Consider the following 46,981-nt stretch of genomic DNA (forward strand, 5'->3'; position numbering starts at 1 on the left):
TAGTGTACCTGCGCCCGAAAGCGCTGCAGGCGGCACGCGCATTCGCTATATAATCGCGCCCTTTGCCGCCAAGCAACCGAAAAGACACCGCATGAAAATCCTGCTCGTCCGCCTGTCCAGCATGGGCGATCTGATCCACACCCTGCCTGCCCTTACCGATTTGGCGCGCCATCTGCCGCAGGCCGAACTGCATTGGCTGTGCGAAGCCTCGTTTGCCGACATCGCCCGCCTGCACCCTTTTGTGCGCCGCATCCATACCCTGCGGCTGCGGCAGTGGCGCAAACGCTGGTGGGACGCCGATGTGTGGCGGCAGATCGGCAGCCTGAAAAGCAGCCTGCGCGCCGAAGGCTACGACTGCGTGCTCGATGCCCAAGGCCTGCTTAAAAGCGCGTGGGCGGCGCGGCTCTCCGGCGTGCCGGTTACCGGCTTGGACGCCGCCAGCGCCCGCGAGCCGCTTGCCGCGCGCTTCTACCGGTGCCGCTATCCGGTGGAAAAAGGGCGCGATGCCGTGTGGCGCAACCGCACCCTGTTTGCCCAGGCCTTCGGCTACACCTTCGACGGCGCGGCCGACTTCGGCGTCGAAGTTCCCGCCGCCGGCAGCCTGAACGGTCTGCCGCCGCGCTATTTCGCCGCCCTGCACGCCACCAGCCGCGACAGCAAACTGTGGCCGCAGCCAAACTGGGCGGCGCTGCTCACCGAGCTGCACCGCCGCTACCGTCTGCCGGTGCTGCTGCCCTGGGGCAGCCCTGCGGAAAAGGCGCGCGCCGAAGCGATGGCCGCCGATCTGCCCTTTGCCGTTGTCTGCCCGCCTTTGAACCTGCTTCAGGCTGCCTTTATGCTGCAGGGCGCGCAAGCGGTCATCGGCGTCGATACCGGCCTTCTGCATCTGGCCGACGCTCTCGAGCGGCCGCTGGTCGGCATCTATACCGACAGCGACCCGCACAAAACCGGCGTCCAGCCCTCGCCCCGCGCCCTCAGCCTCGGCGGCATCGGCCAATGCCCGGATGCCGATGAAGCGCTGCTGGCGGTGGAGCGGGTGATGCAGGCAGCCTGAAAGGCAAACATTAAAAAAGCAGCCTGAAAACCGGATGAACGGTTTTCAGGCTGCTTTTTTGCTGGCGGCGGGCGCTCACATAAAGCATTGCAGCAAATCGTTGAGAAAGCGGCGGCCGCGTTCGGTGGGGCGAAAAGCGAGCGGGTCGGCGTCGAGCAGCCCCAAATCCTGCGCTTTTTTCACCGCGGAGGCGACGGCAGACGTGAGCACGCCGGTGCGCTCGGGCAGCAGCGCGGCGGGGACGCCGTCGGTCAGGCGCAGGGCGTTCATCATAAATTCAAAGGCCAGATCGCTATCGGCAATCGGCCGGCGCTCGACGGTGTCCGCCGGATTTTGGCGCATGGCGGCCAGATAGTCGTTGGGATGGCGGCGGCGCACGGTGCGCTCGATGTGGCTGTGGTAGGAAATCTTGCCGTGGGCGCCGGCGCCGATGCCGACGTAGTCGCCAAACTGCCAGTAATTCAGATTGTGCGCGGCGCGCTGGGCGGGCTGCTTGGCAAAGGCGCTGGTTTCGTAGCGCGCAAAGCCGGCAGCGGCCAGCTCGGCGTGGACGGCGTCTTCGATATCGAGCGCGGCATCGTCGTCAGGCAGATCGCGCGGCGGCGTGCGGCCGAACACGGTGTTCGGCTCCATGGTCAGATGATAGGCGCTCAGATGGCTGACGCCGGCGGCAATGGCGGTTTGCACGTCCCGCCGCGCTTCATCAACGCTCTGGCCGGGCAGCGCGTACATCAGATCGACATTGACGCGCTCAAACAGCAGCAGCGCTTCGTCGATGGCGCGACGGGCTTCGCCGCCCTGATGGATGCGGCCGAGCGCCTTGAGTTTGGCGTCGTCGAAACTCTGCACGCCGATTGACAGCCGATTGACGCCGGCATCGCGGAAACCGCGGAATTTCTCGCGCTCGAAGGTGCCGGGATTGGCCTCCAGCGTGATTTCCGCCTGCGGGTTCAGCCGCACCAGCGAGCGCACGCCGCTGAGCAGGCGGTCGATGGAAGCAGCCTGAAACACGCTGGGCGTGCCGCCGCCGATAAACACAGTTTCCACCGGCCGTCCCCAAATATTGGGCAATTCGAGCTGCAGATCGGCCAGCAGCGCGTCGATATAGGCACCCTCGTCGAGCGTGGTTTTGATGCGGTGGGAATTGAAGTCGCAATAGGGGCATTTTTGGATGCACCACGGAATATGGATATACAGCGACAGCGGCGGCAGCGCGCTTAAGGCGGCAGGCCGGTTGAAACGGATGTGCATGGCAGTCGGACGGCAAAAAAAGGCCGCCATTATATAGCGGCGGCGGCCGAAAACGGCAAAGGCAGCCTGAAAAGCATTGCGGCTTTCAGGCTGCCTGCGGGGAGCGGCTATTCTTCGCCGATCAGCGACAATACGGGGCTGGATTTGCGCAGCTCTTCCACTTCGTCGAGCAGGCGCATAATCAGGGCGAGCGCGGGCATGCCGGCGTCGAAATCGCGGCAGATGCGGTGGGCGCGGCGGATGCGGGCGAACTGGTAGCCGCTGTAGCGCGCTTCTTCGGGCGCGCCGCCGACGCTGACGATTTCTTCTTCCACCAATTCCAGCAGCCATTCGCGGCTGCGGCCGGTGGCGCTGAGTATCTGTTCGAAACTTAAGGTGATGTCGGTATCCGGGTTCATGGGGTGTCCTTTCGTTCAATCAGGCCTGATCGGCAAAGTGTTCGGCCAGCTGCTGCCAGGCGGCGCGGTCGGCCTCATTGCGGATGTCGGGCACGGTGATGCGCAGTTTGAGATACAAATCGCCGGCTTCGCGGGCGGGAATGCCTTTGCCTTTTAAGCGGATGGTTTTGCCGCTTTGGCAGTTTTCCGGCAGCGAAACCTGCAGCCGCCCGCCGGCGGTGGCAACGGTGATTTTGCCGCCCAGCACCGCCTGCCAGGGCATGACGTCGATGGTTTGGTAAACGTCTTTTTTGTCTTTCACATACAGATCGGGGCGCTCGTGAAAGCGGATTTTCAGGTAAAGGTCGCCCGCCGGCGCGCCGTTGCGGCCGGGCAGCCCCTGGCCGCTCAAACGGATCTGCTGGCCTTCGCCGATGCCTTTGGGGATTTTGACGTTGAGCGTTTTTTCCTGATAGACGGGGCGGCCGTAGTCGTCGAAAGACGGTACGTTGAGTTTCAGGCTGCGTTCGGCGCCGGTGTAGGCGGCGTAGATGTCCACCGCCAGTTCGGCGTGCTGGTCTTCGCCGCGCTGTGGCTCGCGCGCCTGCGCCTGCTGCTGTTGGCGGAAGGCGGTAAACAAATCTTCAAAATGGAAGTCGCCGGCATCAAAGGGCTCGCCGCCGAAACCGCCGTAGCGGTAGGCAAAGCCGTTTTCAGGCTGCCCGCCGGCGAAGGGATTGCCGTGGGACGCGCCCTGCGGGCGGGCGAGTTCTTCGTCGTAGGCGGCGCGGCGCTCGGGATCGGACAGGGTTTCGTAAGCGAGATTGACGGCCACGGTTTTCTCGGCGGCATCGGGCTCTTTGCTGACGTCGGGGTGGTAGCGGCGCACCAGTTTGCGGTAGGCCTTTTTGATTTCAGCGGCATCGGCATCGGGGGCGACGCCGAGCACTTGGTAATGGGTGGCTTCGGGCATAGTCTGCTCCTTTGGAGTGTGCTTTTGTTTTTTCAGGCAGCCTGAAAAAAAACAAAAGCGGTGGCAAAAACGGTTTTCAGGCTGCTTTGGGCAGCCGCACTTCTACGCGCAGGCCGCTTTGGCCGTCGCGACGGTCGCACAGGCGGATGCTGCCGTGGTAGCGGCGGGTCAGGGTTTGGGCGATGGCCAGCCCCAGGCCGCTGCCTTGTTCGCCACTGCCGAGCACGCGGTAGAAGGGGTCGAACACACGATTGCGCTCGGCGGCCGGGATGCCGGCGCCGCTGTCTTCAACGGCAATCAGGATTTCGTGCGCTTCTTCGCCGGCGGCAAGGTCGATGCGCCCGCCCTCGGGGGTGTAGCGCACGGCGTTGTCGGCCAGGGTTTTGACCAGTAAATAGAGATCGGTTTCGTCGGCTTGGATGCGGCCGGCGGCGGCGGTGATGCCGATGTCCTGCCCTTTGGCTTCGGCCAGCGGCAGCACGTCGGCCAGCACGCGGGCGAAAACGGTCTGCATATCGCTGATGCCGCAATCGCCGCTTTGCAGCGACTGGGCACGCGCCAGCGACAGTAATTGTTCGAGCAGGTGGCGGTGGCGGCGGATGGCCTGCTGGACGTTTTCAAGCTGAGCGCGGGCGGCATCGTCCAATTCGTGGGCGGCCAGGCGCTCGGCCTGCAGCGACAGGGCGGTGAGCGGGCTGCGCATTTCGTGGGCGGCATCGGCGATAAAGCGCTGCTGCTGGCGCATGGCGGCGTCGATTTTTTCCAGCATGCGGTTTACCGCCAGCACGAAGCCCTGCACTTCGGCGGGCAGATCGCGGGTGTCGAGCGCGGCGGTGTCGTCGTCGCGGCGTTTTTGCAGGCTATCGCCCAATTCGCGCAGCGGGCGTAGGGTGCGGCGGACGATGAAAACCACCAGCACGCCGGTCAGCAGCGCCAGCAGCAGCAGCGGCACGGCGCTGCTTTGGGCGGCGGCAAAGGCCTGCTCTTCGCGGTATTCGGTTTCCTGAAACACTACCACGCGCCCGCCGATGCCGTGCTTCACATACACGCGGTAGCTGTCGCCGTCGTGGCGGACATCGTGAAAGCCTTCGCCGCTGTCAGCCGGCAGCGGCAGATAGTGCTTGAGATCGGGCGGGGTGCGCTCGGTTTGAACGAAAATGCGCATATCGTCATCGCCGCCGCCGGCATGGTGCGGCACCACGGCGGTGGGCGAGATGTAGGCGGCAATCTGGCGCAGGGTTTCGTCCTGCACTTCGTAGCTGGCGCGGTAGCTGCGGTAAAAGGCGGCGATGCCGGCAAGGGCGGCGGTTACCAGTGCCAGCACAATCAGCGCGCCCGACAGGCGCAACTGCAACGAATGCAGAAAGGCGGACGGCAGCAAGCGGCGGACAATCGTCATCACGCGCCCTCTTTGGGCACCAGCCAGCCGGCGCCGCGCACGTTTTTGATGTGCTCTTTGCCGATTTTCTTGCGCAGGCCGTGAATCAGGAAATCAACGGCGTTGCTTTCGACTTCTTCGCCCCAGCCGTAGAGTTTGTCTTCCAAATCGGCGCGGGAAAAAATCATGCCCGGCCGCAGCATCAGCGCCTGCAGCAGGGCAAATTCCTTATTGCTCAGGATGATGGTTTCAGGCTGCCCGGCCACGCTCACGCTGCGGGTGGCGGGGTCAAGGGTGATGGCGCCGTTGCTCAGCAGGGCGCTGGCGTGGCCGCCGCGACGGCGCAGCAGGGCGCGGATGCGTGCCAGCAGTTCGGCGGTGTCGAAGGGTTTGACCAGATAGTCGTCGGCGCCGCCGTCAAGTCCGGCCAGCCGGCTGCCGATATCGTCGCGGGCGGTGAGTATCAGCACCGGCAGGCTGTTGCCGCTGCCGCGGATTTTCGCCAGCACGTCCAGCCCGTCGCGGCGCGGCAGCCCCAAATCCAGCAGCAGCAGATCGTATTGCTGCGCGCGCAGGGCGCTGTCGGCGGCGATGCCGTCGGCAACGCGATCGGCGGCATAGCCGGCATCTTTCAGGCTGCCTGTCAGCGCTTCGGCAATCATGTCGTCGTCTTCGGCGAGCAAAATACGCATTGTTTTGTCCTTCATGTGGTTTTCAGGCTGCCTGACAGCCTTAAGCTTGCAGGCAGCCTGAAACGGGGTTCAGCCCAGCGGCATCATTTCGATCTGGTCCATGCTGCGGCCGAGAAAGCGCTCGCCGATGGTACGGAAACGCAGCGGGATGTCGGAAACGTAAAAACGGTAGTCGGGCGCGGGATTGGCGCTGTTGAGCAGGCCGGCATCAGCCAGTGCGCGGGCGGCGGCTTCGGCGGTGGTGAGCGCGGAATCGACCAGCTCGACTTCCTGCGCTTCCTGCCTCAGCAGCGGCTTGAGCAGCGGATAGTGGGTGCAGCCCAAAACCAGCGTGTCGATGCGCTCGGCCAACAGCGGTTTGAGATACTCGCGCACCGTCAGCCGCGTTACTTCGTGGCCGAGCCAGCCTTCTTCCACCAGCGGCACCAGCAGCGGGCAGGACTGCGACTGCACGCGGGCGTCGGGGTGGCGGCTGTGGATGGCGCGGGCGTAGGCGTTGCTGTTTACCGTGGTGGCGGTGGCGATCACGCCGATGTGGCCGTTGCGCGTGGTGGCGAGCGCGGCTTCGGCGCCGGCGGCAATCACGTCGAGCACCGGCATATTGCCCGCCGCCTGCCGCACTTTGTGGCCGGCCACCGCGGCAATGGTGTTGCAGGCAATCACCAGCGCTTTAACGTCTTGGCTGAGCAAAAAATCGACGATTTGCGCGGTAAAGGTTTCGATGGTGCTGCGCGACTTCATGCCGTAGGGCACGCGGGCGGTGTCGCCGAAATAAACGATGTTTTCCATCGGCAGCCGCTCCATCAGCGCACGCACCACGGTCAAACCGCCGACGCCGGAATCAAACACGCCGATCGGGCGCGACTGGTTGCTGTTGCTATCCATTTTGTATCTTCAAGCAGCCTGAAAAAAGAAAGGCGCCATTCTAGCGCAAAGGCGGCGGGCTGTTCCATGCAGGCAGCCTGAAAGCGGCGGCGCGGGCGTTTTCAGGCTGCTTGCGGGCAGCGGCGCGGCGGCTAAATGCCGTGCCAAAACAGCGCCGATAGCGTATCATGCGCCCCTTGCGTGATTGCTCTAAACCCGCATCCGGCAGCCTGAAAACCCGGCGGCGGCGTTTTTTAGCCCTCCGCATGAAAAAAGCAGTAAAATCGCGCCGCATTTTCACCCGCACCGGCGGCCGCCGCGCCGCCCGATGGAGCCATAATGAAACCCGTTTTTCTCGACTTTGAACAACCGATTGCCGAACTGACAAAAAAAATCGAAGAACTGCGCCTGGTGCAGGACGATTCGGCGGTCGATATTTCCGACGAAATCGCCCGTTTGCAGAAAAAAAGCCGCGATTTGGCCAAATCCATTTTCAGCAAACTCACGCCCGCGCAGGTCTCGCAGGTTTCGCGCCACCCGCAGCGCCCCTATACCTTCGACTACATCGCCGCGCTGTGCACCGACTTCCAAGAGCTGCACGGCGATCGTCATTTTGCCGACGACCACGCTATTGTTGGCGGCTTGGCGCGGTTTGACGGCCAGAGCGTTGTTGTGATCGGCCACCAGAAAGGCCGCGACACCAAAGAAAAAATCCGCCGCAACTTCGGCATGCCGCGCCCCGAGGGCTACCGCAAAGCCCTGCGTCTGATGCAGACTGCCGAAAAATTCGGCCTGCCGGTGCTCACTTTCGTCGATACCCCCGGCGCCTACCCCGGCATCGGCGCCGAAGAGCGCAACCAGTCCGAAGCCATCGGCCGCAACCTGTACGAGCTGACCAAGCTCAAAGTGCCGGTGATCTGCACCATTATCGGCGAGGGCGGCTCCGGCGGCGCACTGGCGATTGCCGTCGGCGATTATGTCAACATGCTGCAATACTCCACCTATTCGGTGATTTCGCCCGAAGGCTGCGCGTCGATTCTGTGGAAAACCGCCGAAAAGGCCGCCGATGCCGCCGCCGCGCTGGGCATCACCGCCGATCGGCTGTTCAAGCTCAATCTGATCGACCGCGTCATCGAAGAGCCGCTGGGCGGCGCCCACCGCGACCACGCCGAAACCGCCCGCCGCGTCAAAGAAGTGGTGGCCGAGCAGCTCTCGCAGGCGCAGGCGATGCCGCTCTCCGATTTGCTCGAGCGCCGATTCGGCCGCATCATGGCCTACGGCGAATTTCTGAATAAATAAACCCGAAGGCAGCCTGAAAACGTTTTTCAGGCTGCCTTTGCCGTTTTTCTTTTTGTTTGGCGTTTACCCTATGGCAGGCAATTCCTTCGGACAACTGTTCCGCATCACCACTTTCGGCGAAAGCCACGGCGAAGCCATCGGCTGCATCATCGACGGCTGCCCGCCCGGCTTGGCGCTTAGCGCAGACGACATCCAGCCCGATCTCGACCGCCGCAAACCCGGCACCAGCCGCCACGTTACCCAGCGCCGCGAGGCCGACCGCGTGGAAATCCTTTCCGGCGTCTTCGAGGGCAAAACCACCGGCACCCCCATCGCCCTGCTGATCCGCAACACCGACCAGCGCAGCAAAGACTACGGCGCCATCGCCGAGCAGTTCCGCCCCGGCCATGCCGACTACAGCTACTGGCACAAATACGGCATCCGCGACTACCGCGGCGGCGGCAGAAGTTCCGCCCGCGAAACCGCCGCCCGCGTGGCCGCCGGCGCCGTTGCCAAAAAATGGCTGCGCGAGCGCTTCGGCACCGAAATCGTCTGCTGGGTTACGCAGGTGGGCGAAAAAGCCATCACTTTCGAGGGCGAAGAATTTATCGGCCAGAACCCCTTTTTCGCCGCCAACCGCAGCCAGATCGCCGAATTGGAAGACTATATGGACAGCGTGCGCAAATCGCTCGATTCGGTCGGCGCCCGCCTGCACATCGAAGCGCGGCAGGTGCCAGTGGGCTGGGGCGAGCCGGTGTTCGACCGCCTGGACGCCGACATCGCCCACGCGCTGATGAGCATCAACGCCGTGAAAGCCGTTGCCATCGGCGACGGTTTCGACGCCGTTGCCCAGCGCGGCAGCGTGCACGGCGACGAACTCACGCCGCAGGGCTTTGCCAGCAACCACGCCGGCGGCATACTCGGCGGCATTTCCACCGGCCAGACCATCCGCGCCGATTTTGCCGTCAAGCCCACCAGCTCCATCGCCACCCCGCGCCGCAGCATCGACATCCAGGGCGAGCCGGTAAGCATCGCCACCCACGGCCGCCACGACCCCTGCGTCGGCCTGCGCGCTGCGCCGATTGCCGAAGCGATGCTGGCGCTGGTGCTGATCGACCACGCCCTGCGCCAGCGCGCGCAAAACGCCGATGTCGAAGTGTTCACCCCTGATATCGAACGCGCGCCCAGTCCCTAAACCATAGGCAGCCTGAAAAGCCCGAATCCGGCTTTCAGGCTGCCTTTTGCCGTTTTGGCTTTTCAGGCTGCTTTTAAACTTTAAATCCCATGAAAAACATCGTTATCCTGATTTCCGGCCGCGGCAGCAATATGCAGGCGGTGGTTGAAGCCCGCATTCCCGATGCCCGCGTTGCGCTGGTGCTGTCCAACAAAAGCGACGCCGCCGGCCTGGCGTGGGCGGCGCAACAGGGCATCGCCACCGCCGCGCTGAACCACCGCGACTATGCCGACCGCGCCGCGTTCGATCGCGCGATGATCGCCGAAATCGACCGCCACCGGCCCGATCTGGTATTGCTGGCGGGCTTTATGCGCATCCTGACTCCCGAATTTTGCGCGCATTACGCCGGCCACCTGATCAATATCCATCCCTCGCTGCTGCCGTCCTTCCCCGGCCTGCACACCCACCGCCGCGCCATCGAAGAAGGCTGCCGGCTGGCCGGCTGCACTGTCCACTTCGCCACCGCCGAGCTCGACAGCGGCCCGATTATCGCCCAGGCGGCGGTGCCGGTTTTGGATGGCGACAACGAAGACACCCTTGCCGCGCGCGTGCTGGCAGCCGAACACCGCATTTTGCCGCAGGCGGTGGCCGATTTTCTGGCAGGCAGCCTGAAAACCGACGGCCGCCGCGTGCTCGGCCGCGCCCAAGCCGAAGCCGGCAGCCGGCTGGAAAACTGAATCCCGCTGAAAAAGCCCGCCACGCCGTATGATTCGGCGGCGGTATCCGCTATAATCCCGCCGTTTTTTTGCCTATCCCGTTCAGGAGCTACCGATGAGTGCCATTACCGACATTTTCGCCCGCGAAATTCTCGATTCGCGCGGCAACCCCACCGTAGAATGCGACGTGCTGCTGGAAAGCGGCGTGATGGGTCGCGCCGCCGTACCCAGCGGCGCTTCCACCGGCTCGCGCGAAGCGCTGGAGCTGCGCGACGGTGATGCTGCCCGCTATCTGGGCAAAGGCGTGCTCAAAGCCGTTGAAAACATCAATAACGAAATCGCCCAGGCGCTGATCGGCATCGACGCTTCCGAGCAGGGCTATATCGACCGCATCCTGCTCGATCTGGACGGCACCGACAACAAAGGCCGTCTCGGCGCCAACGCCACGCTGGCGGTATCGCTGGCCGTTGCCCGCGCCGCCGCCGAAGACGCCGGCCTGCCGCTCTACCGCTACTTGGGTGGCGCCGGCCCGATGGCGATGCCGGTACCGATGATGAACGTCATCAACGGCGGCGAACACGCCAACAACAGCCTGGACATCCAGGAATTTATGATTATGCCCGTTGGCGCCCAGTCCTTCCGCGAAGCGCTGCGCTGCGGCGCCGAAGTCTTCCACGCGCTGAAAAAACTGTGCGACGGTAAAGGCTTCCCCACCACCGTCGGCGACGAAGGCGGCTTCGCCCCCAATCTCGGCAGCCACCAGGAAGCGCTGGAGCTGATTCAGGAAGCGGTAGCCGCAGCCGGCTACACCGTCGGCGAAGACGTGGTATTCGCGCTCGACTGCGCCTCCAGCGAGTTCTACCGCGACGGCAAATATCACCTGTCCGCCGAAGGTCTGGCGCTCTCCAGCGCAGAATTTGCCGACTACCTGGCCGACTTGGTGGAAAAATTCCCCATCGTTTCCATCGAAGACGGCATGGACGAGAACGACCGCGACGGCTGGAAGCTGCTCACCGCCAAACTCGGCGGCAAAGTGCAGCTGGTGGGCGACGATTTATTCGTTACCAACCCCGCCATCCTGGCCGAAGGCATCAAAGACGGCATCGCCAATGCCCTCTTGGTAAAAGTGAACCAAATCGGCACCCTGAGCGAAACCCTGCAGGCCGTCGATCTGGCCAAGCGCCACCGCTACGCCAGCGTAATGAGCCACCGCTCGGGCGAAACCGAAGATTCCACCATCGCCGATCTGGCCGTGGCCACCAACTGCATGCAGATCAAAACCGGCTCGCTCTCGCGCTCCGACCGCATGGCCAAATACAACCAGCTTCTGCGCATCGAAGAAGAGCTGGGCGATGTCGCCTACTACCCCGGCCGCGAAGCCTTCTACCAACTCAAAGCGTAACTGTTTTTTCAGGCTGCCTGAACCTGCGGTTTTTTCAGGCAGCCTGAAAACGAAAGGCACACCGTGAAATACATTACCTTCATCCTGCTGGCCATTCTCGGCGGCCTGCATTTTCAAATCTGGAAACCCGGCGGCCTGCGCGCCCAATACGCCGAAGCCAGCGCCCAAGCCGCCGATTTTGCCAGCCGCAACGAAGGCGCGCGCATCAACAACAACATCCTGCGCGCCGAAGTCGAAGACCTGAAAAACGGCTACGAAGCCGTAACCGAGCTGGCCCGCTTCCAGCTGGGCTACATCCGCGACGGCGAAATCTACTACGACTTAAGCCACGGCGAAGAGCCATAAACACCCGCCCGCAGCAGCCGCGTGCCAACGGCAAACAACCCAAAGCAGCCTGAAAAGCCCTTGCGCTTTTCAGGCTGCTTTTTCGTTGCAGTTTCAACAGCAGAATCTGCGTTAATGTCGGCATTATGCAACGCTTTGATTGCGGTTTTTGTTGCCCAAAACGCCTAAAACGAAAGCAAAATGCGTTTTATTTGCAAGATGTTTGCGCGGCATCAAACAAAACGGCTCCCACCTGCGGTTTAGCGGTGGCGCAACATAACGGCCGTCCGCATAATCGCCGTTTTCCAACCCCGCAACCGCAAAGGAGCTTTAATGAAACTGCGTCTGTCCCTGCTGGCCGCACTGTGCGCCGCTTCCCTTTCCACCGCTGCTGCCGCCCATTCGGGCTGGTCCTACACCGGCGACGACGGCCCCGAACACTGGGGCAATCTGAGCCCAGCCTACGCCACCTGCCAGAGCGGAAAAAACCAGTCGCCGGTGGATTTGGCCGCCGGTTCGGCCACCGCGGTCAACCGCACCGCCTTTCGTTACGGTCCGATGAACTACAGCGTGGAAAACAACGGCCACACCATCCAGGCCACACCCGCCGAAGCCAACCAGTCGCTGAAGCTCGGCGGCAAGACCTTCACCTTTAAGCAGTTTCACTTCCACACCCCCAGCGAGCACACTTTCGACGGCAAATACTTCCCGATGGAAGCGCATTTCGTCCACCAGTCCGACAGCGGCGAATTGGCGGTGCTGGGCGTGATGTTTGTCGAGGGCAAAGAAAACCCCGCGCTCAAACCGCTGCTGGCGCAGCCGCTCAAAGCCGGCGAAAAAGCCGAGCTGGCCGACAAACTCGACATCATGCCGATGTTCCCGCGCGGGCAGAAGCACTACCGGCTCAACGGTTCGCTGACCACCCCACCCTGCAGCGAGGGCGTGAACTGGATTGTTTTCAAACATCCGGTTAGCGCCAGCAAAGCGCAGCTTGAAGCCATGCGCGCTATGATCGGCCACGACAACAACCGCCCCGTGCAGCCGCTGAACGCGCGGATTGTGGTCGAGGAATAAAGCGCCGCTTAACGCGGCATCCGGCCGCCGGAGCCCCTGGCTTCCGGCGGTTTTTTGTCTGCCGCTTTTTCAGGCTGCCTGTCAGTCAAAAGCAGCCTGAAAAGCAAAAAACAAAACATTCCAAACAAAACTTAGCAAAATCCGCCACAAAAAGTATAATCGCAATCGCTTCTTATATTATCAACCGAATTATCGGATGATTGTCCCGCTTCCCAAACCCAACACAAGGAATCTCCATGAAAATCCTCCGCCCCCGCAGCCGTCCTACTCTGATTGCCCTGGCGCTGGTGCCGCTGTTTGCTTTCGGCCAGGACGCGACCGAACTCGAAACCGTCAAGGTAACCGGCTCGCGCCCCGAATCGCTCAACCAAGGCTATTCCACCGACGGCACATATGCGCCGCTGGGCATCGGCATGACCCTGCGCGAAACGCCGCAAAGCGTGAGCGTAACCACCTCCAAACAGATGGAAGACTGGAAACTCGACAGCCTGCGCAAAGTGATGGAGCAGACCAACGGCGTCACCGTGAAAAGCGGCAGCGGCGGCAGCGACCGCTATGCCGGGCTGCACTCGCGCGGCATGGAAGTGAAAAACTTCCAGATGGACGGCGTGCCCTACCGCAGCTCCGGTTTCAGCAAAGACTCGTGGACAGGCTGGGGCGGCGTGGATACCCGCGCGCTCGACCGCGTGGAAGTGCTGCGCGGCGCGTCCGCCCTCTTGGGCGGCACGGGCGATCCCTCCGCACAAGTGAGCCTCGTGCGCAAACGTCCCACCAAAGACTTCAAAGCCGAAATCAGCACCGAAATCGGCAACCACAGCCGTTGGGGCGTGAACGGCGACGTTTCAGGCAGCCTGAACGCCGAGGGCAGCCTGCGCGCTCGCATCGTGGCGGGGCACGAGCGTAGCGGCTACATGATTGAAGACGCAAAAATGCGCAACAGCAGCCTCTATGCCGTGGCCGAATGGGATGCCGCCCCCGCCACCACCCTCTCCGTCGGCACCCAGCTGCAAAACCGCCGCGAAACCGACACCCCCATCTTCCTGCCCACCGCCTACGACAGCGAAGGCTACCCGCTGAAAAACGAAATCAGCCGCCACGCCAACAATTCGCCCAAAGGCACATCCTACAAATACAGCAGCCGCAACGTGTTCGCCGAAGTACGCCACCGCTTTTCGCCCGACTGGAAAACCAAGCTCGAATACAACTGGACGCGCAACACCATACACGACCGCCAAGGCTACGCGGCGATGAAAACCGACCACGACACCCGCCAAATCGACCTGCTCGAAACCGATTCGAGCGAAAAAAGCACCACCCACAGCTTCGCCGCCTCGGTGGACGGCAAATACAACCTTCTCGGCCGCAAACACGACATCCTGTTCGGCATCAGCGGCTTCAACACCAAAAACCGCGCCCCCAGCCGCTTTGCCCGTTACGACAACGCCTTCGGCCTGCACGACTTTCTAAATAACCGCAGCCTGCGCCCGGCCAACCCCGTACCCGACGCGGAATACACCGCCGACGACGACATCCGTGCCCGCCAGTTCGGCGGCTACTTCGCCACCCGCTTCCGCCCCACCGAGCGCCTCGCCCTGATCGGCGGCGCGCGCTACAGCCGCATCACCATGCAAAAAGCCGAACACGTCGCAGGCACAAACGAAAAAGTAAGCCGCAGCAAAGCCACCCCCTACATCGGCGCGGTGTACGACCTCACCGACCAACTCTCCGCCTACACCAGCTACGGCACCTCCTTCGAGCCCGTGTTCGACAAAGGCCAAGACGGACGCTTCCTCAAACCCACCACCGGCCGCAACATCGAAATCGGCCTCAAAGGCGAATTTTTCGACCAACGCCTCAACGTCTCCGCCGCCCTCTTTGACACCCGCAAAAACGGCATGCCCAAATACGTGGAAAGCGGCGACTACTACGTTTCCGAAGACAACATCCGCACACGCGGCTTTGAAACCGAAGCCGCCGGCCGCATTAACGACAACTGGTTCGTCAGCGCAGGCTACACCGTGCAAAACCGCAAAGGCGGCGAAGACTCCTACGAAGCCGACCTGCCGCGCCACCAAATCAAACTCGCCACCACCTATGATTTGAACGAGCGTCTCACCCTCGGCGGCAGCCTGCGCTGGCAGAGCAAAACCAGCAACATCAACAAAAGCGCGCTGGCCGACGAAAACGACGCTCCCTCGCTCGAACGCGCCCGCAAGTCTGCCACCCAGAAAGCCTACACCCTGGTTGACCTGATGGCCGCCTACCGCATCAACAAAAACGCCGAAGTTACGCTCAATATCAACAATCTCTTCAACACCCGTTACCGCACCCTTTCCACCTTCCTTGCCTACGGCGAAGGGCGCAATGCGGTGCTGGGATTCAAATACCGCTTCTAAACGGCAAAAAAGCAGCCTGAAAACTTTTAGCTTCGCAACTCCGCTACGCTACACAGGCTGCTTTTTTGCATCCGCACCACCGCATCTGTTTGAATCTATCTGCGGGAACTGCATCCCAAGCCGTGCGGCACAAAGCAAAGGCAGCCTGAAAGTTTTCAGGCTGCCTTTGCGTGCCGATGCCGGCGCAGTATTTGGCTTAGTGGTTTACCGAAGTTTCCACGCCGCCTTTGATTTCGCCGTACACCTCGTTTTGTGCCTGCGAACCCTGCGCGGCACAGGCGGCAAGGGTAGCGGCGGCCAATGCCAGTACGGCCAGTTTTTTCAGTGTGTTCATATTGTTTCCTTTCTGTTTGAAGGACGGTTGCAAAGCGCGGATTATATTTCAGGCTGCCGGCCAGGGCAAAAAGCAGCCTGAAAGCCGCCACCACCGCTTTCAGGCTGCTTTTTGCCGCGGACTCAGCCGCGCCAGAAACCCTGTTTTTTCAGAAAGGCCGCCAGCCGCTCGGCAAACAGGGCGTAGCCGCGCGCGTTGGCGTGGATGGCGTCGGATCTTAAACCGGCGTCGCTGAGAATGTCTGCCCAGCCGCCGGCAAACAGCGGCACGCGGTATTCGCCGGCCAAATCGGCGTACAGCGGATGGTCCGACAGGCTGCCGACCAGCGCACCGAGACTGGGCTGCGGCTCGGCAATCAGCACCAGCGGCACGCCGGCGGCCTGCACGGCGGCGATGGTGCTGCCGATGTGGCGGCGGGTTTCGGCTTCGGCAACGCGGCGCAGAAAATCGTTGCCGCCGATGCCCAGCAGCACCAGCTTGGGCGACTGCTTCATCAGCGCCGGCAGCCGCGCCAGCGCCTGCTGCGAAGTGTCGCCGGACACGCCGCCGTTGACCAACTGCCAGCCGGTCAGTTCTGACAGCTTGCGCGGATAGGCGGCTTCGGGCGGCGCGCCGTAGCCGTAGGTCAGCGAGTCGCCGAGCGCCAGCACCGTTGCGCCGCGCGGCAGGGCGCTGTGTTTGGCGCCGCGGGCGCAGGCGGCCAGCAGCAGGGCGGCGGTGCCGAACAGAAAATGGCGGCGGTCGGTGGTCATGGGTTTCCTTTCACAGTTATCCGGCTGCGCCGAAAAAATGCTTGGGCGCTGTCCGAACCGGAATAAGCGGCGTTTTCAGGCTGCCTGCAGCCTGAAAAAAGCAGCCTGAAAGCCCGTTTTGCGCTTTCAGGCTGCTTTTTCGTAACGCCGGCGGGATGTTCAGCTTTCTTCGTCCTGCAGATTGAGTTTTTTCAGTAGGGCGTCGGTTTTATCGGGGTCTTCGTTGCGGGTCAGGCGCAGGATGTCGTGCTCGAGATCGGCGATGCGGCTGTGCAGCACCACGTCTTTCACCGCCAGCAGGTTGCTGCTGTTCATGGAAAAACGGCGCAGGCCGAGACCGAGCAGCAATCGGGTGTAGCGCGGGTCGCCGGCCATTTCGCCGCACACGGATACCGGCTTGCCCATGCGGTTGGCGGTGCGGATGATGTGGGCGAGCAGGCGCACCACGGCGGGGTGGGCGGGCTGGTAGAGATAGGCGACGGCATCGTCGCCGCGATCGACCGACAGGGTGTATTGGATCAGATCGTTGGTGCCGATGGATACGAAGTCGAGATATTTGAGCAGGCTGGACACGGTGAGTGCGGCGGACGGGATTTCGATCATGCAGCCGACTTCGATGTCGCCGAAGGCTTCGCCGCGCTCGGTGAGCTGGCGGCGGGCGGTGTCCAGGTGGATCAGGCTTTGTTTGAGCTCGGACAGGCTGGAAATCATCGGCCACATCATTTTGATTTTGCCGAACACGGCGGCGCGCAAAATGGCGCGCATCTGGGTGCGGAACATCACCGGCTCGGCGTGGCACAGACGGATACCGGTCAGCCCCAGCGCGGGGTTGGCGGCGGCGTTGGGCGTGCCGTGGCCGCCGAACCAGCGCGGGTTTTTATCCACGCCCAAATCGACGGTGCGGATGGTGCATTCTTTGCCTTTGAGTTTTTTAACGGTTTCGGCGTAGGCGTGAAACAGCTCGTCTTCGTCGGGCAGGTTGTCGCGGTTGAGATAGAGAAACTCGCTGCGCAGCAGGCCGACGCCGTCGGCGCCGAGCTTGAGCAGGTTTTTGACTTCGCCGGCGCTTTCGATATTGGCCAAGAGTTCGATCTCTTCGCCGTCGAGCGTAGTGGCGGCGGTGTTTTTGAGTTTGTTGAGCTGGCGCTGGCGGCTTTTGTATTCGCGCAGCAGACGGCGGTATTCGGCGAGCACGATTTCGTCGGGCTCGATAATCAGGGTGCCGGTGATGCCGTCCACCACCACCCATTCGTGTTCGCTGATCAGCGCACGGGCGTTGCCCAAACCGATTACCGACGGAATGTTCAGGCTGCGGCCGAGTATGGCGGTGTGGCTGGTGGCGCCGCCGGCGTCGGTTACGAAGCCTTCGATGCGCTGGTCTTTGAAATAAACGGTATCGGCGGGGGAAAGGTCGTGGGCGATCAGAATGGTGTCGTCCAGCAGATTGGCATCGAGATTGATTTCGGTGCTCTGGCCGGCCAGGTTTTTCTGGATGCGCTCGACCACCTGCAGCATATCCTGCTTGCGGGTGCGCAGGTATTCGTCGCCGATGTCGTCAAACTGGCGGCTTAAGCGCTCGGTTTGGATGCTCAGCGCCCATTCGGCGTTGATCTGGCGCTCGAACAGAATGTCCACCGGCTCGCGCGACAGGGTAACGTCGGCCAGCAGCATCAGGTGCAGCGAGATAAAGGCGCCCAGCTCGGTGGGGGCGTTTTCGGGAATGGCGCTGCGCAGCTGCTCGAGCTGGCGGCGGGTGGTTTTGACCGCGGCTTCGTAACGCTCGGCCTCGGCCGCCAGCGCCTCGGGCGGCAAATCGAGCTGCGGCACTTCGGCCACCCCGCGCCGCACCAGATGGGCGCGGCCGATGGCGATCCCGCCGCCTGCGGCATAACCGTGCAGCACAATCACCTTATTCTCCTTCGCCGAAGAAATCGGCCACCAGCGCGGTCAGTTCGGCCATCGCCTGCGCTTCGTCGGCGCCGTCGGTTTCGATTTCGATGGTACTGCCCTGCGCCGCCGCCAGCATCATCAGCCCCATAATGCTTTTGCCGTTTACCCGCTTGCCCTTGCGGCTGACCCACACTTCGGCGGCAAAACGGCCGGCAGTTTGGGTGAACTTGGCCGACGCGCGCGCGTGCAGCCCGAGTTTGTTGACGATTTCGACTTCCTGTTTGAGCATGGCCGTTACCTTTGGTCTGCGGGTGAGAACTGTGCTTTCAGGCTGCCTGCGCGGCGCGGTGCCGCAGGCAGCCTGAAAGGCGGATGCGCCCGATTATATAGCGAAGCGCGGCGGCGTGCTAAAATGCCCGCCTTTTACCGACGCGCCTTTTTTCAGGCTGCCTGAAACCCGCACCCGCCATGTCCTACCAAGTTCTCGCCCGCAAGTGGCGCCCGAAAACCTTTGCCGATCTCGTCGGCCAGGAACACGTTGTCAAAGCCCTGCAAAACGCGCTCGACAAAGGCCGCCTGCACCACGCCTATTTGCTCACCGGCACGCGCGGCGTGGGCAAAACCACCATCGCCCGCATCCTCGCCAAAAGCCTCAACTGCGAAACACCGTCCCACGGCGAACCCTGCGGCCAATGCCCCTCCTGCACCGCCATCGACCAGGGCCGCTTTGTCGATCTGCTCGAAATCGACGCCGCCTCCAACACCGGCATCGACAACATCCGCGAAGTGCTGGAAAACGCCCAATACGCCCCCACCGCCGGCAAATACAAAGTCTATATCATCGACGAAGTGCACATGCTCTCCAAAAGCGCCTTCAACGCCATGCTCAAAACGCTGGAAGAGCCGCCCGGCCACGTCAAATTCATCCTGGCCACCACCGACCCGCACAAAGTCCCCATCACCGTCCTTTCCCGCTGCCTGCAGTTCGTGCTGCGCAATATGACGCCCGCCCAGGTGTCCGGCCACCTTGCCCGCGTGCTCGACAGCGAACAGATCGCCTACGACCAAGCCTCGCTCGCCCTGATCGGCCGTGCCGCCAACGGCTCGATGCGCGACGCCTTAAGCCTGCTCGACCAAGCCATCGCCATGGGCAGCGGCAGCGTTTGCGAAGCCGACGTGCGCCAAATGATCGGCGCCGCCGACCGCCGCTACCTTTACACCCTGCTCAATGCCCTGGCCGCGCGCGACGGCGCCGCCATGATTGCCGAAGCCCGCCAGATGGCCGCCAACGCCGTCGGCTTCGACGGCGCCCTGCACGATCTGGCCGCCCTGCTGCAGCAAATCGCCCTATTGCAAACCATACCGCAGGCCGCCGACAGCAGCGATCCCGAACACGCCACCCTATCCGCCCTTGCCCAACAGTTCAGCGGCGAACAAATCCAGCTTTACTACCAATGCCTGCTCCACGGCCGCCGCGACCTGCCGCTGGCGCCCGACGAATACGCCGGCTTCGTGATGACTCTGCTGCGCATGCTCGCCTTCGCCCCCTTCGCCGCCGAAGCCGTGCCCGCCGGCAGCCGTATCGAAGGCGTCGGCACCGCGCCTGCTCTGCCTGCCGCAGCCGCAGGGCAGCCTGAAAGCCCCCAAGCATCTGTTCAGGCTGCCGCAGAACAGACTAAGCAGCCTGAAAACGGTTTTCAGGCTGCCGCTGATGCCGATACCTCCGCGCAGGCTGTTTCAAACACCGAAGCCGCCGAACAGCGGCAAAACTTTCAGGCTGCCGCAAAACACAAGGCGGACGCCGTAAGCGCAAAGCAACCTGAAAACCCCGTTCAGACTTCCGGCAATCAGGACGACACCCCGCCGTGGGCAGACGAAAGCAGCCTGAAAGCCGAGAGCGCCGTTGTCGAACCAGCCGAAGCCGCCGTTCAGGCTGCCGCCGAATCCGTCGAACCCAAAGAGCAGATTTCCGAACCCGCCGCGACCGCCGCTACTCCAAAGCAGCCTGAAAGCCCTGCCGATGCGGTTCAGGCTGCCGAAGATACCGCCGCGACCGCAGCCCCGCCCAAACGCAAAAGCCGCAGCAAAAAAGCCGCGACCGAAGCCGAAGCACCAAAGCAGCCTGAAAACAGCTTTCAGGCTGCCCCAAGCCTTGATGCAGCTTCCGGCGATGCAGCTCGGATGCCCGAAGCCGACAACACCGGTACTGCCGGACAAAAGCAGCCTGAAAGCGCCGCGCCGATGCCCGAATTGTCGGCTGCCAATTGGCCGCTGATTGCCGAGCGCATCGGCTCGCAGGTGGCGGCGGCGCAGATGCTGCTGCGCCATACGGCGTGGGTGGCGCTGGAAAACGGCGTGCTGCATCTGTCGCTGCGGCAGGACAAGGCCAATGCCGTGGTGCGTAAAAAAGAGTATTTCGACCGCATCGCCGCCGCGCTCACCCAAGCCTACGGCCGGGATTTCGCCATCCAAACCCAAGACTGGCAGGACGGCCAAGGTTGGGAAACGCCCGATATGTATGCCGATCGCCGCAAGGCGGAAGACCGCGAGCGGGCGCGCACGCTGCTGGAGCAGGACCCGACGCTGCGCCAAATCCAAGAAACCTTCGGCGCCAAATGGCAGGAGCAGTCGCTGACGCTGCTTGCCGAGCATCCCGCCTAAACGGCAGCCTGAAAGCCGCTGCGGCCGTTTTCAGGCTGCCTGCGGCATCCGCATCCCCCTGTAAAAAGGAAGCAAGCCATGACCATTATCGTAACCGGCGCCGCCGGCTTTATCGGCAGCAATATCGTCAAAGCGCTGAATGAGCGCGGCATTACCGACATCGTGGCGGTGGACAATCTCAGCCGCGCCGAAAAATTCCGCAATCTGGCCGACTGCGACATCCTGCATTATCTCGACAAGCACGAGTTTATCCGCCAGGTGCGCGAACACATCCTGCCCTACCGCGACATCCGCGCCGTTTTCCATCAGGGCGCCTGCTCCGACACCATGAACCACGACGGCCTCTATATGATGGACAACAACTACCAGTACAGCCTCGATCTCTTGGACTGGTGCCAGGACGAGCGCATCCCGTTTCTCTATGCCTCCAGCGCGGCGGTGTACGGCGGCGGCGGTGTGTTCAGCGAAGCGCGAGAATACGAAAGCCCGCTCAATGTGTACGGCTACTCCAAATTCCTGTTCGACCAGGTGGTGCGCCGCCGCAGCGCCGCCGGCCTGAGCGCGCAGGTGGCGGGTTTTCGCTATTTCAACGTGTACGGCGCGCGCGAGCAGCACAAAGAGCGCATGGCTTCGGTAGCCTTCCACCATTTCCACCAGTACCGCAAACTCGGCCACGTTACCCTGTTCGGCGGCTGGGACGGCTATGCCGACGGCGCGCAGAGCCGCGATTTCGTCAGCGTGGAAGACGTGGTCAAAGTGAATCTGTTTTTCTTCGACCATCCGGAAAAGTCCGGCATTTTCAATCTCGGCACCGGCCGCAGCCAGCCGTTTAACGATTTGGCCGCCGCCACCGTCAATGCCTGCCGCGCCGCCGAAGGCAAGCCGCCTTTGAGTTTGGACGAGCTGGTCAAAGAAGAACTGATCCGCTACTCCCCCTTCCCCGACGCGCTCAAAGGCAAATACCAAAGCTACACCAAAGCCGACATCTCGCGCCTGCGCGATGCCGGCTACCAAGACAGCTTCTACAGCGTGGAAGAAGGCGTGTCGCGCTATGTGCAAACCCTGCTGGCGGCAGCCTGAAACCCCTGCGGCAGCCTGAAAAACGCCTTTCAGGCTGCCTGAAACCCCGTTCCCGAAACCCGACATGACCGATATCGAAGCCTTCGCCAACCGTTTGGGCAAAAACGCCCGCCACCTCATCAAATGGGCGCGCCGCAACCAAATCGAAGCCTGGCGGCTTTATGACCGCGACATCCCGCAGTTTCCGTTTGCCGTCGATGTGTACGGCGAGCGCATCCACCTGCAGGAATACGACACCGGCTGGAAGCTGCCGCCGGCAGACTACCGCCGCTGGCTCGACGATGTGATTGACGCCGTTGCCTTTGTCAGCGGTTTTGACCGCGAAGCGGTGTTTCTCAAACAGCGCGCCCGCCAGAAAGGGACGCAGCAGTACCAGAAAACCGGCAGCGACGGCGAAGACTTCACGGTGGCGGAAAACGGCCGTCGCTTCTGGGTTAATCTCGGCAAATATCTCGATACCGGCCTGTTTCTCGACCACCGCAACACCCGCGCCCGCGTCGGCGCCGAAGCCGAAGGCAAGCGCTTTCTCAACCTGTTTGCCTATACCGGCAGCTTTACCGTGTATGCCGCCACCGGCGGCGCGGTTTCCAGCGAGAGTGTTGATTTATCCAACACCTATCTCGAATGGGCGCAGCGCAATTTCGCTCTCAACGGCATCGACGCCGAGCGCCACCGCACCGTGCGCGCCGATGTTTTCCAATACCTGCGCGACGCGCAAACGCAAAACAAGCGCTTCGATCTGATCGTGCTCGACCCGCCGAGTTTTTCCAACAGCAAAAAAATGGCCGGCGTGCTCGACGTGCAGCGCGACCATACCGCCCTAATCGACGGCGCCATGAGCCTGCTCGATGCCGGCGGCACCCTGTATTTTTCCAACAACCTGCACAGCTTCCGCCTAGACGATGCACTGGCGGCGCGCTACCGCATCAGCGATTTGTCGCACCAGTCGGTTCCCGAAGATTTCCGCAACCGCAAAATCCACCGCTGCTGGCGTTTTCAGGCAGCCTGAAAACGCCAAACGCACTTTCCACCCGCTTTTTCCTCCCACACACAGGACACCCGCCATGAGCGAACACCATTTACGCAACAATCCCTATAAAGTCGCCATCGCCGCGATGGTCGGCACCGCCATCGAGTTTTACGACTACTACATCTACGCCGCCGCTGCGGTGCTGGTGTTCAACACCCAGTTTTTCGACGAAAGCGATCCCCAAGTCGCCACCATCCTGTCGCTTTCGACGCTGGCACTGGCCTTTTTCGCCCGCCCCATCGGCTCGGCGCTGTTCGGCCACTTCGGCGACAAAATCGGGCGCAAAAAAACCCTGGTCGCCTCACTGCTGACCATGGGGCTGTCCACCGTCGGCATCGGCCTCTTGCCCAACTATAACGACATCGGCATCGCCGCACCGCTGCTGCTGTGCCTGTGCCGCGTCGGCCAGGGCATCGGGCTGGGCGGCGAATGGGGCGGCGCGGCGCTGGTCGCCACCGAAAACGCGCCCGAAGGCAAACGCGCCTGGTTCGGCACCTTCCCGCAGCTGGGCGCGCCCATCGGCCTTTTGATGGCCAACGGCGTGTTCTTCGCCATCAGCGCCGCCATCGGCCACGAGCAGATGGTTGCCTGGGGCTGGCGCATTCCCTTTATCGCCTCGCTGGTGCTGGTGTTCGTCGGCCTGTGGATGCGGCTGAGCATGCACGAGAGCCATGTTTACCGCGAAGCCGAAGCCGAAGGCAAAACCAAGGCCGCGCCGGTGCGCGAAGTGTTCGCCCGCCATTGGAAGCCGGTGTTGCAGGGCACCTTTATCATGGTGGCGACTTATGTGCTGTTTTACATTATGACCACCTTCGCCCAAGTCTATTTCAAAACCCCCGCCACACTTTCCGCCTTCGGCCATCCGAAGGGGCTGGGGCTGCCGGCCAACACCTTTACCGGCTTTCTGATGATTTCCGCCGTAGTGTTCGGCGCCGCCATCAGCTTTTCCGGCGTGCGCGCCGACAAAATCGGCCGCCGCCGCTTTTTGATTTGGGTAACCGCCGCCATTCTCGTGCTCGGGCTGGCGATGCCGCTGTTTCTCACCAACGGCACGCCTGCCAGCGTTTTCGCCTTCCTGATGATCGGCATGCTGCTGATGGGGCTGACCTTCGGCCCGATGGCCGCCCTGCTGCCCGAACTCTTCCCTACCGAAGTGCGCTACTCCGGCGCCTCGCTGGCCTACAACTTCTCCGCCATCATCGGCGCCTCGATCGCCACCCTGGTTGCCATCAAGCTGAACGAACACTACGGCATCGCCGGCGTCGGCATCTATCTGGCCATCAACTGCGTGCTGACGCTGGTTGCGCTGATCAGCACCCACGAGACCAAAGATGTGGATCTGACCGAAACCAAATAAAACCGCCGCTTTCAGGCTGCCTGCCCAAACCAAAAAAGCAGCCTGAAAACCCGTCTGGACGATTGGACAAAAGCAGCCTGAAAACCCCAGCAAAAGGTTTTCAGGCTGCTTTTGCCTTGTTAAGCTGCTTTTGCCCTTGTCAATAAATGCCGTCATTCCCGCGCAGGCGGGAATCTTGTTTGGTACCCAACAATGTTTTAAGAAACAAAATCTTGTTAAAGTCCCGGTAAGATTCCCGCCTACGCGGGGGGAGCGTAGCGGACTTGCGCAAACTAATGACGGTGGTAGTGGTTTCGCCAAAGCAGCCTGAAAGCCCAAACAAAGGCAGAAAACCCAAACAAAGGCAGAAAACCCAAACAAAGGCAGCCTGAAAACGGTAATTCACGTTTTCAGGCTGCCTTTGGTTTTGCGTTTGAATCGGGGGTACAGGCCGGACGGTAAGCCGGGTTCTGTCGTCGGACAGTCATTCATCTAGGCGCACCGTTGCCGGTGTGCTCGAGCAACCTACCCGAACGCTCGGCGGGCCGCGTCTGTGCGTTCTGTTTGGTCTTGCTGCGGATGGGGTTTGGCCTGCTGCGCCTTGTTGCCAAGTGCACGGTGCGCTCTTACCGCACCTTTTCACCCTTGCCTGTGCCGCCTTTTCAGGCTGCCATCGGCGGTTTTGCTTTCTGTTCCACTTTCCGTCGCGTTGCCGCGCCCGGCCGTTAGCCGGCATCCTGCCCTGTGCAGCCCGGACTTTCCTCCCCGTATGCCTTACGCGATACGCGGCGACTGTCTGTCCTGCCTGTACGGCGGCGGATTATAACAGAGCGACCGGCAGGCAGCCTGAAAACCTTGCGCCCTTTTTTCAGGCTGCCTGCAAGCAAAAAACCGCCCTTTCCTGCTGGCGGAAAGGGCAGTTTGACATGCCGGCGCGGCGCGGATGCTTATTTGCCGACTTTGATTTTCTGCCACAGATTGGTGGTCAGTTTTTTCGCTTCGTTGTCCATCTGCGGCATCACGAAACCGTTGGCCACGTCTTCGGCGTTCGGGAAAATCGAACGGGTGGCGACCAGCTTGGGATCGAGTTTGTCGCGGGCGGGCAGGCTGGCGGGGGCGAAGGTTACGGCGGCAGCGTTTTTCGCCGCTACTTCGGGATCCAGCGTGTAGTTGATGTATTTGTGGGCGTTGGCAACGTTTTTGGCGTCTTTCGGAATCACCCAGGACTCAACCCAGAAGCCCATGCCTTTGGGGGTCAGCACTTCGATGCCGACTTTGCTGCCGGCTTCTTCGGAGCGGGCTTTGGCCATGTTCAGATCGCCGCCGTTGCCGGCTGCCAAACAGATATCGCCGCGCGCCAGCTCGTCGATGATGGACGGGCTGTAGCGTTTGATGTCGGGACGGATGGCTTTGATCACTTCGGCTGCGGCTTTGATGTCTTCGGGATTGCTGCCTTTGGGGTCTTTACCCAGATACTTGAGCACAATCGGGAACATTTCGCTGGGGGTGTCCCACAGGGCGATGCCGCACTGCTTGAGCTTGTTGGTATATTCGGGTTTGAACATCAGATCCCATTCGTTTTCCGGCAGCTTGTTGCCGAGAATTTCGCGGCCTTTGGCGGTAATCGCCAGCGTATTGACGCCGGAGAAATAGGGCACGGCGTATTCGGTGGCCTGCGGGTCGGCCTCTTCCAGCAGCTTGAGCATGGCGGGGTCGATGTTTTTGTAGTTCGGGATCAGGCTTTTGTCGATCTTCTGATAAGCACCGGCTTTAATCTGGCGCGGCAAAAAGGCAACGCCGGGCACGCCCAAGTCGTAACCGGATTTGCCGGTCAGCATTTTGGCTTCGAGCTCTTCGTTGTTTTCGTAGGTGGTGTAGGTCAGGTTGAGTTCGTTTTTCTCTTCGAAGTCTTCAACCGTACTTTCGTCCACATAGTTCGACCAGTTGTAAATATTCAGATCGTTGGTGGCGGGCAGATTGCTCGCGGCGCCGGAAGCGGCGCTGCCGGAAGCGGCAGGAGCGGCGGTATCGGCGGCCTGCTGTTGCGATTGTTCGCCGCAGGCGGCCAGCGAAAGCAGCACCAGGGTGCTAATCAGGACTTTTTTCATTTATCTTCTCATTGAAGTAGGGTTGACGGGGCGCGCATTGTAAGGTTTTGGTTTTTCATAATCAATACGCTGCGCGCTATTTTTTCCGCCGACTATGCCGCCGCAAAGCCCGTGCGGCTTGAAGCGGCAGCCTGAAAACGGTAAACTGCGCACTTAATTGAATAAAGCAATCGAACCATGCAAGCTGCTTTCAACTTTAAATCAACCCGGCTAGATGCCCTTTTGGTGCAGCCGCAAAGCAACGATGCCGCCGCCCTGGCGGCACAATGGCAGCAGCAGGCCGACAAATACCGCACTTTCGCCGCCATGCCGCTGGTGCTCGATCTCGACGCGCTGGCCGATGCGGAAAAACTCGATATCGCCGCCGTCTGCGCGCTGTTTAAACAGCACGGCTTCACGCCGGTGGCGCTGCGCCACAGCAAGCGCGACTGGGAAAAAACCGCCGCGGCAAACCATCTGCTGTTTGTGGCGGCAGACAAAGCGAAAGCCAAAGAGCAGGCACAGCAGCCTGAAAACAGCGAAGGCGCAAACGAAAGCCAAAACGCAGCCGCTGCCCAAGGGCAGCCTGAAAGCGCAGCGCAAGATGCCCCCGAGCAGCCTGAACAAGATCAGCCCAAACCAAAGCAGCCTGAAAAAACCGCCGCACCCGCGCCGCGCAAAACCGTTGTCGTTTCCGCGCCGGTGCGCACCGGCCAGCAGGTGTATGCCGAAGGGGCGGATCTGATTGTGCTGGGCATGGTCAGCGAAGGCGCGGAAGTGATTGCCGACGGCAACATCCATATTTACGCCCCCCTGCGCGGCCGCGCCCAAGCCGGCCAGTCTGGCGACAAAAGCGCGCGCATTTTCGTGCAGTCGATGCAGGCCGAGCTGGTATCGGTGGCCGGCATCTACCGCGTTTTCGAGCAAAAACTGCCGCCGCACCTGCACCGCCGGGCGGTGTGCGTCGAGCTCGAAGGCGGCGAACGCCTGGCGGTACGCGCCATCGACGCGCAATAGTTTTCAGGCTGCCTTTTCAGGCTGCCCGAGCCATTCATCCATCCCATCTGAAACAGAAAGAAGGTAAAGCAAGTGTCGAAAATCATCGTAGTAACTTCAGGAAAAGGCGGCGTGGGCAAAACCACCACTTCCGCCAGCATCGCCAGCGGTCTGGCGCTGCGCGGCCACAAAACCTGCGTCATCGATTTTGACGTCGGCCTGCGCAATCTCGACCTGATTATGGGCTGCGAGCGCCGCGTGGTGTACGACTTGGTAAACGTTATCCAAAAAGAAGCCACGCTCAACCAGGCGCTGATCAAAGACAAGCACTGCGACCAACTCTTCATCCTACCCGCATCGCAAACCCGCGACAAAGACGCGCTCAACAAAGAAGGCGTCGAGCGCGTGCTCAACGAACTCACCGGCGAGCTCGGCTTCGAATATGTGGTGTGCGACTCGCCCGCCGGCATCGAGCAGGGCGCGCTGATGGCGCTCTACTTCGCCGACGAAGCCATCGTTACCACCAACCCCGAAGTCTCCAGCGTGCGCGACTCCGACCGCATCTTGGGCATTTTGCAGAGCAAATCGCGCAAAGCCGAACAGGGCGCCACCGTCAAAGAGCATCTTTTGATTACCCGCTACTCGCCCGAGCGCGTGGAAAAAGGCGAAATGCTGTCGGTGCAGGATATTCAGGACATCCTGCGCATCCCGCTGTTGGGCGTGATTCCCGAATCGCAAAACGTGCTGCAGGCATCCAATGCCGGCACACCGGTTATCCACCAGCAGGATGCCGTAGCCGCCGAAGCCTATAAAGACGTGGTGGCGCGCCTGTTGGGCGAAAACCGCGAAATCCGCTTTCTCGATGCAGAGAAAAAAGGCTTTTTCAAAAAGCTGTTCGGAGGATAAGCCATGTCCCTGATCAATATGCTGTTTGGCAAAAAGCCCAAGTCGGCGCAGGTTGCGCGCGACCGCCTGCAGATCATCATCGCCCAGCAGCGCAGCGACCGCAGCAGCGAAAACACCACGCCCGACTACCTGCCCACTCTGCAGAAAGAGCTGTTGGAAGTCCTGTCCAAATACGTCGAAATCAAGCTGGAAGACATCAACATCTCCCACGAAAAGCAAGACGGCGTGGACATGCTGGCTTTGAACATCACGCTGCCTGAAAACAAAAAAACCGAAAAAACCGAGAACCCCGCATGACCCTGACCGAGTTGCGCTACATCGTCGCCGTGGCGCAGGAAAAACACTTCGGCCGCGCCGCCCAGCGCTGCCACGTCAGCCAGCCCACCCTCTCCATCGCCATCAAAAAGCTGGAAGAAGAGCTGGCGGTGTCGCTGTTTGACCGCAGCAGCAACGAAGTCCTCACCACCGACGCCGGCGAGCGCATCATTGCCCAGGCGCGGCGCGTACTGGAAGAAGCCGACGTCATCCGCATGCTCGCCACCGAAGAGCAGAACGAATTGGCCGGCCCGTTTAAGCTGGGGCTGATTTTCACCGTCGCCCCCTACCTGCTGCCCAAGCTGATACTCGCCCTGCGCGACACCGCGCCCAATATGCCGCTGATGTTGGAAGAGAACCACACCGCCGCGCTTACCGAAATGCTCAAGCGCGGCGAACTGGACGCGTTGGTGATCGCCGATCCCTATCAGGAACCCGGCGTCGAAACCGTGCCGCTGTACGATGAGCCGTTTTTCGTGATCGTGCCCAAAGGCCATCCCTTTGAAGAACTGGATTCGGTGAGCACCGCCGCGCTGGCCGAAGAAAACGTGCTGCTGCTCACCGAAGGCAACTGCATGCGCGACCAAGTGCTGGGAAGCTGCAGCGAGCTGGCCTCCCGCCAGCGCGTGGCCGGCCTGACCAACACCCTGCAGGGCAGCTCGCTGAACACCATCCGCCACATGGTCGGCAGCGGCTTAGGCATCAGCGTCCTACCCTCCACCGCGCTCACCGAAAACGACCACATGCTGTTTTCCATCGTCCCCTTCGACGCCCCCGCACCGATGCGGCGCGTGATGCTGGCCTACCGGCGCAACTTCGTCCGCCCCAAAGCCCTGACCGCCATCCGCGACGCCGTGCTGCGCTCCCAGCTCTCCGGCGTGCGCTTCATCCGCAACGAAGACCAAGACTGAATTTTTCAGGCTGCCTTAAAACTACAGGCAGCCTGAAAAGCCGTTTGCGCGATAAAATTGCCCCACATCAGAAAAAACACCGGCAAAACGCAATAAAATCCCACACCAACCCTGCCCCAAGGCAGCCTGAAAACCACTACCCGAACCACCGACCATGAGCCAAAACCACCTGACCGACGACGTCCGCATCAACTCCCTGACCGAGCTCTTGCCCCCCATTGCCCACCTGTACGATCTGCCCATCAGCGAAGCCGCCGCCGAGCTGGTGGTTTCCACCCGCAAAGCGATTGCCGACATCCTGCACCACGGCGACAAACGCCTGCTCGTCATCATCGGCCCCTGCTCCATCCATGATCCCGCTGCCGCCCTCGAATACGCGCAAAAACTGCTGCCGCTGAAAAAGCAGTACGAAAAAGAGCTGCTGATCGTGATGCGCGTATATTTTGAAAAACCGCGCACCACCGTCGGCTGGAAAGGCCTGATCAACGACCCCCATCTCGATGGCACCTTCGACATCAACTTCGGCCTGCGCCAGGCGCGCCAGCTTTTGCTCACGCTCAACGACATGGGCATGCCCGCCTCCACCGAATTTCTCGACATGATTACCCCGCAGTATTACGCCGACCTGATTTCCTGGGGTGCCATCGGCGCGCGCACCACCGAAAGCCAGGTGCACCGCGAACTGGCCAGCGGCCTGTCCTGCCCCGTCGGCTTTAAAAACGGCACCGACGGCAACCTGAAAATCGCCATCGACGCCATCGGCGCCGCCAGCCACCCGCACCACTTTTTATCCGTAACCAAAACCGGCCACTCCGCCATCGTCCACACCAACGGCAACCCCGACTGCCATGTGATCCTGCGCGGCGGCAAAGAGCCCAACTACAGCAGCAGCCACGTCCAAGCCGCCCGCGAGCAGCTAGCCAAAGCCGGACTCGATGCCAAGCTGATGATCGACTGCAGCCACGCCAACAGCAATAAAGACTACACCCGCCAGATGATCGTCGCCCAAGACATCGCCGATCAGCTCAAAAACGGCGAAGACGCCATTATGGGTGTGATGGTCGAAAGCCACCTGGTCGAAGGCCGCCAGGACAAACCCGAAACCTACGGCCAAAGCATCACCGACGCCTGCATCGGCTGGGACACCACCGAAGCGCTGCTCGCCCTTCTGGCCGACGCCCAGCGCAGCCGCACCGCCGGTTAAACAGCGCCCCGCCCGTTTTCAGGCTGCCTTATCGTTTTCAGGCGCCTTTCTTGCAGCCGCCCACCCCGCCTGCCATAAGGAAAGCCCATGAACAAAGCCGCCGTACGCGCCATCATCCTGCTTGCCGCCACCGCCGCCCGCGCCGAGCTGTATCCCGAAGAAAATTCCCGCGACTATACCCAAGAATGGGGGCAGGCCTTTTACCGCAACCGCCTGGTCGAAGCCACCGGCGCGAGCGAAAAGCTGCGCGAAGTGTTCAGACTGGCGCAAGACCAAAGCCACGGCATCACGGTTTCGCTGAGCGCCGGCAAGTTCTACACCGTTTTGGGCAGCTGCACCCGCTTTTGCAGCGCCCTGACCGTCGCCATCAAACGCGCCGACGGCAGCACCGCCGCACAAAGCAGCAACGGCCTTTCGCGCGCCATGCCGTTTTTGGAATGGCAGGCCGAGAGCAGCGGCCGCTACACCATCGAAACCACCGCCGACCAATGCACCGCCGTCCGCTGCAAAGCCGGCGTGCAGCTTTTTGAAAGCGACAAGCCCATCGACAGCAAAACCGCCCTCGAGCGCCCCTCCGCCTGGGAAAACAGCCACTAAACATCCGTTTGCCCCGTCCCAAAGGCAGCCTGAAGCAGGTAGCTTGGGTTGCTAAACCCAACATTTTCAACGTCCAAAGATTTTGTTGGGTCTCGACCCAACCTACGCTCCTGGAAACCCAAAAGCAGCCTGAAATCCCCTTCCCCAAACCACCCGCCCAACCATGCCCGCCCCCTTTATCCTTTTCGACAACGCCCGCGACCACACCGCTTTTCTGCTGCACGGCTTTGTCCGTTGCGACACCCTCGCCCCCGCCGCGCTCGACACGCTAGACGGTTTGCTGCAGCGTGGCTGGTGCGACGGCCTGCACGTCGCGGTGCTGGCGGACTATGAATTCGGCCTGCCGCTGCAGCGCCTGCCCGAGCGCGCCGGTGTTGCCGGCAGCCTGAAACTGCTGTGGTTCGCCCACCGCGACGAAATCGCCGATGCCGACAACTGGCTGGCGCAACAGGGCGGCAGCGAGCCGGCCGGCATTGTTTCGCCCGAACTCAACCGCACGACAGCGCAGTACCGCCAAGACATCGCCGCCATTCAGGCTGCCATCGAGCGCGGCGACTGCTACCAAATCAACCACACCCTGCGCCTGAAACTGGCCGCCTACGGCTCGCCCGCCGCACTCTACCGCCGCCTGCGCCAGCCGGTGCCCTATGCCGCGCTCGCCCGCCTGCCCGCTGCGGCCGGCCTGCCCGACTGGCTGCTGTGTTTCTCGCCCGAGCTGTTTCTGCGCATCGCCGCCGACGGCACCGTCGCCACCGAGCCGATGAAAGGCACTGCGCCGATTGTCGGCGACGGCCGCGATGCCGAACGCGCCGCCGCACTGGCCGCCGATGCGAAAAACCGCGCCGAAAACACCATGATTGTCGATCTGCTGCGCAACGATTTGGGCAAAATCGCCCGCATCGGCGGCGTGTCGGTGCGCGACGCGTTCAAAGTCTCCGCCTTCGGCAGCGTGTGGCAGATGACCAGCACCGTGCGCGCCGAGCTGCCCGCCGCCACCCGCGCCGCCGACATCGTCCGCGCCGCCTTCCCCTGCGGCAGCATCACCGGCGCGCCCAAACGCAAAAGCATGGAAATCATCGGCACGCTGGAAGAGCGCCCGCGCGGCCTGTACACCGGCACACTGGGCTATTTGCAACCCGAGCCGGGCAGCGCTTTGGGCTTTTCAGGCTGCCTGAACGTGCTGATCCGCAGCCTGGAACTGTCCGCCGAGCCGCAATCGGCATGGCCGTGGCGCGCTCGCTACGGCGTGGGCAGCGGCATCGTTGCCGACAGCGCCGCCGATAACGAATATGCCGAATGCGGCTGGAAAGCGCGTTTCGTCTCCGCGCTGCCGCCCGAGTTCGGCCTGTTTGAAACCATGCGCGCCAAGCACGGCCGCATCGCCCTGCTGCCCGAGCATCTGGCGCGGCTTGCCGCTTCGGCGCAAGAGTTGAACATCCCCTTTGACATTCAGGCTGCCGCCCGCCTGCTCGATGAAACGCTGGCGGCGCACGCCGGCGGCGTTTGCCGCGTCAAACTGGAACTCTCGCCGCAAGGCAGCCTGAAAGCCGCCGCCGCGCCGCTGGACGCTTTTCAGGCTGCTTTAAACCCGCCCACCGCCGATACGCCGCCTACCGGCAACACCGTCAAACTGCTGCTGTCGCCGCAGCCGCTGCCCGAGCGCGACCCGCTGCGCCGCCACAAAACCACCCGCCGCACGGCATTCGATACCGGCTGGCGGCAGGCCGAAGCGGCAGGCGCGTTTGACATGCTGTTTTTCAACCGGCGCGGCGAACTGTTGGAAGGCGGGCGCAGCAGCATCCTGGTCAAAACCGACGGCCGCTGGCTGACCCCGCCGCTGGCCGCCGACATTCTCAACGGCATCGCCCGCCGCCAAGCGCTCGCCGCCGGCGTAAGCGAAACCCCCATCAGCCGCGACATGCTACGCCGCGCCCAAGCCGTACGCGCCGGTAACGCCCTGCGCGGCTGGCTGGACGCCGAAATCATCTGGCCGCCCGAAAACGCTTAGGCGCCCGCCGGCCGCATCTGCTACCATCCGGCTGTTTTTCAGGCTGCTTTCCGTTCCCTAAAAGCAGCCTGAAACCCTGTAAATACCCGATATTATTTTTTGAACCACCATCCGAAAAAATGAAATTTACCTTGTTTAAGAAACTGATAGCCGAATGGCTGTTGTTTTGGCTGCTGGCCGTGGCAGTATTTGGCGGCGGGCGTTTGGTATTGTTTTACCGCCATACCGACGAGGCGTTGCGGCAGCAGTTTGGCGCCGATTTGGCTCCGATGTGGCTCAAAGGGCTGCTGTTCGACATCAAAATGGTTTCGCTGACCGTGGCGGCTTTTGTGTTAGTCGGCCTGCTGGCTTTGTTCAGCCGCAAACTGACCGCAGCCGTTTACCGGGCCAACCGCTACGGCCTGCTGGCGGTGCTGGCGCTGTTTGCCGCGCTGACGGTGGGCAATGTGTTTTATTACGGCGTGTACGACAAGCCGTTTGATGTGTTTGTGTTCGGGCTGGTCGAAGAAGATACGGCGGCAGTGCTGAAAACCGTCTGGTCGGATTTTCCGGTGCTGCGTGCCGTAGCGGCACTGGCGGCGGCGATGCTGGTGCCGGCATGGCTGTTCGACCGCCTGCATGAGCGCTTAAAACCGTCCGCAACGCCAGCCTCATCCCCGTCATACCGCACTTGGGCGGGCAATACCCTAATCGTGCTGCTGCTTCTGGCTGCCTTAACGGCGGGAGGACGCGGCTCGTTCGGCAAGTTTCCGCTGCGCAAGTCTTCCGCGCAGGTATCGCCCTCGGCCACGCTGAACAAACTGGTGCCCAATCCCGTTACCGCCCTTTCTTGGGCGTGGTCGGAATACCGCGCCGGCAGCCAATTCCGGCCGGTTAGCGATGAGAAAGGCAGGGAGCTGTTTTCCGCCATGCTCGGCCATGCCGTTGCCGCCCCGCAGTGGCGCGAATTGGAAGCGGTAACGCCTGACAATCCGGCTGCGGCTGCGGGGCGGCCGAATGTGGTGTTCGCCCTGATGGAAAGCATGAGTACGCATATGATGCAGCTGGACAACCCGCAACGCGACCTGCTCGGACGGCTGCGGCCTCATTTTGCCGAAGACTGGGTGTTTTACCGTTTCGTATCCGAGGGCAACGGCACCAGCGACAGCCTGCACCGCCTGTTTGTCCGCAGCCCGCTCAATAATGTCAGCCAAACCGCCGCCAAAAACAAAACCTTCCCCGGCAATATGTTCGAGCCGTACATCAAAGCAGGCTACCGCGTGGTGTATATCACCGCCGGCAACGGCGGCTGGCGCGATTTCGATAATTTCACCAAACACCTGGGTGTACACGAATTTGTCGATGAAACCGCGCTGAAACACCGCTATCCCGAAGCCGAATCGGGCGCGTGGGGCGTGGCCGACGGATATATGTTCCGCTACGCCGCCGAAAGGCTGGAACAGGCCGCACGCGACAAACAACCGGTATTTATCTTTATGATGTCGGTAACCAACCATCCGCCCTACCACCTGCCCGCCGGCATACAGCGGCAAAACTTCGCGTTCAGCCAAACCGAGCTTGCCCGCTTTGCCCAGCTGGGCGGTGAAGAACAAATCCGCGAAGTATTCAATACCTACCGCTATGCCAACGACGAGCTGGGTGCCTTTATCAGCCGCGCCAAAGCCGAAGGGAATACCATCATAGCCGCCAGCGGCGACCACAATATACGCGGCGTCGGCTATCCCGATGCAGGCGAACTGGCTTTGGGCCATGCCGTGCCGCTTTACCTGTACGCACCGCCGGCCTACCGCGGCCACACCCGCTATGACCCGCAGCGCGTCGGTTCGCATAAAGACATCATGCCCACCCTGTACACACTGAGCCTGTCGCAGCGGCCGTATTTCCGCACCGGCTGCAATCTGCTGGGCGAAAACCCGTCCGATAACCCATGGTGCGGATACGGTTACAACAGCGAAGCCACCATCCTGCCCCAAGGTGTGATCGATCCGGCAAACGGACAATTCCACCCGTGGCAGGATGAGAAAAAACTGCTGTCTGCCGCCACCTCCGCACCGCTTCCGCCCGAAGCCGCCGCCGTTGCCGAGCGCAGCAAAAACTTCGGCGCGTTTCTCGACTGGATGATCAACCGCGTGGCCACCGAGGGCAAGAAACAGCCTTAGCCGCAAACGGCGCAGGCCGTCTGAAAACTATTCAGACGGCCTGACTTTCTTCTGAGAACTGGCCGCATACCCCAAGCCCGCGCAGCCGCCGGAAAACGCTTAAGCGCCCGCCGGCCGCATCTGCTACCATCCGGCTGTTTTTCAGGCTGCTTTCCCGTCGCTAAAAGGCAGCCTGAAAAGCGGTTTTTTCGTTTTCAGGCTGCCTAAAACATATTTGCACAGTCTGGTTTTGGCTTTGCAACTTTGCTTTCAGGCTGCCGCTCGCTAATCCATCAGGAGAAAAACTATGGCCACCCCACTCAGACAAATCCGCGCCGTTTACACCGACACCACCATCCGCGTGTATCAGGCATACAGCGATGCCATTGCCGATTCCGCGCTGGCGGCGGGGCGGTTTGTATCGCCGCCGTTTAAAATGGAGCGCATGACGTGGATCAAGCCGTCTTTTTTATGGATGATGTACCGCGCGGGCTGGGGCGGCAAAGACGACAACCAAAAACGCATTTTGGCGATAGACATCAGCCGCAGCGGCTTTGAATGGGCATTGCGCCACGCCTGCCTGAGCCATCCGCCCGCAGGCATGGACAACGAAACATGGCAGCAAATGAAAGCCGCCCACCCCGTCCGCATCCAATGGGACCCCGAACGCAGCCTGAAACTAGACCCCCTGCCGCACCGTAGCATCCAAATCGGGCTGACCGGCGAAGCCGTGCCGCGCTATGTAAACGAATGGATACAAAACATCAGCGAAATCACCGATTTGGCGCAGGAAATCCACGCGCTTGTCGCCCAAAACAACCTCGCCGCCGCGCAAGCCCTGCTGCCGCCCGAGCGCGTTTATCCCTTTGATTGGGAAAAAGACTTTCAGGCAGCCTGAAACGCAAAAGGCCGTCTGAAGACCGCAACCGACAGGTCGGGCATTGATGCCCGACATTTTGCAAACAGCCGCGCAGGGTGTGCGCCTGCAGGCACGCACGCGGTTGACGGGTTAACAGCCACGGCCGCCCGAACCCGTTATCCGCGTGCGCGGCAAGCCGCACACCCTGCACGGGGATGCGGAAACCTGTTTTTCAGACGGCCTCAAAGGCAGCCTGAAAACAAGTTCCCAAAAACCAATCCAGCAAGGAAACCCCCATGTCGCCCCATCTTTTCTCCGCCCTGATGTGTCTGACGGGTGCACTGTTTATTCTGGCCAATTTTTATATCCTGCTGGCTTTGCGGCGCGGCAAAGGCACTTCGTTCGTCCCTTTCTTTGGTGCGCTTTTATGGTGCGCCGGCATAAGCGGCATCCAGAAGCAGCACGATATTTCCGATTATTGGTATGCCGCAGCCTTGCTGGACATCGGCATCTGGCTGCTGCCCGCAATGGTTTGGGCGCACTTGGACAACGCATGGCAGCATTCGTCTTTCCGCCGTGTGGCGCAGTTTGTGCGCGATGATGGCGGCACGCATTACTGCCTGTCTTTCTACCGCAACGGCGATGCGGTGCTGCTTTACCAAGAATCTGACCGGCGCGGCAGCCGCCTGTGGCATTGGGAACGGACGGGCAGGCAATGGCATATCAGCAGCCTGGATTGCAAAATCACCGCCGAACAGCAAGGCAGCCGCTTGGTTTTTGCCGACCATGCGGCGCAGCAGGACAATATGTTTCAACACATTATCGGGTTTGAATACATTATCGGGCAGACGTTTGTACAGAAATAGCTTCAGGCTGCTTTTAGCTTCGCAGAAGCCCGTAAACGCACTTTCAGACGGCCTCAAAGCAGCCTGAAAGCGTAGGGTGGGTCTTGACCCACCATAACCGATGCCAATCACAACACGACGGGTCGAGACCCGCCCTGCATTGCTTTAAAATCCGTCCCTCCTGTTTCAGGCTGCTCCCCCCCCAAAAAGCAGTCTGAAAACCCCACCACACAAGGAACAATCAAATGGCAAAAGCCCCCAAAACCATCTACCGCTGCACCGAATGCGGCGGCACCGTACCCAAATGGCAGGGCAAATGCCCGCATTGCGGCGAATGGAACACCCTGCAAGAAGACATCGCCGCGCCCGAGCCGAAAAACGCGCGTTTCCAATCGTGGGCGGCAGACAGCGCGCAAGTGGTGGATTTGTCGCAAGTGAGCGCGGTGGAAGTGCCGCGCCAGCCCACGGGCATGGGCGAGCTGGACCGCGTGCTCGGCGGCGGCTTGGTGGACGGCGCGGTGATTTTGCTCGGCGGCGACCCGGGCATCGGCAAATCCACCCTGCTGCTGCAAACCGTCGCCAAAATGGCGCAAAGCCGCAAGGTGTTGTATGTGTCGGGCGAGGAATCGGCGCAACAAGTTGCCCTGCGTGCGCAGCGGTTGGGCGTGCAAAGCGAGGGCATCCATCTGCTGGCGGAAATCCGCTTGGAAGCCGTTCAGGCTGCCTTAAAGCAGCATCAGCCCAAGCTGGTGGTCATCGATTCCATCCAAACCATGTATTCCGACCAAATCACATCCGCCCCCGGCAGCGTGTCGCAAGTGCGCGAGTGCGCCGCGCAGTTCACCCGCATCGCCAAGCAGATGGGCATCGCCATGATTTTCGTGGGCCACGTTACCAAAGACGGCGCAATCGCCGGCCCGCGCGTGCTGGAACACATGGTGGACACCGTGCTCTATTTTGAAGGCGACCAGCATTCCAATTACCGCATGATCCGCGCCATCAAAAACCGCTTTGGCGCGGCAAACGAATTGGGCGTGTTCGCCATGACCGAGCAGGGCTTGAAAGGCGTGTCCAACCCATCGGCGATTTTTTTGGCGAGCTGGCGCGACGACGTGGCGGGCTCCTGCGTGCTGGTAACGCAGGAAGGCAGCCGCCCGCTGTTGGTGGAAATTCAGGCGCTGGTGGACGACGCGCACGGCTTTACGCCCAAGCGGCTCAGCGTTGGCTTGGAGCAAAACCGCCTTGCCATGCTGCTGGCGGTGCTCAACCGCCACGCGGGCATCGCCTGTTTTGACCAAGACGTGTTTCTGAACGCCGTCGGCGGCGTGAAAATCGGCGAACCCGCATCGGACTTGGCGGTAATACTGGCGATGGTGTCCAGCTTCCGCAACAAGCCGCTGCCCGAGAAAATGGTGGTGTTCGGCGAGATTGGTTTGAGCGGCGAAGTGCGCCCCGTCTCGCGCGGGCAGGAGCGGCTGAAAGAAGCGGAAAAACTCGGCTTCAAACGCGCCATCGTCCCCAAAGCCAACCTGCCGCGCAACGCCAAAGAGTTTCCCAAGCTGCAAATCTACGGCGTCGATCGGCTGGACGAAACGGTGCAGCTGTGCCGCGATTTGGCGGACGAATAAGGCGCGTTGGCAAGCAACAGTCTCAGGCAGCCTGAAAGCTGCATTTGCCTATTTTCAGGCTGCCTTTTCAGACGGCATCAAGCCCGCCCTGCCCGAAAGGAAACCCCATGCGCCCCCTAATCATTGCCCTTATCCTGCTCGCCGCCTGCACCGATTCCAATCCAAACATCCACGAGCCGCCCGCCATGACCGCCAGCCCCAGCCAAGCCCCCAACCAAACCGAACAGCCCAACGGCAAAACCCTGCTGCAACAAGCCCGGCAGCAATACGACGATTACTACAAATACCAAGCCGCTTATCTTGCCTACCAAGCCGCGCAGGCGGGCGAAACCCTGCCGCCGCATCTGGCCGAGCTGGCAAAAAACTACCAACCCGACGCCCCCACCGTCACGCCGCAGTATTTTGACCTTTCACCGCAAGACCTTGCCACCGTAACCGCCCAAGCCGAGCAAGGCAGCCGCAAAGCCGCCGCCCGCCTTGCCGAGTATTACCAATTTGCCGCCCACGGCTTGCCCGACCTGCCCGAAGACGAACGCGAAGCCAAAGCCGAATACTGGCAAAAACGCGCCCAAGAAATACAGGCAAAATAGGCAGCCTGAAAAGCATCTTTCAGGCTGCCTTAGGGGGTGTTGACATTCGGCTTTTGAAGCGGATTTTCCGTCAGAAAACGGCAGATGCAAGGTAAAAATGCGAGCCTATGCCGCCCATAGGCGAGTATTTTTAACGCGGCAGATGCCGTTTTCTGACGGAAAAGCTGCCAAAACGCCGATTGTCAACACGCCCTAGTAATCAGGAAAAAACCATGACACCGCTTGATTTCATCGACCGACCGCTGGATGCGCTCCGCCAGCCCGACCCCGCGCTGATTTTTGACGTGGCGGAACTGTCTGCACCGCCTGTGCGCAAACGGCTGCTCAAAGCCCTGTTGCGCCGTCTCAACAAGCAGACCGTGCACCACGACGAACTGCTCGCACACACCGCCTACGCACTCGCCGCGCTGTCGGGCAAAAAACGGCGCAAACGGCTCAAACTGGCATTGCGCTGCTTTTCCCGCGTCGCACGCAGGCAGCCTGAAAACGGTTTCGCACAGATTTACCTTGCCTACACGCTGTACGACTTGAGCAGGTTCAAAAGCAGCCTGAAAGCCCTGCGCCGAATCCCCAAAAACCACTTCGCCAAACACCGCCAACGCTGGCGCGATTTGGAACGGCGCCAATTGGAAATCTGCTGCCTGCTGCGGCTGGACAAAACCCGCCGCCTGCCCGCGCGGCTTGCCGGTTTGCTTGAACACACCGCCCGCGCCAAACCAATCGACTGCCCGTTCCCCGAAGCACTCGTCGCCACCTTGCAACTGCTGGCCCGGCGCGCCCGACCACCGCGCAAATAACGCAGGCAGCCGCGCAACCTAGGCATCATGCCCGCCCCGCCAAACCCCGTTTCAGGCTGCCTTGATGCCGTCTGAAACCCAAAAGGCAGCCTGAAACCCCACCACGTCCCACCCCAAAAGGCAATCCCATGAAAAAAAACCTCATCCTCCCCCTCCTGCTCGCCCTATCCCTCCCCGCCCCCGCCGACCCTATCGACGACTTCGCCCAAGCCGAGCGTGAGCGGCAAAAAATCCCCGGCATCGCCGTCGGCATCTACCGCAACGGCGAAATCGTCAAACAACAAGGCTACGGGCTGGCGAATGTCGAACACCAAATCCCCGTGTCCGCCGACACCGTGTTTCAGACGGCCTCCATCGGCAAAATGTTCGCCGCCGCCGCCGTGATGCTGCTCGTGGAAGACGGCAAAATCCGCCTCGACCAATCCGTGCGCGCCTACCTGCCCGAAGCCCCCAAAAGCTGGCAGCCCATCACCATCCGCCACCTGCTCAACCACACCGGCGGCATCGGCAACACCGAAACCGACTGGCAGCAAAACAGCAGCGAAAAACACATGCTGCGCCGCATCTACGCCGCCCCGCTGCAATTCAAACCCGGCAGCCGCTGGGCATACAGCAACAACGGCTACGCCCTACTCGGCGCCGTCATCACCCGCGTTTCCGGCAAACACTACGGCGAAATCCTGCAAGAGCGCGTGTTTGCCCCGCTGGGCATGACTTCCGCCCGCGTCATCAGCGAGCGCGACATCGTCCCCCACCGCGCCGCAGGCTACGAACTGGACGACGCCGACGGCAGCCTGAAAAACCAAGAATGGGTCGCCCCCTATCACAACCAAACCGCCGACGGCTCGCTCTACCTCTCGCTCAACGACTACCGCCGCTGGCTCGCCGCCGTAGAAGCCCGCCAAATCCTCAAGCCCGAAAGCTGGCGCGAAATCTTCACCCCCGCCCGCCTGAACAACGGCGATACCTACCCCTACGGCTTCGGCTGGTCGCTCGTGCCCGCCCCCGACGGCAGCCCCATGAGCGGCCACCCCGGCGCATGGCAGGGCTTCAGCACCGAGCTGCGCCGCTACGAAGGCGATAACACCGCCATCGTCGTCCTCACCAACCTTGCCGGCGTCGATACCGAAACCATCATCGAAGGCATCGCCGCGCGCACCAACCCGCGCTACCAAAAAAACCACGCCCCCATCGCCGACCAACACCCCGCCCTCACCCGCGACTTCGAGCGCGTCCTGCTGCTCGTCAAACAAGGCAAACCGCACCCCGCCGTGCCCAAAGGTCGTCTGAAAGACCTGCACGCCAAATTCGCCGACGCAGGCAAGTGCCAAGCTCTGCCCACCCGCCACCAAAACAACGGCGACATCCAAGAGCGAGACTACCGCGTAGTCTGCGAAAAACGCATATTTGAAGGCAACGCCGATTTTGTCAAAGGCAAAACCGTGCGGCTGTGGTTGGAAGAGACGGCGGACGACAAAGCGCAAGGGCAATAGGCAGCCTGAAAACTCTGCTTTTCTAAACGGCGTCATTCCCGCGCAGGTCGGGTATTCATGCCCGACGTTGTGTAAACGAAACTTATCGGGCATCAATACCCAACCTACGGCGAAGCGCAGCAGAGTGGCGAAGTTAAAGCGTAAAATCCGCCTTTCAGGCTGCCTTTTTGCCCTCGCAATAATGGCAATGCGGCAAATAGGCGCTGGAAAATGTTTGGATAAAGTGCGCTTCGGTTTGGTACGCGCGCGTCGGTTGCCAATAACCTTGCGCCTGCACCCAGTCGTATATCGGCACGCCCAGCGGATAGGCGGTCAGCACGCCGCTGAGCTTGTGTTCGGCAATCCATTGCTCCGCCGCTTCCTGCGTGGCAAAGCAGCCTGAAACCGCGTTTGCGCCGTCGCCTTGGAACAGCCAAACCATTGCCGTTTCGTTCATTTTGATTCCTTCATTTGAATGCCTTAAAGGCAGCCTGAAAACAGGAAAACGCCGTTTTCAGGCTGCCATAATCTCTCCACCCCTTCATCCGGAGTGCCAGCATGCAACCCACCATTCTCCCCGCCCAAATCCCCGCCGCCATTGCCGCATCGCTGCGCCAACTCGGCGCAGTCATCGACCCATCCGCCACCGCGCCGTTGTACGCCCCGCTGCAAGCGCACGAGCCATACGCCGCCGCAGCCGTTACCCGCGACCAGTCTTTCGGCAGCCACCCGCTGCAACGCTTGGACGTTTTTACCCCTGCAACACCCGCCCCCGCGCCGCGCCCCATCCTGCTGTTTGTGCACGGCGGCGGCTTTATCCGTGGCGACAAGCGCAGCGCAGACAGCCCGTTTTACGACAACATCATGCTGTGGGCGGCAGGCAGCGGGCTGCTCGGCATCAACATCAATTATCGTCTCGCCCCCGAATATCCGTGGCCTGCCGCGCAACAAGACATCGCCGCCGCCCTGCTGTGGGTGCGGCATTACGCTGCCGAATATGGCGGTGACCCGCAGCGCATCATCCTGTGCGGGCACTCCGCAGGCGCGGCGCACATCGCCCAATATCTCGCCCACCCCACGCTGCGGTTGGGCAACGACGGCGTGCGCGGCGCGATACTGGTTTCGGGCATCTACGACACCGTTGCATTTGGCGACAACCCCGCCCGCCGCGCCTACTTCGGAAGCGACAGCGCCCAAATCGCCGCCCGCTCCGCGCAAACAGGGCTGTTGCAATGCGGCGTACCGCTGCTGATTGTCTGCGCCGAGTTGGATTCGCCCGAGTTCCACCAACAAGCCGCCGGTCTCGGCGTGCCGCACTATCTGCTGGCAGGGCACAGCCACATCTCGGAAATCTTTGCCGTCAACACGGACGACACCGCATTGGCAAACCTGATGCAAGCGTTTATCGCCGAACATGTTTGACAGCACAAGCCGTTTTCAGGCTGCCTGATCGGCGCGCCTGGGCGAAACAAATCACACGCACAAGCCCCAAAGGCAGCCTGAAAGGAACGCCCTATGCCATCCATCCATCTCTACCACCCGCTGAACACGCTCAAACCCTTCGGTCAAAACATCTGGATTACCGACGGCGGCGAAATCCGCATGGCGTTTCCGCTCGGCGTCAAAATCCCGTTCAGCACGCGCATGACTGTGGTGCGGCTCGCGGACGGCGGTTTGTGGCGCCACTCGCCCATCGCCCCCACGCCCGAGTTGTTCGCGCAAATCGACGCGTTGGGCGAAGTAAGGCATTTGGTCTCGCCCAACAAAATCCACTACGCCCACATTAGCGCATGGCAGGCGCGCTATCCGCAGGCGGTGGCGTGGGCAAGCAAGGGCGTGCGCGAACGGGCAGCGGCGCAGGGCATCGCCGTTGCGTTTGACGACGATTTGGGCGATACCGCACCAAGCGCATGGGCAAACGATTTGGCGCAGATGCCGTTTTCAGGCAGCCGCGTGATGACCGAAACCGTGTTTTTCCACCGCCCCAGCCGCACACTGATTCTCACCGACCTGATTGAAAACTTTGAAACCGCACATTTCCCCAGCCGCTTCTGGGCGGGCGTGATGAAGCTGACGGGCATCGCCGACCCCGACGGCAAAACCCCCGCCGACTGGCGCGCCACCTTCACCGACAAAGCCGCCGCCCGCGCCGGCCTCGCGCAGATGCTGGCATGGCAGCCTGAAAAAATCATTCTGGCGCACGGGCGGTGTTACGGGCGCGATGCCGTCGCCGAATTGGAGCGGGCGTTTCGCTGGTTGGGCTAGGGTGAAACACAAAGCAGCCTGAAAAGCATCGGATTGCTTTTCAGGCTGCTTTTTATTGCTGCGCTGCCGAAGCGCGGCTACGCGTCGGTGCGGCCGAATACGGTCTGCAGGTGCTGGCGGTAGTCGGCCAGATAGCGCTCGACTTGCGGGTTTTTCATTACGTCGTTGCAGATAAAGGTGGGCAGGCGGCGCAGGCCGAGAAATTCGTTGGCTTTGTGAAAATGCAGATAGACGCCGTCCACGCCGACGCCTTCGAAGAAATCACCGGGGCGGGTAAAGGCTTCGATGGGGGCGTTCCAGGTGAGCGAGAGCATGTGGCGTTTGCCGTGCAGCAGGCCGCCGGTGCCGTAGCCTTCGGTGGGAGTGGCGCGGTGGCGGCCGTCGTTGGCCACCAGAATGTTGGCGCCGGCGGTGAATACGAGATCGACGTATTCTTTCACTTTCCACGGCAGTCCCATCCACCAGCCGGGCATCTGCCAGATAACGGCGTCCATCCACAGGAATTTTTCCACTTCGGCCTTGGGGTCGTAGCCGTTTTCAACCGAAGTTTCGCGCACGCTGTGGCCGAGCGCCGTGAGTTCTTCGCGCGCCAGTTGGTGCAGGGTGCGGTTTAGGCGGCCTTGCGAGTGGCCGAATACTTGGGCGCCGTCGATGAGCAAAATATTCATGTTGTTTCTCCGTTGGTGGTTTTCGCTTCGCAACTCCGCTTCGCTACGCAGGCTGCTTTTTATGTTGCCAAAGTGCTTTCAGGCTGCCTGAAGCGGGGCAGCCTGAAACTCAAATCGAATAGTCCATGCCCTGCAGAAACTGCTGGGCACGCTGGCTTTCGGGGCGGTGGAAGAAGATGTCGGGCGTGGTTTCTTCAATGATGCAGCCGTTGTCCATAAAGACGATGCGGTCGGCGACTTTTTCGGCAAAGCCCATTTCGTGGGTAACGATGAGCATGCTCATGCCGTCGCGGGCGAGTTCGAGTACGACGTCGAGCACTTCGCGCACCATTTCGGGGTCGAGCGCGGCGGTGATTTCGTCAAGCAGGATGACTTCGGGGTTCATGCACAGGGCGCGGACGATGGCGATGCGCTGCTTCTGGCCGCCGGAGAGTTCGCGCGGGTAGGCGGTTTTGCGCTCGTACAGGCCGACGCGTTTGAGCAGTTTGTCGGCCTGCGCTTCGGCTTCGGCTCTGCTGCGTCCTTGGGCTTTAAGGGGGCCGAGCAGGATGTTGTCGATCACGTTCATGTGGGCGAAGAGTTCGTAACTTTGGAACACCATGCCGACTTTCTGCCGCGCGGCTTCCCAGGGCAGGTCTTTGCCGAATTCGCCGGCGCCGTCCATGACGATGCTGCCGCCCTGCTTTTCTTCGAGTCCGTTCACGCAGCGCAGCAGGGTAGATTTGCCGCTGCCGGAAGGGCCGAGGATGACGACGACTTCGCCTTTGTGCAGGTCGAGATTAAGGGATTCGAGTATGGTTTTGTCGCCGTAGCGTTTGGTGAGCTGGCGGATGCTGAGCAGGAGTTTGCCGTCGGTGTGCATATCGGGTTTCCGTTTCGGATGGCAGTTTGGGGCAGCCTGAAAGGGGCTGCGGGTGGTTTTCAGGCTGCCTGAATGTTGTTTTCAGCTTAGGGGCAGCCTGAAAAGTGTTTTGTGGAATTTCAGGCTGCCTTTGGCTGATTGGTGATAAAAGGCAGCCTGAAAGTCAGCTTTCCCATTTGCGCTCGAGTCGGGCGGACAAGAGCGAGAGTGGGTAGCAGATCAGAAAATACAGCACGAAAATCAGGCCGTAAATCCACAGCGGGGCGTCGGGGTGGGTGAGCAGCGAGTTTTCGATAATCTGCTGGCCGACTTTGACCAGCTCGACTACGCCGATCAGGGCGGCCAGCGAGCTGGTTTTGACCATGCGGGTAAACAGGTTGATGGCGCCGGGCAGCACGCGGCGCAGCCCCTGCGGCAGTTCGATGTAAAAGAATACCTGCCGCCGTTTCAGGCCGAGTGCCAGCGCGGATTCGATCTGGTGTTTTTCAATCGAACCGAGCGCGCCGCGCACCAAATCGCCCATTTCGGCGGTGCCCCACAGTACGAATACCCAGATGCACACCCACAGGCCGCTCAAATGCACGCCCGTCCAGGCCGACAGGCTGAAATGCAGCGCAAACAGCCATACCAGTATCGGCACAATGCGGATGGTTTCCAAATACAGGCGGCAGGCAGCCTGAAGGGCGCGGTTTCGCACCCGCATCAGCACGCCAAACAGCGTGCCCAGCAGGCAGGAAAGCGCTACCGAAACCAGCGAAATCTGCGCCGTCAGCCACAGCCCGTGACCCAAACGCGCCAGATTCTGCCCCTGCATCAGCCAGTCAAACACCATATTTCGCCCTCCGCACGCGGTTTTCGGCGTAACGCGCCGCCAGCGACACCGGCAGCAGGATAATCAGATAGCTGAGCAGCAGCAAGAGCAGCGCTTCATTGGTTTTGTAGTCCATGCCGATAATGTCTTTGGTGACGAACATCAGTTCCATCACCGAAACCGCACCGATTACCGATGTTTCTTTCATCAGAAACAGCACATTTGCACCCACCGCCGGCAGCGCCACCGCCCACGCCTGCGGCAGCACCACATGGCGGAATATCTGCAGCGGCGTCAGCCCAATGGCTTTGGCCGCTTCGCTCTGCCCTTTGGGCACCGCCAGCAGCCCGGCACGCAGCGCTTCGGCCATATAGCTGCCGCCGAGAAACACCAGGGCAATCACGCCACAGGTAAAGCCGTCTAATTTGATACCGAGCTTCGGTAGGCCGTAATACAGGAAAAACAATTGGATCAGCAGCGGCGTATTGCGCGACAGCTCGACATACGCGCGCGCCGCCCGATACAGCGGCCGCACACGGTAGGCCGTTACCACCGCCACACCCAAACCCAGCAGCAGCGACAAGGCCACGCCCCACACGGAAAGCTCCAGCGTAACCCATGCCGCATCGGCAAAACGCGGTACCGCCTGCCAAAAATAAGACCAGTTCATTCGGGAAACCCCGTCCCGCGCGCAGGCGCGAATAAAAAACTGCGGATTGTAGAATACTCGTTTGCAGGACAAAAGAGATTGTCGTTATAAAGCTTATGCTGTGGCGTAACTTTCTTATTTCGGCGGTTCTTCTTCGCTACTGCTTGAAGTTGTTGAGCTGAATATTTGCTTCAGAAGTCCGAACAATAGCAAAAGGCAGCCTGAAATCCGGGTTTCAGGCTGCCTTTATACGCTCCTTACGCTTCCCCAAGCAGAAACCCCCTGCCTATGATTTATTAGGCAGGGGGTATGAATAAGGGTTTGGCGGTGACCTACT

44 protein-coding genes and 1 other RNA gene are annotated in these 46,981 nt (G+C 61.3%); 28 read left to right on the forward strand and 17 right to left on the reverse strand.

From position 1 onward, the window contains the following. Positions 1-91 precede the first annotated feature (91 nt). The gene (waaC, locus tag MB824_RS04330) at positions 92-1,054 is read left to right on the forward strand and encodes a lipopolysaccharide heptosyltransferase I (RefSeq protein WP_238746288.1); all 963 of its coding nucleotides are present in this window, start codon (positions 92-94) and stop codon (positions 1,052-1,054) included. A 75-nt stretch (positions 1,055-1,129) separates the two neighbouring features. On the opposite strand, the gene hemW is transcribed toward waaC, so the two are convergent. The 6 genes from hemW to murI all read right to left on the reverse strand — a co-directional run bounded on the left by hemW (position 1,130) and on the right by murI (position 6,610). Further along, positions 1,130-2,305, reverse strand: a complete 1,176-nt coding sequence (gene hemW, locus MB824_RS04335) for a radical SAM family heme chaperone HemW (protein ID WP_238746290.1) — start codon at positions 2,303-2,305, stop codon at positions 1,130-1,132. A gap of 107 nt (positions 2,306-2,412) precedes the next feature. After that, complete coding sequence (locus MB824_RS04340; protein ID WP_238746292.1) at positions 2,413-2,703, reverse strand: chaperone modulator CbpM; 291 nt, start codon at positions 2,701-2,703, stop codon at positions 2,413-2,415. 19 nt (positions 2,704-2,722) lie between these two features. Then, a complete protein-coding gene (locus MB824_RS04345; protein WP_238746294.1) occupies positions 2,723-3,655 on the reverse strand; it encodes a DnaJ C-terminal domain-containing protein in 933 nt (310 codons plus the stop codon). Between the two features lie 76 nt (positions 3,656-3,731). After that, entirely contained in the window at positions 3,732-5,054 is a 1,323-nt protein-coding gene (locus tag MB824_RS04350; RefSeq protein ID WP_238746296.1) for a sensor histidine kinase, read from the reverse strand. After that, on the reverse strand, positions 5,054-5,725 hold the full coding sequence (locus MB824_RS04355) for a response regulator (RefSeq protein ID WP_238746298.1): 672 nt from the start codon (positions 5,723-5,725) through the stop codon (positions 5,054-5,056). Before MB824_RS04355 ends, MB824_RS04350 begins: the two co-directional genes overlap by 1 nt. A 69-nt stretch (positions 5,726-5,794) precedes the next feature. Next, complete coding sequence (gene murI / locus MB824_RS04360; protein WP_238746300.1) at positions 5,795-6,610, reverse strand: glutamate racemase; 816 nt, start codon at positions 6,608-6,610, stop codon at positions 5,795-5,797. 318 nt (positions 6,611-6,928) lie between these two features. On the opposite strand from murI, the gene MB824_RS04365 reads away from it, so the two are divergent. From MB824_RS04365 to MB824_RS04395, 7 genes are all read left to right on the forward strand, one after another. After that, positions 6,929-7,888: an acetyl-CoA carboxylase carboxyltransferase subunit alpha gene (locus tag MB824_RS04365; RefSeq protein ID WP_238746302.1), complete on the forward strand. Its 960-nt coding sequence runs from the start codon at positions 6,929-6,931 to the stop codon at positions 7,886-7,888. A gap of 70 nt (positions 7,889-7,958) precedes the next feature. Continuing rightward, a complete protein-coding gene (gene aroC, locus MB824_RS04370; RefSeq protein WP_238746303.1) occupies positions 7,959-9,062 on the forward strand; it encodes a chorismate synthase in 1,104 nt (367 codons plus the stop codon). An 89-nt stretch (positions 9,063-9,151) separates the two neighbouring features. Further along, a complete protein-coding gene (purN, locus tag MB824_RS04375; RefSeq protein WP_238746304.1) occupies positions 9,152-9,778 on the forward strand; it encodes a phosphoribosylglycinamide formyltransferase in 627 nt (208 codons plus the stop codon). 94 nt (positions 9,779-9,872) lie between these two features. Next, entirely contained in the window at positions 9,873-11,159 is a 1,287-nt protein-coding gene (gene eno / locus MB824_RS04380) for a phosphopyruvate hydratase (RefSeq protein ID WP_238746305.1), read from the forward strand. A 63-nt stretch (positions 11,160-11,222) separates the two neighbouring features. Next, positions 11,223-11,504 (forward strand): septum formation initiator family protein, encoded by a 282-nt coding sequence (locus MB824_RS04385; RefSeq protein ID WP_238746306.1) that lies wholly within the window; start codon positions 11,223-11,225, stop codon positions 11,502-11,504. Positions 11,505-11,816: 312 nt separating this feature from the next. Next, a complete protein-coding gene (locus tag MB824_RS04390) occupies positions 11,817-12,557 on the forward strand; it encodes a carbonic anhydrase (protein WP_238746307.1) in 741 nt (246 codons plus the stop codon). 236 nt (positions 12,558-12,793) lie between these two features. Then, positions 12,794-14,953, forward strand: coding sequence for a TonB-dependent siderophore receptor (locus MB824_RS04395; protein WP_238746308.1), 2,160 nt, complete (start codon positions 12,794-12,796; stop codon positions 14,951-14,953). 196 nt (positions 14,954-15,149) lie between these two features. Here MB824_RS04395 and MB824_RS04400 read toward each other — a convergent pair whose 3' ends face one another. The 4 genes from MB824_RS04400 to MB824_RS04415 form a co-directional block, all read right to left on the reverse strand. After that, positions 15,150-15,287 (reverse strand): hypothetical protein, encoded by a 138-nt coding sequence (locus MB824_RS04400; protein WP_238746310.1) that lies wholly within the window; start codon positions 15,285-15,287, stop codon positions 15,150-15,152. A 122-nt stretch (positions 15,288-15,409) separates the two neighbouring features. Continuing rightward, positions 15,410-16,039, reverse strand: a complete 630-nt coding sequence (locus tag MB824_RS04405; protein WP_238746312.1) for a GDSL-type esterase/lipase family protein — start codon at positions 16,037-16,039, stop codon at positions 15,410-15,412. Positions 16,040-16,198: 159 nt separating this feature from the next. Continuing rightward, positions 16,199-17,947: a phosphoenolpyruvate--protein phosphotransferase gene (gene ptsP, locus MB824_RS04410; protein ID WP_238746313.1), complete on the reverse strand. Its 1,749-nt coding sequence runs from the start codon at positions 17,945-17,947 to the stop codon at positions 16,199-16,201. A 1-nt stretch (position 17,948) separates the two neighbouring features. Next, entirely contained in the window at positions 17,949-18,218 is a 270-nt protein-coding gene (locus tag MB824_RS04415) for an HPr family phosphocarrier protein (protein ID WP_238746314.1), read from the reverse strand. Positions 18,219-18,397: 179 nt separating this feature from the next. On the opposite strand from MB824_RS04415, the gene dnaX reads away from it, so the two are divergent. The 4 genes from dnaX (at position 18,398) to MB824_RS04435 (ending at position 24,057) form a co-directional block, all read left to right on the forward strand. Beyond that, complete coding sequence (gene dnaX, locus MB824_RS04420; RefSeq protein ID WP_238746315.1) at positions 18,398-20,590, forward strand: DNA polymerase III subunit gamma/tau; 2,193 nt, start codon at positions 18,398-18,400, stop codon at positions 20,588-20,590. Between the two features lie 78 nt (positions 20,591-20,668). Continuing rightward, positions 20,669-21,670 (forward strand): ADP-glyceromanno-heptose 6-epimerase, encoded by a 1,002-nt coding sequence (gene rfaD, locus MB824_RS04425; RefSeq protein WP_238746316.1) that lies wholly within the window; start codon positions 20,669-20,671, stop codon positions 21,668-21,670. A 64-nt stretch (positions 21,671-21,734) separates the two neighbouring features. Next, positions 21,735-22,679: a class I SAM-dependent methyltransferase gene (locus MB824_RS04430; RefSeq protein WP_238746317.1), complete on the forward strand. Its 945-nt coding sequence runs from the start codon at positions 21,735-21,737 to the stop codon at positions 22,677-22,679. Between the two features lie 55 nt (positions 22,680-22,734). Then, positions 22,735-24,057, forward strand: a complete 1,323-nt coding sequence (locus tag MB824_RS04435; RefSeq protein ID WP_238746318.1) for an MFS transporter — start codon at positions 22,735-22,737, stop codon at positions 24,055-24,057. 422 nt (positions 24,058-24,479) lie between these two features. On the opposite strand, the gene rnpB is transcribed toward MB824_RS04435, so the two are convergent. Together rnpB and MB824_RS04445 are read right to left on the reverse strand one after the other, a co-directional pair. Further along, positions 24,480-24,844, reverse strand: an RNA gene (rnpB, locus tag MB824_RS04440) — RNase P RNA component class A. A gap of 139 nt (positions 24,845-24,983) precedes the next feature. Beyond that, positions 24,984-26,144 carry an extracellular solute-binding protein gene (locus tag MB824_RS04445; RefSeq protein WP_238746319.1) on the reverse strand — a complete coding sequence of 387 codons (1,161 nt, stop codon included), beginning with the start codon at positions 26,142-26,144 and terminating at the stop codon, positions 24,984-24,986. 177 nt (positions 26,145-26,321) lie between these two features. Between MB824_RS04445 and minC the strand changes: the two genes are divergently transcribed. From minC to MB824_RS04515, 14 genes are all read left to right on the forward strand, one after another. Further along, the gene (gene minC / locus MB824_RS04450; protein WP_238746321.1) at positions 26,322-27,140 is read left to right on the forward strand and encodes a septum site-determining protein MinC; all 819 of its coding nucleotides are present in this window, start codon (positions 26,322-26,324) and stop codon (positions 27,138-27,140) included. 72 nt (positions 27,141-27,212) lie between these two features. Further along, positions 27,213-28,025: a septum site-determining protein MinD gene (gene minD, locus MB824_RS04455; protein ID WP_238746322.1), complete on the forward strand. Its 813-nt coding sequence runs from the start codon at positions 27,213-27,215 to the stop codon at positions 28,023-28,025. Between the two features lie 3 nt (positions 28,026-28,028). Beyond that, positions 28,029-28,322 (forward strand): cell division topological specificity factor MinE, encoded by a 294-nt coding sequence (minE, locus tag MB824_RS04460; RefSeq protein WP_238746324.1) that lies wholly within the window; start codon positions 28,029-28,031, stop codon positions 28,320-28,322. Continuing rightward, positions 28,319-29,251 (forward strand): LysR substrate-binding domain-containing protein, encoded by a 933-nt coding sequence (locus MB824_RS04465; RefSeq protein WP_238746326.1) that lies wholly within the window; start codon positions 28,319-28,321, stop codon positions 29,249-29,251. Before minE ends, MB824_RS04465 begins: the two co-directional genes overlap by 4 nt. Before the next feature lie 154 nt (positions 29,252-29,405). Beyond that, entirely contained in the window at positions 29,406-30,455 is a 1,050-nt protein-coding gene (gene aroG / locus MB824_RS04470) for a 3-deoxy-7-phosphoheptulonate synthase AroG (RefSeq protein ID WP_238746327.1), read from the forward strand. An 87-nt stretch (positions 30,456-30,542) separates the two neighbouring features. After that, complete coding sequence (locus MB824_RS04475; protein WP_238746328.1) at positions 30,543-31,052, forward strand: hypothetical protein; 510 nt, start codon at positions 30,543-30,545, stop codon at positions 31,050-31,052. A 163-nt stretch (positions 31,053-31,215) separates the two neighbouring features. Next, a complete protein-coding gene (locus MB824_RS04480) occupies positions 31,216-33,060 on the forward strand; it encodes a chorismate-binding protein (RefSeq protein WP_238746329.1) in 1,845 nt (614 codons plus the stop codon). 119 nt (positions 33,061-33,179) lie between these two features. Further along, positions 33,180-35,219 carry an LTA synthase family protein gene (locus tag MB824_RS04485; RefSeq protein WP_238746330.1) on the forward strand — a complete coding sequence of 680 codons (2,040 nt, stop codon included), beginning with the start codon at positions 33,180-33,182 and terminating at the stop codon, positions 35,217-35,219. Positions 35,220-35,505: 286 nt separating this feature from the next. Beyond that, positions 35,506-36,096 (forward strand): DUF4291 domain-containing protein, encoded by a 591-nt coding sequence (locus MB824_RS04490; protein WP_238746331.1) that lies wholly within the window; start codon positions 35,506-35,508, stop codon positions 36,094-36,096. 257 nt (positions 36,097-36,353) lie between these two features. Then, positions 36,354-36,923 carry a hypothetical protein gene (locus MB824_RS04495; RefSeq protein WP_238746332.1) on the forward strand — a complete coding sequence of 190 codons (570 nt, stop codon included), beginning with the start codon at positions 36,354-36,356 and terminating at the stop codon, positions 36,921-36,923. A 224-nt stretch (positions 36,924-37,147) separates the two neighbouring features. Continuing rightward, positions 37,148-38,530 (forward strand): DNA repair protein RadA, encoded by a 1,383-nt coding sequence (gene radA / locus MB824_RS04500; RefSeq protein WP_238746334.1) that lies wholly within the window; start codon positions 37,148-37,150, stop codon positions 38,528-38,530. Positions 38,531-38,637: 107 nt separating this feature from the next. Next, positions 38,638-39,120, forward strand: coding sequence for a hypothetical protein (locus MB824_RS04505; RefSeq protein ID WP_238746336.1), 483 nt, complete (start codon positions 38,638-38,640; stop codon positions 39,118-39,120). A gap of 212 nt (positions 39,121-39,332) precedes the next feature. After that, a complete protein-coding gene (locus MB824_RS04510; RefSeq protein ID WP_238746338.1) occupies positions 39,333-39,917 on the forward strand; it encodes a hypothetical protein in 585 nt (194 codons plus the stop codon). Between the two features lie 128 nt (positions 39,918-40,045). Next, positions 40,046-41,410, forward strand: a complete 1,365-nt coding sequence (locus tag MB824_RS04515) for a serine hydrolase domain-containing protein (protein WP_238746340.1) — start codon at positions 40,046-40,048, stop codon at positions 41,408-41,410. Between the two features lie 154 nt (positions 41,411-41,564). Here the strand turns inward: MB824_RS04515 and MB824_RS04520 are convergent, their stop codons facing one another. Continuing rightward, positions 41,565-41,846, reverse strand: coding sequence for a DUF7710 domain-containing protein (locus tag MB824_RS04520; RefSeq protein ID WP_238746342.1), 282 nt, complete (start codon positions 41,844-41,846; stop codon positions 41,565-41,567). 101 nt (positions 41,847-41,947) lie between these two features. Here MB824_RS04520 and MB824_RS04525 point away from each other — a divergent pair, with 101 nt between their 5' ends. Both MB824_RS04525 and MB824_RS04530 read left to right on the forward strand, forming a co-directional pair. Continuing rightward, on the forward strand, positions 41,948-42,811 hold the full coding sequence (locus tag MB824_RS04525; protein ID WP_238746344.1) for an alpha/beta hydrolase: 864 nt from the start codon (positions 41,948-41,950) through the stop codon (positions 42,809-42,811). A 93-nt stretch (positions 42,812-42,904) separates the two neighbouring features. Next, on the forward strand, positions 42,905-43,654 hold the full coding sequence (locus tag MB824_RS04530; protein ID WP_238746345.1) for a DUF4336 domain-containing protein: 750 nt from the start codon (positions 42,905-42,907) through the stop codon (positions 43,652-43,654). A 77-nt stretch (positions 43,655-43,731) separates the two neighbouring features. Here the strand turns inward: MB824_RS04530 and MB824_RS04535 are convergent, their stop codons facing one another. The 4 genes from MB824_RS04535 to MB824_RS04550 form a co-directional block, all read right to left on the reverse strand. Next, entirely contained in the window at positions 43,732-44,322 is a 591-nt protein-coding gene (locus MB824_RS04535) for an NAD(P)H-dependent oxidoreductase (RefSeq protein ID WP_238746346.1), read from the reverse strand. A 109-nt stretch (positions 44,323-44,431) separates the two neighbouring features. Continuing rightward, positions 44,432-45,184 carry an amino acid ABC transporter ATP-binding protein gene (locus MB824_RS04540; RefSeq protein ID WP_238746347.1) on the reverse strand — a complete coding sequence of 251 codons (753 nt, stop codon included), beginning with the start codon at positions 45,182-45,184 and terminating at the stop codon, positions 44,432-44,434. A gap of 163 nt (positions 45,185-45,347) precedes the next feature. Next, positions 45,348-46,016, reverse strand: coding sequence for an amino acid ABC transporter permease (locus tag MB824_RS04545; protein ID WP_238746348.1), 669 nt, complete (start codon positions 46,014-46,016; stop codon positions 45,348-45,350). Continuing rightward, positions 46,006-46,665, reverse strand: a complete 660-nt coding sequence (locus tag MB824_RS04550; protein WP_238746349.1) for an amino acid ABC transporter permease — start codon at positions 46,663-46,665, stop codon at positions 46,006-46,008. Before MB824_RS04550 ends, MB824_RS04545 begins: the two co-directional genes overlap by 11 nt. Between the last annotated feature and the right edge of the window lie 316 nt (positions 46,666-46,981).

The sequence above is a fragment of the Kingella pumchi genome (assembly GCF_022288825.1).
GTDB classification, from domain to species: domain Bacteria; phylum Pseudomonadota; class Gammaproteobacteria; order Burkholderiales; family Neisseriaceae; genus Kingella_D; species Kingella_D pumchi.

What these genes read in the sequence shown, in the direction of transcription:
- waaC (WP_238746288.1), top strand. Translation starts at nt 92, where the DNA reads ATGAAAATCCTGCTCGTCCGCCTGTCCAGCATGGGCGATCTGATCCAC.
- hemW (WP_238746290.1), bottom strand. Translation starts at nt 2,305, where the DNA reads ATGCACATCCGTTTCAACCGGCCTGCCGCCTTAAGCGCGCTGCCGCCG.
- MB824_RS04340 (WP_238746292.1), bottom strand. Translation starts at nt 2,703, where the DNA reads ATGAACCCGGATACCGACATCACCTTAAGTTTCGAACAGATACTCAGC.
- MB824_RS04345 (WP_238746294.1), bottom strand. Translation starts at nt 3,655, where the DNA reads ATGCCCGAAGCCACCCATTACCAAGTGCTCGGCGTCGCCCCCGATGCC.
- MB824_RS04350 (WP_238746296.1), bottom strand. Translation starts at nt 5,054, where the DNA reads ATGACGATTGTCCGCCGCTTGCTGCCGTCCGCCTTTCTGCATTCGTTG.
- MB824_RS04355 (WP_238746298.1), bottom strand. Translation starts at nt 5,725, where the DNA reads ATGCGTATTTTGCTCGCCGAAGACGACGACATGATTGCCGAAGCGCTG.
- murI (WP_238746300.1), bottom strand. Translation starts at nt 6,610, where the DNA reads ATGGATAGCAACAGCAACCAGTCGCGCCCGATCGGCGTGTTTGATTCC.
- MB824_RS04365 (WP_238746302.1), top strand. Translation starts at nt 6,929, where the DNA reads ATGAAACCCGTTTTTCTCGACTTTGAACAACCGATTGCCGAACTGACA.
- aroC (WP_238746303.1), top strand. Translation starts at nt 7,959, where the DNA reads ATGGCAGGCAATTCCTTCGGACAACTGTTCCGCATCACCACTTTCGGC.
- purN (WP_238746304.1), top strand. Translation starts at nt 9,152, where the DNA reads ATGAAAAACATCGTTATCCTGATTTCCGGCCGCGGCAGCAATATGCAG.
- eno (WP_238746305.1), top strand. Translation starts at nt 9,873, where the DNA reads ATGAGTGCCATTACCGACATTTTCGCCCGCGAAATTCTCGATTCGCGC.
- MB824_RS04390 (WP_238746307.1), top strand. Translation starts at nt 11,817, where the DNA reads ATGAAACTGCGTCTGTCCCTGCTGGCCGCACTGTGCGCCGCTTCCCTT.
- MB824_RS04395 (WP_238746308.1), top strand. Translation starts at nt 12,794, where the DNA reads ATGAAAATCCTCCGCCCCCGCAGCCGTCCTACTCTGATTGCCCTGGCG.
- MB824_RS04400 (WP_238746310.1), bottom strand. Translation starts at nt 15,287, where the DNA reads ATGAACACACTGAAAAAACTGGCCGTACTGGCATTGGCCGCCGCTACC.
- MB824_RS04405 (WP_238746312.1), bottom strand. Translation starts at nt 16,039, where the DNA reads ATGACCACCGACCGCCGCCATTTTCTGTTCGGCACCGCCGCCCTGCTG.
- MB824_RS04415 (WP_238746314.1), bottom strand. Translation starts at nt 18,218, where the DNA reads ATGCTCAAACAGGAAGTCGAAATCGTCAACAAACTCGGGCTGCACGCG.
- dnaX (WP_238746315.1), top strand. Translation starts at nt 18,398, where the DNA reads ATGTCCTACCAAGTTCTCGCCCGCAAGTGGCGCCCGAAAACCTTTGCC.
- rfaD (WP_238746316.1), top strand. Translation starts at nt 20,669, where the DNA reads ATGACCATTATCGTAACCGGCGCCGCCGGCTTTATCGGCAGCAATATC.
- MB824_RS04430 (WP_238746317.1), top strand. Translation starts at nt 21,735, where the DNA reads ATGACCGATATCGAAGCCTTCGCCAACCGTTTGGGCAAAAACGCCCGC.
- MB824_RS04435 (WP_238746318.1), top strand. Translation starts at nt 22,735, where the DNA reads ATGAGCGAACACCATTTACGCAACAATCCCTATAAAGTCGCCATCGCC.
- MB824_RS04445 (WP_238746319.1), bottom strand. Translation starts at nt 26,144, where the DNA reads ATGAAAAAAGTCCTGATTAGCACCCTGGTGCTGCTTTCGCTGGCCGCC.
- minC (WP_238746321.1), top strand. Translation starts at nt 26,322, where the DNA reads ATGCAAGCTGCTTTCAACTTTAAATCAACCCGGCTAGATGCCCTTTTG.
- minE (WP_238746324.1), top strand. Translation starts at nt 28,029, where the DNA reads ATGTCCCTGATCAATATGCTGTTTGGCAAAAAGCCCAAGTCGGCGCAG.
- MB824_RS04465 (WP_238746326.1), top strand. Translation starts at nt 28,319, where the DNA reads ATGACCCTGACCGAGTTGCGCTACATCGTCGCCGTGGCGCAGGAAAAA.
- aroG (WP_238746327.1), top strand. Translation starts at nt 29,406, where the DNA reads ATGAGCCAAAACCACCTGACCGACGACGTCCGCATCAACTCCCTGACC.
- MB824_RS04475 (WP_238746328.1), top strand. Translation starts at nt 30,543, where the DNA reads ATGAACAAAGCCGCCGTACGCGCCATCATCCTGCTTGCCGCCACCGCC.
- MB824_RS04480 (WP_238746329.1), top strand. Translation starts at nt 31,216, where the DNA reads ATGCCCGCCCCCTTTATCCTTTTCGACAACGCCCGCGACCACACCGCT.
- MB824_RS04485 (WP_238746330.1), top strand. Translation starts at nt 33,180, where the DNA reads ATGAAATTTACCTTGTTTAAGAAACTGATAGCCGAATGGCTGTTGTTT.
- MB824_RS04490 (WP_238746331.1), top strand. Translation starts at nt 35,506, where the DNA reads ATGGCCACCCCACTCAGACAAATCCGCGCCGTTTACACCGACACCACC.
- MB824_RS04495 (WP_238746332.1), top strand. Translation starts at nt 36,354, where the DNA reads ATGTCGCCCCATCTTTTCTCCGCCCTGATGTGTCTGACGGGTGCACTG.
- radA (WP_238746334.1), top strand. Translation starts at nt 37,148, where the DNA reads ATGGCAAAAGCCCCCAAAACCATCTACCGCTGCACCGAATGCGGCGGC.
- MB824_RS04505 (WP_238746336.1), top strand. Translation starts at nt 38,638, where the DNA reads ATGCGCCCCCTAATCATTGCCCTTATCCTGCTCGCCGCCTGCACCGAT.
- MB824_RS04510 (WP_238746338.1), top strand. Translation starts at nt 39,333, where the DNA reads ATGACACCGCTTGATTTCATCGACCGACCGCTGGATGCGCTCCGCCAG.
- MB824_RS04515 (WP_238746340.1), top strand. Translation starts at nt 40,046, where the DNA reads ATGAAAAAAAACCTCATCCTCCCCCTCCTGCTCGCCCTATCCCTCCCC.
- MB824_RS04520 (WP_238746342.1), bottom strand. Translation starts at nt 41,846, where the DNA reads ATGAACGAAACGGCAATGGTTTGGCTGTTCCAAGGCGACGGCGCAAAC.
- MB824_RS04525 (WP_238746344.1), top strand. Translation starts at nt 41,948, where the DNA reads ATGCAACCCACCATTCTCCCCGCCCAAATCCCCGCCGCCATTGCCGCA.
- MB824_RS04530 (WP_238746345.1), top strand. Translation starts at nt 42,905, where the DNA reads ATGCCATCCATCCATCTCTACCACCCGCTGAACACGCTCAAACCCTTC.
- MB824_RS04535 (WP_238746346.1), bottom strand. Translation starts at nt 44,322, where the DNA reads ATGAATATTTTGCTCATCGACGGCGCCCAAGTATTCGGCCACTCGCAA.
- MB824_RS04540 (WP_238746347.1), bottom strand. Translation starts at nt 45,184, where the DNA reads ATGCACACCGACGGCAAACTCCTGCTCAGCATCCGCCAGCTCACCAAA.
- MB824_RS04545 (WP_238746348.1), bottom strand. Translation starts at nt 46,016, where the DNA reads ATGGTGTTTGACTGGCTGATGCAGGGGCAGAATCTGGCGCGTTTGGGT.
- MB824_RS04550 (WP_238746349.1), bottom strand. Translation starts at nt 46,665, where the DNA reads ATGAACTGGTCTTATTTTTGGCAGGCGGTACCGCGTTTTGCCGATGCG.